The organism is Pseudomonas sp. Irchel 3H7, assembly GCF_900187605.1.
Taxonomy (GTDB): Bacteria; Pseudomonadota; Gammaproteobacteria; order Pseudomonadales; family Pseudomonadaceae; genus Aquipseudomonas.
In genome coordinates this window covers 285,800-342,406 of record NZ_FYEA01000002.1, presented here as the reverse complement: position 1 = coordinate 342,406, position 56,607 = coordinate 285,800, and the positions used below count along the sequence as shown (strand labels likewise).

Sequence of the window (56,607 nt, the reverse complement as noted above, 5' to 3'; positions counted from 1 at the left end):
GTTGAAGCTCCAGACTTTCTGGTTCAGGCCAAGACCGACGAACCAGCGGAACAACAGGTTGTAATTGAGCTGTTCATACAGTTGCTGCTCGCTGGGCACCGAATACAGCAGTTGCAGGAGCAAGATGTGCATGACCGTTTGCGCGGGAATCAGCATGCCCGGTTCGGCATTGAGGTCGTGCAGGAGCTCGCGGTGGGCGTCGAGCAAGTCGTCGATCTGCGGGCGCAGCAACACCAGCGAATGGCCCGGCGGAATGTAGCTGGAGACCTCTTTCAAGGCGCCCTGCCAGTCATCCTGCGAGACAATCCAGACCCATGGCGCGCCGTAGCGATACACCGAAACCGGCTTCTTGCGCGCGGCTTCGACGATCTTCGACAGGCGTTGATCGAGTTCCTGCATGCCCACTTTCGAGTAGCGTTCCATAGTCCCCATTGCCTCACTCCCGGCGTCCCGCCTCGGCTTGTGAAAAGCGCCCCGTTGGGCCCCTCAAGCGCGTTACATAGGCATGACCGGACTGGCGATGTGCTACCGAACTTTTGTCATAAAAGCTTCATTACAGAATTTGGCAATGAGATAGGACATACACCGAGAACCCTGTGGGAGCTGGCTTGCCAGCGATAGCGGTCTGTCAGCGAAGTAAAGGGTTGCTGACATGACGCCATCGCTGGCAAGCCAGCTCCCACAGGGTTTTGCAGTGTTTGGGTGATTTGGGGTTAGGTGTAGACGGGCCAGGTGTCGACGATTTTGCCGTTGCGCACGGCCAGCAAATCGCCGAATTGCAGCAGTACGGACTCGGTCTGGGTCGGGCGCAGGAAGACTTGATCTTCTATCGTCAGGCCCACGGCGTTGGAGCCATTGACCATCTCTTGATTGGAGCTGCGTCCGTAGACGCTGTTGCTCTGTAAACCCTGGGGCGATTCGAACTCGGCCATCCAGTTACCGCCGTAGATGAAATAGGTCTGGCGCTGATTCTGATCCCACCACGAAAACAACTTCGACTTGCCATCCAGCGCCGGGATATTCACCGCACCGGTGCTTTTTAAAACAGGCGTGGCGATGTAGGTCGCGGGGACGTGTTCGGTGAGCGATGGCAAATCGTAGTGCGTCGGCTTGAGCATCGCCGTGCCCACCGAAACCTCGCTGCTGAGCTTCTCGTTTTCATGCATGCGATAACTCGGGCTGCCAGCGGTATTCAGGCACAAACCGTCATGCCACAACGCGGGAAAATGCTGCCGGGTGAAATCAACACAACGCTGATAATTCACCATGACCTTGGCGAACAACTCCTCCGGCGAGCCGAGAATCCCCGGCACGCCCATGCCCACGAACGGGTCGTAACCCATGAACCCGGCGAATTCCAGGTGCTGCGGATTGGCGCTGATCAGCGTGAGCATTTGCCCAAGGACATTCACATCACTGACCCCGCCCCGATGCAGACCGACGTCCAGCTCGATGTTGATACGCATCCGCGTGCCCAAACCCTTCGCCAACGCAAGGTATTGCTGCAAACGTTCGGGGCCGTCGAGCAGCCATTGCAGTTGCTTTGCGGGATCGAACGGACCTTTGTGGGTTTGGTAGAACAGCTCTGCCGAACGCACCGGCAATGGCTTGCCGAGCAGGATGTCGGACTGTGGAAATACCTGCGCATCATGATTGAGAAACGGCTGATGGAATGACATCAATTTTTGCGTCCCGGCACGTTGTGCGATGTAGCTCAACAGCCCCGGTGACGGCAGCGACTTCTCCACCAGACGCAATTGTTTGCCGCCGCGCCTGACCGACTGCATCACCACATCGATGTTGTGATCGAGCCGATCCAGGTCGATCAGCAGCACCGGGCGCATCGGGCCTTTTTCCTTTAACTCTTTGTTCAGTGCGCGGAAATAATCGCTGTACGGCGCGCCGTGGTCTCCCGGCCGCAACCACGCGCCGACGCCCACCAACAATGCGCCAAACCCCAACGTGCCAAGCAGAAAATTGCGTCGATTGACCGCCATCAGCTCACCCCCAATATCGACGCCAGATGCGCATTGAGAAAGCGCCCGCTCGGATCCAGTGCCTGGCGCACATCGACAAACTCGCGCCAGCGCGGGTATAGCGCTTGCAGGTTCTTCGCGTTGAGCGTGTTCAACTTGCCCCAGTGCGGTCGGCCGTTGTACTTCCAGAAGATCGGTTCAACCGCCGCGAAGAAGTTGTGATGATCCATCTGATAATGCTGGTGGACCGAGATCGAACAACTGTCGCGGCCCTCGAACATGCTCAGCGGAATGTCGTCAGCCTTGACGTAGCGGTACTCGATGGGAAACCAGGTGCGCAGGTCCTTGTCCTGAATCAGCTTGAGGATTTCCCGCAGGCAAGCCGGGCCGTGCTCAGCCGGCACCGAGTATTCCATTTCATTGAACCGCACGGTGCGTACGTTGGCGTAGATGTCGAACGAGTCGCCGACGCGATCATCGAAACTGGCCAGATGACGCAAATTGTTGAGCAGCGTGCGGCGCAGGTCGGGGAAGTCGCTGCCGTACTTATCGATCTTCTCGATCAGGTTAACGAACTCGTTACCGCCCTCTTCTTCCGGGCTGATCGGCGGCGTGGCCGGGTCGTCGGTTTCATTGAGGGCGATCGACAAGGCGTAGTCGGAATGGGTAACGACGAGCATTTCCCAGTGCTGGTTTTCACGGGTGTTGTTGTCGATGTCCTCCAGCAGTTCTTCAGTCTTGGCGATCCACTGGCGTTCGCGCAGGCGATAGGCCGGGCGGTTTTGCAGGCGGATTTTCGTCGCCACACCGAGGGCGCCGAGAGAAACCCGGGCGGCATTGAATACTTCGGCATGGCGTTGGCTGTCGCAGTCGAGCACTTCACCGCTGGCCGTCACCAGTTGCATGCCGCAGACGTGCGCCGAGTACGACTGGAAGTTTTTGCCGGTGCCGTGGGTTGAGGTGGAAATGGCCCCGGCGAGTGTCTGGTAATCGATGTCAGCCATGTTTTGCAGAGCCTGACCGATGTCTTTCAGCGGCTGGCCCATGCGCGACATCGGTGTGCCGGCGGCGAATTCGGCTTGCAAGGTTTTCGCGTCGTGATCGAGCAGACCGTTGAAATAGCTCAGCGACAACAGCGTGCCGTCAGTGGGCACCAGCGCGCTGAAGGAATGCGCCGAGCCGACCGGGCGAATCTTGCCTTGTGCCTGCTTGATGATGGTTGCCAACTCATCAAGATTCTTCGGCGCCAACCGAGCGGCTGGCAGGCAACTCTGCCCGCCCGACCAGTTGCGCCACGGAATCAAACGCGGCGCACGCATCAACTGGCCCAGTGCCGGGTGGCTCGCCAACGCGCTGAACGCGCCGACAATACTTGCCCGTTGCAACAACTGACGCCGTGTCAGATCCATGGTCATGCCGGGCACCTTATTGAGGGAGGGGCTGGTCGGCCATGAAGCCGATCAATTGCAGGAATTGCTCTTCCGAGCACTCGACGCACTGGCCCATCGGCGGCATGCCGTTGTAGCCGTTGATGGCGTGATCGAGCAGCGTGTCAGTGCCCTGCTGGAGGCGCGGCTCCCAGGCTTTGCGATCACCGGTGAGTGGCGCGTTGGCGGCCGGGTTGGCGTGGCAGAGCTGGCAGCTGTTGGCGTAGATTTGCGCCAGAGCCGGGTCTTTGGGGGTCGCGTTGTTGGTGGTGTTGGCCGGAGGTTTGGGGTCTTCGCCGCAGCCAGACAGCGCCATGACCAAGGCCAGCAGTAGAGAGAATCGGATTACCCGCATGACAGCCTCGCTTATTGTTGTGCTCACACATTAAGGCAGCGGCTGCAGCGGGTTGAGGGCATTGCGGGACAGTGAGGGGGGCATCCGGGGACATGACTTCTATGTAGGAGCTGCCGAAGGCTGCGATCTTTTGATCTTGATCTTAAAAATCAAAGTCAAAAGATCGCAGCCTTCGGCAGCTCCTACAGGATTTCCGATGTGGATGTCCGCTCTGCTCTGCGCCTTTGCGTGACATTCGGGTGACATTTGCGGGTTTAAATTCCGGCGCATTCAGGCGTATAACCTGTGAAGGCTTTTTGATCTGCATACGGACATCAACACGGGGTAGCGACATGACCACAGCAAACATCCTTGGCAACCTGTTCCCTTCTGTCAGCGACATCCCGGAAAAATACCGCCTCGACGCTCAGGTCGAGCAACGCGAATATCTGGTCGACGGCCAGTTGCGCCGCTGGGACGGCCCGCTCGCCACTGTGCGCAGCCCGGTCTATCTGAAAGGCGACAACGGCGACGAACAAGTCATCCTCGGCAGCACCCCGCTGCTCGATGCCGACACCGCGCTCACCGCCCTCGACGCCGCCGTACGTGCCTACGACCGTGGCCAGGGCCTGTGGCCGACAATGCGCGTGGCCGAACGTATCCAGCACGTCGAAGCCTTCCTCGGCCGCATGCGTCAGCAGCGCGATGCCGTGGTGAAGTTGCTGATGTGGGAGATCGGCAAGAACCTCAAGGACTCGGAAAAAGAGTTCGACCGCACCTGCGACTACATCGTCGACACCATCAATGCGCTCAAGGAGCTCGATCGCCGCTCCAGCCGTTTCGAGCTGGAACAGGACACCCTCGGGCAGATCCGCCGCGTGCCGCTCGGCGTCGCCCTGTGCATGGGCCCTTACAACTACCCGCTGAACGAAACCTTCACCACGCTGATCCCGGCGCTGATCATGGGCAACACCGTGGTGTTCAAACCGGCCAAGCTCGGCGTGCTGTTGATCCGTCCGTTGCTCGAAGCCTTCCGCGACAGCTTCCCCACCGGCGTGATCAACGTGATCTACGGCAGTGGCCGCGAAACCGTCAGTGCGCTGATGGCCAGCGGCAAGATCGACATCTTCGCCTTCATCGGCACCAACAAAGCCGCCAGCGATCTGAAGAAACTGCACCCGAAACCGCACCGTTTGCGCGCCGCACTAGGGCTGGATGCGAAAAACCCGGGCATCGTTCTGCCGGAAGTCGATCTCGACAACGCCGTCAGCGAAGCGGTCACCGGTTCACTTTCGTTCAACGGTCAGCGCTGCACCGCGCTGAAAATCCTCTTCGTCCACGAAGACGTGGTCGACAGCTTCATCGAAAAATTCAACGCCAAACTGGCCACGCTGAAACCGGGCATGCCATGGGACAGCGGCGTGTCGCTGACGCCGCTGCCGGAGTCGGGCAAGGTCGATTATCTACACGGTCTGGTGGCGGATGCGCGCAGCAAGGGTGCCGAAGTGGTCAACCCCAATGGCGGCGAATCGCTCGCCTCGTTCTTTTACCCGGCAGTGCTGTACCCGGTGAATCCGCAGATGCGTGTCTACCAGGAAGAGCAATTCGGCCCGGTTGTGCCGATCGTGCCGTACCGTCATCTCGATACCGTGATCGACTATGTGCTGGAGTCGGACTTCGGTCAGCAACTGAGCATATTCGGCACCAACCCGGTGGCGGTCGGTCGTCTGGTCGACACCTTTGCCAACCAGGTCGGGCGGATCAACCTCAACGCGCAATGCCAGCGCGGGCCGGACACTTACCCGTTCAACGGACGCAAGAATTCGGCGGAAGGTACGCTGTCGGTACACGATGCATTGCGGGTGTTCTCGATCCGTACGCTGGTGGCGACCAAGTTCCAGGACAGCAACAAGGACCTGATCAGCGAGATCATTCGCGGGCGTGATTCGAGCTTCCTGACCACCGATTACATCTTCTGATCACTGTCACCCGCATCATGAATAAGCAAGAAGGCGACCACATGCGGTTCTGATCCAAAGTCGCCAAGCGCCCGGCAAATCAGTGTCTACACTGATGCCAGCACTGTGCTGGATGCCGGGAGCTTGATCATGCTGGATTACTTCGCGTTAGGCGTGTTGGTGTTTGCCGGGCTCGTGCTGTTTTACGGGATCATCGTGCTGCATGACATTCCGTACGAAATTGCTGTCCACCGTAACCATCCGCATCAGGATGCAATCCATGCCACTGGCTGGGTCAGTCTGTTCACGCTGCATGCGCTCTGGCCGTTCCTGTGGATCTGGGCGATGGCCTATCGAGAAGATCGCGGCTGGGGGTTCGGTGACGGCAAATCCGTGCAAAACCATGTCGCTCGCCTGGAGCAACAGGTGATCGAACTGCAAGGACGCCTCGAGCGACTCGAAGCGGCGAATGCCACTGCTCCCCACAACCGGGAGGGCTGAACGCCATGGATCTACTGCTCATCCTGACTTACGCCGCGATCTGCGTCGCAGTGTTCAAGATCTTCCGTATCCCGCTGAACAAATGGACGGTGCCCACCGCCGTACTGGGCGGCATCCTGATGATCGGCGCCTTGATTTTCACCATGAACTACAACCATCCCTACTCCGAAGTGGCGCGCACTTACTTCGTTTCTGTGCCGGTGATTCCCATCATCAGCGGCCAAGTGATCGACGTGCCGGTGAAAGGGAACGAGCCGCTGGAAAAAGGCGACGTGCTGTTTCGCATCGACCCTACGCCGTTTCAAAACCGGGTGAAGTCGCTCAAGGCGCAACTGATCGCCGCCAAGGGTGATCGCTACCGGATCACCGAATTGATCCGGCGCAACTTCGGTACCCAGCGTGAACTGGATGCCGCGATTGCCCGCACCGACGATTTGCAAGCGCAACTCGACAACGCCCAGTTCGAGCTGGACAACACCACCGTCCGCGCGCCGAGCAAAGGCTTCGTCACCCATGTTTCGTTGCGGCCGGGGATGATGGCGAGCAAGTTGCCGTTGCGTCCCTCGATGGTGTTCATTCCCGAGGAAGGCCAATATTTTGCTGCGTGGATGCGCCAGAACAGCCTGCTGCGCCTGACCGTCGGCGATGAGGCGGAAGTCGCGTTCGACGGCATTCCCGGCAAGGTGTTCGCCGGTCGGGTGAAAAATGTCATCGGGGTGATTGCCGAAGGTCAGGTGCAACCTTCCGGCACCCTGATCGGCTATACCGGTTCGCCGCCGGCCGGGCGTGTGCCGGTGATCATCGAAATCACCGATCCCGAGTTCGCCCAGTACAGCAAGCTGATGCCGGGCGGTGCGTACGGGCAGGCCGCGTTATACAGTCAGCACTTCCACCACATTGGCACGATGCGCAAAATCCTCCTGCGTATGGCAGCATGGATGAATTACATTTTCCCGTTCCATTGACCTGAACCGCCATCACGAGAGGCCCGCACTGAGTACTTACAGCACCCATCGACTTCCGCCCTTGCTGCGCCGTGTCCTGCGTCCGTTGCTTGATCCTTATCGACGCTACCGGCACGCGCGGCTGATCCATGCGGTGCGCGTGGCCCTCGGCTTGCTGGCAACGATCCTGCTGACCACCGGCATCAACCTGCCCCACGGCGAATGGGCATCGGTGACCATGCTAGTGGTGATCGGTGGTTTGCAGCACCACGGCAACATCGGCAAGAAAGCCGCCGAGCGCGCCACCGGTACGTTAATCGGTGCCGGCGTCGGGTTGCTGCTGGTGGCGCAGCAGGCATGGCTCGGCATGCCGTGGCTGACGTATTTTGCAATGGCGGTGGTCTGCGGTTTCTTCTCCTATCACGCCATCGGCAAGGGGGGTTACACCGCCCTGCTTTCGGCGATTACCGTGTTCATCGTCGCCGGGCATGGCGACAATCCGATCACCGATGGCTTGTGGCGTGGGGTCGATATTCTGATCGGCATCGCCCTCGCTCTGGCCTTCTCTTTTGCCCTGCCGCTCTACGCGGTGTATTCGTGGCGCTACAACCTCGCCGATGCTTTGCGCGATTGCGCCACGGTGTACGGACGCATCATCAGCGGTCAACCGGTCAGCGCCGATGAGCATTTGAAACTGATGGGGCGGCTCGGCGCGGTGATGGTGCAGCTGCGCTCATTGATGCCGTCGGTGTCCAAGGAAGTGAAGGTGTCCATGACCGAACTCGATGCCATCCAGCGCAATCTGCGCATGTGCATCAGCACGCTGGAGATCCTCGGCAACATCCGCCCGGATGCCAACGATCCAGAAGCCATGGCCCACCTGCAATCCGCGCTGAAGGCCGAGCACCGGCAGATTCGCGTGCAACTGATCGGCATGGCCCGGGCGCTGAAAACCGGCGCCTCGCAACGCCTGGACAAGTCGCTCGAGTGGCCGGAAGCCAACCTCGATGCGCCGGTTTACAGCACGCTGGATGGCTACCGACTGTTGACCCGGCAACTGGCGACGAACATCGCCGAGATGCGCGAGCGCCTGGCAAAAACCGCACCGCGCTGGAACATCTGAGGGTTACTGCGCGGCCAGTCGCCGGGACTTCAAGCCCCAACCCTGTTGCATGCCGGCAGCGGCCAGCAGGATCGCTGCCACGCCAATCCATTGCAGGGTTTCCAGGCGATGGCCGAACGCGAACCAGTCGACGAAGATCGCCGCAATCGGGTAGATGAACGACAGTGCGCCGGTCAATGCGGTCGGCAATTTCTGAATCGCGCCGTACAGCAGCACATACATCAGACCGGTGTGGACGATGCCCAGCGTCACCAGACTGGCCCAGGCGCTCGGGGCTTGCGGCAGCGCACTGAAATGCGCGAACGGCGCCAACAGCAAGATCCCGGTGCAGACCTGAATCAGCGCGATCAGATGTGGCGGCGTGCCGGTCAGGCGCTTGATGATCAGCGCTGCAATCGCATACAGAAACGCCGCACCCAACGCAAACGCGATGCCCATCAGATAGTCATTGCCGCTCTCGCCCTGAGTGCCATGGGCACTGACGATCGCCAACATGCCCATGAACGAAATCGCCAGCCAGAACAACTTCTGCAAAGTGATTTTTTCGCCGAGAAACAGTGCCGCCAACCCGACCAGCATAAACGGCTGCACGTTGTACACCGCCGTGCCGATCGCAATCGAAGCGCGAGAATACGAGGCAAACAACAGCACCCAGTTACCGACAATCGCCGCCCCGCTCAGCACCGCAAGCAAGAACGTGGTGCGAGTCAGAATGCCCGGGCGCAGAAAGCCGAAAGCGGCACAGATCAACAGCAAGGTGCCGGCGCCGAACACGCAGCGCCAGAACACTACATCGAGTACCGGTTGCCCGGAGACCAGCACAAACCAGCCGATCGTCCCGGATATCAGCATGGCGGCGGTCATTTCAAATGAGCCGTGACGCAGTGTCTTGTCCATCATTGATCTCCTGTCTTTGTGGCAAAAGTATGCCAAGCGAACACGCAAACGCTCCAGAGCAAAAAGCAGGCTAAACTCGCAATCTGCCTTTTTTATCGAGGGTGGTTTCCGTCAATTGCCTAATGCTGGAGTTTTCCATGACCGACGACATTGACCAGATCCTCATCAGCGCCTTGATGGAAGATTCACGGCGCTCACTCAAAGCGCTGGCGCAGATCAGTGGATTATCGTCGCCAAGCGTGGCTGAACGCTTGCGGCGCCTGGAGGAACGCGGTGTGCTCAAGGGCTATACCGTCGAGATCGACCCGAAATGCTTTGGTTACCAATTGCAGGCCATCGTCCGGGTGCGGCCATTGCCGGGACAGTTACAGGAAGTTGAACGGCAGATTCTGTCGATTCCCGAATTCACCGAGTGCGACAAGGTGACGGGCGAGGACTGCTTTATCGCGCGCCTGCATGTGCGCTCGATGGAACAACTGGATACCCTGCTCGACCGCCTCAATACCTTGGCCGAAACCAACACCGCGATCGTCAAGAAGACGCCGGTGAAGCGGCGTTTGCCACCGATGGCCTGAGTGCTTTTTCCGCATGTTCGGCGTAGATTGAGGTTTTTCCGGCGAAGGATTGGCGGTAATGAGATTTCAGGCAATGGTGTTGGCAGCGTTGACGCTTGCCGGTTGCGGGACCGTACAGACCGTGGTGCGCAGTGACCAGGCTGCGGTGGACAGCCTCAAGGAGCAGAAAAGTTATTGCGGGGCGGTGCCAAGGATTTACAGCGGCCTCGCCTACGACTTTTGCAGCCTGCATGCGCCTCTGGGCAAGGGCGTTGATGCCGACGATTACAAAAACGCCGCGATTCCCGTGGTGTTGATCGATGCCGTGGTGTCCGGGGCACTCGACACGCTGTTGCTGCCCTACACCGTCTACAAACAGCAGACTGATGGCAGCATCGTGATCAACTGAAAAAAGCCTGCGCACGCCGAAACGTGCGCAGGCTTTTCGCTTCTTACTCCAGCAGTTGCTGCAGGCTCGGGTCACGAATGACTTTCTGCAATGGCTGCGGCGTGGCGTTGTTGGTGGACTTGAGCATTTTCAATTTCATGTCCGACGCTTTGCTGCACGCATTCTTGCCGTCAGCATAGATGCCGCTCATGTCGCATTTCCACTCGAAGTAATTCACCAGACCGCCGGACAACTGCAGGCTGTAGTCAGTGCTTTGAGTGCCCGGCGTGAAAGCATGGCCGGCCGGAATGTTCTGGAACCACTTCATCCATTCAGGCGAACCCGGCTGCGGCGCATTGGCCTGGAACGTTGGATTCATGATCGCCACTTGCGGCGTTTCCGCGGTCGCATGGCAGCTTAGGCAGGAACTGTTGGGGTTGTCCACCGGACCATTGAGGCGACCGTTCCAGCCCAGATGGGTGGGCGGCAACTCTTGGGTCTTGGCGTTGATCGCAGTCTGTTGCAATGCGGGGTTGATCTTGGTTTGCGTCGGTTGCGGGTTGGTGAAGTCGTTGCCGATTTCTTCCGGATCGTTACCCCACATGATCCCTACCGGGACAAGGTTGTCCCAGCCCGGCTTGCCGGTTTTCGCGCCGTTGTACTGAAAGGTGCCGAAGATCCAGCCAGTGGCGCTCATGCGCTGATCGCGCACGGCGATGTCCATCTGAATCAATGCGACATCCTTGACCTTGCGATTGGCCGACGTGAACGTTTCGGTGACGTAGCCCTTCCACAACACCGGGTTCACCAGGAACGGCACGGTGCTGCGATCGATATCGGCGAACAGGGCTTTGCAGACTACGGTGCCGTCGGGGAAGCTGTTGGGTGCCGATGTGTATTTCGGATCAGGGTTGTTCGGGTCTTTCCAGACCTCTCCGATGGTATAGGCACCGATGTCGTTATAGATGCCCACCGCGTAAGTCTGGCCGGTGGCGGTCTGCGTGGGAGCGAGTTGCTTGACCTGGATCTGCGCCTCTTTGGTCAGGCCGTGAATCCCTTCGCGTCCCAGCGGGCCGTAGTGCTGCCACGGCATGTGATACCACTGACGTTTTTTATTGTTCTGCACGTACCAATCAGCCTCGACGTTGCCTTCGAGGCAATAGGTTTTGACTTCCTCCATGTACGCACGCCAAGTCTCAAAATTGTTATCTGGCTTGGTCGGTAGATTCTTGAAAAAACCGGGTAACGGTACTTTCGGCGCTGTGGCCGGGTAATTCTGGCTCAACTCAAACAGTGGGCCAGAGTATTGGCTGGAAGGTGGTTGATAGCCGAAGTCAGGATAGACGCCGGCGAGGGTTGACGCGCTGAACAGCGCGGTGGTGACGGCCAGTACAGCCAGTTTTCCTTGGGGCTGGTTCATCGATGATCTCCTTGATTGGGACAACGCCTGCAATGGCAGGGCCTCCATTATTTTTCTGGTATCAGGGTCCCGGTCGTTCGCCGGGATACGGTCACGGTGCATGGAGTTTGGCGTGGTTCACCTCCCGATTTTCACTGGACGAACGAATACAGTCGCTCTCGACCGAAAGGCCTAGCGATCAACAGCAAGGGAAGTGAATGCGAGGGACGCAGGAATTACACGAGGGGGGCTGGTTACCGACTCCTGTCGATCAGGCTACTGCTCTTCCTTGGTATTTAGGTGTAGGTGATTTCCAAAAAGACGCCACTATTTTCAGATCATTTTGTAGGTAAAAGGCCACTACGCTTTTCGACGAGCAACAAAAAACCCGCCGAAGCGGGTTTTTCGTTGAAACGACTAACGATCAGTCGTCGCGGCTCATGATGCCGAAGATCTGCAACAAGCTGATGAACAGGTTGTAGATCGATACATACAGGCTGATGGTCGCCATGATGTAGTTGCGCTCACCGCCGTGGATGATGGCGCTGGTCTGGAACAGGATGCACACGGACGAGAACAGCACGAAACCTGCGCTGATCGCCAGTTGCAGGCCGCTGACCTGGAAGAAGAAGCTTGCCAGCGTTGCACCCAGCAACACGAAGAAACCAGCGGTGATGAAGCCACCGAGGAAGCTCATGTCCTTACGGGTGATCAGCACGTAGGCCGACAGACCACCGAACACCAGTGCGGTCATCGCGAACGCCGAGCTGACCACTTCAGCGCCGCCCTGCATGCCCAGGTAACGGTTGAGGATCGGGCCGAGCAGGAAACCCATGAAACCGGTCAGCGCAAAAGCGGACACCAGGCCCCACGCGGAATCACGCAGCTTGTTGGTGAGGAAAAACAGCCCGTAGAAGCCGATCAGCACCACGAAAATGTTCGGGTAGCCAACGCGCATCTGCTGGGCAACGAAAGCCATGACGCCGCTGAATGCGAGGGTCAGAGCCAGTAGGCCATAAGTGTTGCGCAGGACGCGGCTAACCTCTAGCTGCTCAGCCTGCACGCTGTTATTAACTGCGTAATCCTGTTCGCGCATGGCGACACTCCTGTTGGTTTGAAACGTTCAGTCGCAAAGATCATAACAGACGCTCTGTAACAAGCCATGCAGAGAGTTTGACAGTGTGTTTCATTCAGGTATTATGGCGCCCGCAACGCAACGGAGGTGTGGCCGAGTGGTTTAAGGCAACGGTCTTGAAAACCGTCGACTGTAACAGGTCCATGAGTTCGAATCCCATCGCCTCCGCCATATTCTGTACCGACAAAGCCCTGATTATTCAGGGCTTTGTCGTTTCTGGGGTTTGAGATTTCCAGATTTCTTCGCTGGTTGGCGGCCACCCACTAAAAAGGTCAGCCAAGGCTTGCCACCGGAATAGGCAGGAGCAAAGTGAAAAATGGAGTTTTCAGCTCTTTACGCGTACTTGCGAGAGGCACTCTCCTGATTGACCAACGGCTTTACCACGCCAGGTCGCTGATGGAATGCAGACGAAGCCATCAAACAGTAACCGAGCCGTGCGCATCAGTCCGCACCCGACCAATCGCTCGTCCTGCAAGCGCACCTCCACCGTGAACTCGCCCGTCGGATGTTCGATCGACAGGCGTTTCACCTCGCCCTCCTCCACCACCGCCATGACCGCTGCCACACTGCCTTTGATCAGGCAGGCGGCGGCCACGCTGACTGCGCCGAACACGCCAATGCTGGTGTGGCAGCGATGGGGAATGAAGCTGCGTGTGGTGATGGCCCCACCGACCTGCGGCGGTGCAATCAGGCACATTTTCGGCACATTGCGCTGGCTCACATCATCCAGATTCATGCGCCGCCCCGCTTGCAGGCGGATGGACTCCAGACGCTGTTTCAGTGAAGCCTTGGCATCGAGTTGCGCGGGACTCTCATAGCCATTGCAATCCAGCTCTTGCGCGTTGATCAGCACCACAGGCATGCCGTTATCGATGCAGGTCACTTCAACGCCGTCGATCACGTCCCGGGCGTTGCCGGTCGGCAGTAAGGCGCCGCAACTGGAGCCCGCGACATCCTCGAATTCGACAATCAACGGCCCGGCCTGCCCCGGCACGCCGTCAATACGGGCGTCGCCGTCATAGCGCACTTCACCATCAGACGTTGGGACATGGGCGATGGCGATCTGTCCGGTGTTTTCCATATGGATCCGCACAGGGGTGACATCGGCTGTCGCCGCCACCAACCCGCGCTCGATGGCGAACGGACCGACACCGGCGAGGATGTTCCCGCAGTTCTGACCGTAATCGACACGCGGCTCATCCACCAGCACCTGGGCGAAAAGGTAATCGACATCAGCACCCGCGCGGCTCGACGGTCTGATGATCGCCACTTTGCTGGTCAGTGAATCACCGCCGCCAATGCCGTCGATCTGCCGCGCATCCGGCGAGCCCATCACCGCCAGCAACACGCGATCTCGCAGCGCAGGCTCTTGCGGTAAATCGTCGGCCAGAAAGTAAGTGCCTTTCGACGTACCGCCGCGCATCAATAGACAGGGAATGCGGGTCTGCGCCATGCTCAGTCTCCCAGTTCTTCAAGGCTGTCGACGTAACGCAAACCCTTTTCCGCCAGGCGCGCGCGCATGTTGTAGATGTCCAGACCCAGTTCGCCCTTGGCCAGGCGCAGGGCCTTCTGTTCCTCCAGGTCGGCCCGGGCGCGACTGGCTTCGACGACTTGCTGCAGCTCGGTGCGTCGTACGACCACCACCCCATCGTCATCAGCAACCACCACATCACCCGGGTGCACCAGTTGCCCGCCGCACACCAGTGGCAGGTTGACCGAACCCAGGGTTTCCTTAATTGTGCCTTGCGCGCTGATGGCGCGGGACCAGACCGGGAAGCCCATTTCGCGCAGGGTATGGGTGTCGCGCACGCCGGCCTCAATTACCAGCGCCCGGACGCCGTGAGCCTTGAGCGAGGTGGCCAAGAGGTCACCGAAGTAGCCGTCGGTACACGGTGAACTCGGCGCGACCACCAGAATATCGCCGGGCCGGCATTGTTCGACGGCCACATGGAACATCCAGTTGTCACCCGGCGCAACCAGCACCGTGACGGCTGAACCACTGATCACCGTGCCTTGTTGAATCGGCCTGATCGAACTCGCGAACAGTCCTTTGCGGCCCTGTGCTTCATGTATGGTCGCGACCCCGAAGCGTTTCAACTCATCGACTAGCGCCGCTTCGGCCCGCTGAATATTGCGCACAACAACGCCTGTCTTGCCGATATGTTCGCTCATCCCAGATTCTCCGTGACACGCGGGAAAATACTCTGGTAACCCTCGCCATAGACGATGTTGCGGGTTGAGGTGATCCCGACATTACGTTTGGCTTGCACACCGCGTTGCAGGGCGACGCGCGTGTAGTACTCCCACAAATGCTCCTGTCCGGCCATGCACTGGATGGCCGCGTACTTCTTGTCCCAGACATCAGTGATGTCGAGCAATACATCGGGGCGCCATTCGCATTGCTCGGGCTGGTGTGGCTCGAAACTGTAGACCGGCGGTGCACCGACGATTTTCTCACCCGGTTTATAGCCTTCGGCCTGGGCGATGATGCGCGCCTCCTGGGTCAGGTTCATGGCCAGCGGGTGATCGTAGTTGTATGGGTCTTTGAGCGAGTGACTGAGAACGAACTCCGGTTGCACCCGGCGAAAAACATCGGCTAGACGGAACAAGGTTTCCTTGTCGGCGCGCATCGGGTAATCGCCGATATCGAAAAACTCGACACTGGCACCGAGAATGTCGGCGGCGGCCTGAGCCTCTTCGCGACGTGCGGCTTTGACCTTGTCTTCGCTCATCTCGCCCTTGCGCCACAGCTTGGCGGATTCGCCGCGCTCACCGAACGACAGGCAGACGATGTGAACGTGGTACCCCTGCTGTGCATGCAGGGCGATGGCGCCACCGGCACGCCAGACAAAATCGGCTGAGTGGGCGCTGACAACCAGCGCGTTTTTGGTTGATTCGATCATTGCGGATACTCCTTTGCGTTGCGAAAGAGCATCGCATCGCACCCCGCCGACGGAGTAATGCGTTCGAGTGTTCGAGGTATGCGTTTTTTTTATTGCCACTCGAAAATAGCGGCGGCATAGTCGTCGGATTCGCCGACCCACAGAGTCCTTGCCCATGGAAATCTTTGAACTGCCGAGCCTGATGCACGTGCGCGCCTTCGTCCGCGTGGCTGATCACGGCAGCGTCTCCAAGGCGTCAGTCGCGCTGTACCGGGCGCAATCGGTGGTCACCCGCTCGATTTCCGAATTCGAAGAACGGCTAGGCGTAAGGCTGTTCGAGCGCCACGCCAACGGTATGCGCCTGACCAATTTCGGAGAGCGTTTGCTGCCCCGAGCGCGACGGGTGCTGGCAGAGCTTGGGAGCGTGCCGACATTGCTCGGCCAAGGTGAAAAAGCTGCGATTGAACCGCTTTATCTGTTCCAGGCGCGACGCCTGCAAGTGTTCGTCAAACTCTGTGAAACCCAGCACATGCAGACAGTGGCCAACCTGTTGGGGCTGAGTCAGCCTGCGGTCAGTTCGACGCTGAAAGTCCTCGAAAACGGCTGCGGCCAATCGCTGTTCGAGCGCACGCCGCGCGGCTTGCAACCGACCCGCGCGAGTCATGACATCCTGTTTGCAATCCGCCGTGCGCTGAACGAACTGCGCCATATCGACAGCGACATCACCGCCCTTCGCGGTGCCTTGCACGGCGTCGTCCACGTCGGTGCCCTGCCCCTCGGCCGCACGCGCATCCTGCCCGAAGCCATCGTGCGCCTGATGGCCGAGCACCCGGGTATTCAAGTGATCACCAATGAGAGTCCCTTCGACCTGCTGGCGACTGAATTGCGCGCCGGTGATGTGGATTTCATTTTCGGAGCGCTGCGTTCGTCGACCTATGCTAGCGACCTGGTCGGTGAGTCACTGCTGACAGAGGAAATGGTCGTGCTTGCGCGGCGTGATCATCCGCTCTACGGCAAAACCGGCCTGCAAGATCATCTCGCTAACGCGAAGTGGGTATTGCCGCGCGCCGGTTCGCCGGCGCGCAAAATGCTCGACGACTGCTTCGCCGGTTTCGGCATTCCGGCGCCTTCCCCGGTGGTGGAAAGCGCCGACATGGCGATCATTCGCGGACTGTTGTTACGCTCGGACATGCTCGCAGCCGTTTCAGCGCATCAACTGGAACAGGAAATCGCTAGCGGCGAGTTGTGCATTTTGCCGCTGGAATTGAAACAGACCGCCAGGGCCATCGGCCTGACGTACCGCAGCAGCTGCCTGCACTCACCGGTCGCGCAGGCGTTGATGGAGGTGATCCGCCAGGTAATCCGAACTCAGGCCAATGAAGCGGTTAAAGCAGGTTCAACGGATAGCTGATGATCAAGCGATTCTCGTCGAACTCATTGCTGCTGTAATCGCGGCGAATGCTCGAGTTGCGCCAGCGCAGGTTGAGGTTCTTGAACGCGCCGTTTTGCAGCGTGTAACCCAACTCGGATTCGCGGCCCCATTCTTTACCGTCGGTGACGGCTCCGCTGTGCACATTGTCGCCGCTGATATAACGGTTCATCAGGGTCAGACCGGGCACGCCGAGGACGGCGAAGTTGTAGTCATGGCGCAGCTGCCAGGATTTCTCCCGCGCATTGTCGTAGCTGTTGTTGTAGCTGTCGTTGGCCAAGGTTCCGCCGCTGGTGCCGTTGACGCGCATCCAGGCATCGTCGCCGCTGAGCTTTTGCAAACCGAGGTAAAACGTGTTGCCGCCGTAGCGTGCCGACAGCAATGCCGAGAACGTACGGTTGTCCAGATCGCCTGCGCGGGCACTGCCATCCTGGCGACCCCAGAAGTAGCCAAGATTGGCGCCCAGCGTCCAGTCACCCAGTGGTTGGCTATGAACCAGTTGCAGATACTGTTGCTGATAGATGTCCTTTAGCTGAGCATTCCACACGCCGATCATCGTGCGCTTTTCGTTGAACGCGTATTCGCCGCCGACGAAGTTGAAACGGTCAGAGGTAAACGCGGTTTTGCCCTGCATGAACATGCCTTCCATGCTTGAATCGTTGCGCGGACTGTTCTGCCGGAACTGACCGCCATACAAGGTCAACCCGGCGATATCCTGTGAAGTGACCTGACCGCCACGAAAGGTTTGTGGCAACGAGCGACCGTCGTCGGAACGCAATATCGGCAACACTGGCATCCACTCGCCGAGCTTGATTTCGGTCTTGCCGATTTTCATTTTCCCGGCGACAGCCAGGCGCCCAAATTGATCGGCAGGTCGGCCATCACTGTCCAGCGGCAGCAATTGCGTGCCTCCCGTGCCTTGACCGCCGTCAAGCTTCAGCGAATACAGGCCCAGCACATCCACACCAAATCCGACTGCACCTTGGGTGAATCCAGAGCGGAAATCGAGAATGAAATTCTGCGTCCACTCCTCGGCTTTGTCCTGCGCATTGGCCGGGTTGGTGAAATTCCGATTGATGTAGAAGTTGCGCAGATTGAGATTGGCGCTGGCGTCTTCCACAAAGCCTGCGGCGTTCGCCTCGACAGACAGAGCACAAACGGCGGACAGCGTGAAGACTACGCGGGTATTGGCGGTGATTTTCATTGTTATTGTTATCCATTTTTTTGGGATGTAGCAGTCCGCTACGCCCGCATGAGCCGGGCGCAGTGAAATCATTCAAGGGTGTTGCGAAGCGGCCCGGAGCGAGCCGCCGATGACGCCGTTACGTTAGCGCGGGGCCTTGCCCGCTACCGAATAGAGCACCTGCTGATTACGGGTTTTCATGAACGCCTCCAGGCTTTGTCCGCGCATCGCTGCGTAGATCTGCAGATTCGGCACCCCAACCACGGCAGCGAGCTTTTCCAGCACGAAAAAAATCGCCCCGTAGTGAATCAATCCGCGCCAGTCGCGGCGTCGCAGCAGATCCCGCTCTTCATCGCTCAGCCCTGCTTCATCGAACAGCGCCTCGGGTTGGTCGAGGAAACGCTGACGCCAGTGCGGCTCGATCATGCGATGCAAAAACTTGTTCAACCGATAGCCCTTGGCGCTGCGCTCCAGGGTGAACGGATAGGTGCCTTCGAGCTTCTCGATACCCCCCAACTGATGCTGCATGTGCTGCAAGTGCCGCGCAATGACGTCGACGGGAACGGGCCGATCCTGATTTTCCAGCAACAGTGTGGCAATGCCGGTCATCGACGGCAGGTAGTAATCCTGGTGCAGGTTTTTCACCGTGGCCGACAGCGCGCCGCGCATGATCAGCCAGGTGATCACTTCCGAACCTTCCATGCCCCCCAGCGCGGCGTATTCGGCATGGGTCATTTCGGTCAGGCGCTCGGGATCATTGACCAACAGATCAATGAACTGCTGGTCCCACTCCGGGTTGTTGAACCCACAGCGTTCGCCGTGCACCTGGTGGGAAACGCCACCGGTCGCGACGATGGCTACTTTCAAGTCCTCGGGGTAGCTTTCGATCGCCCGGCGCAGCGCCTGGCCCAACTTGTAGCAGCGCCGCGCACTCGGCACCGGGAACTGCAACACGCCAACCTGCAGCGGCACGATCTCCACCGGCCAGTCCGGCTCGCACGGCAACAGCGCCGACATCGGCGAGAAGAAGCCATGGTCGAGCGGCTTGTCACGGAAGAAACTCATGTCGAACTCATCCGCCACCAGGCTCTCGCCGATGTGCCGCGACAGCGCCGCATGGCCATCGATCCCCGGTAACTCGCGTGGATTACCGCCCTCATCGGCGACTTCGTAACGCTCATCGACGCCTAGGGAAAAGGCACCGTAGTGATCAAAGAAAAACGACGTCACGTGGTCATTGAAGATATAGAACAGCACATCCGGCTGCTGCTCCTTCAGCCACACCTTGATCGGCTCGAAGCCACGGAAGATCGGCGCCCAGGCGGCCTCATGCTGCTTGTCGTGATCGACCGCAAAGCCGATAGTCGGGGTGTGAGATACAGCGAGGCCACCAATGATGCGTGCCATAACGAGTTCCTTTGTCGAAAAAGATTAATGCGCCAGCAAGGCCCGACTGACTCGGCGCCGTGCATGACCGTTGGCCAGAATCGCCAGAGCGGCGATAAAGGCAGGCACACTCAACAGAGCGAACAGCAGCGGCAACCCCAGCCCGAGGCTGAGCACCGCACCACCGATGAGTGAACCAAAGATAGCCCCGAAGCGGCCGATACCCAGCATCCAGCTGACGCCCGTGGCGCGGCAATCTGTCGGGTAGTACCCCGGCGCGAAAGCATTGAGGCCGGTTTGCGCCCCACTCATGCAGAAACCTGCCGCCACCACGCCGAACGCCAGCAGACTGGATTCGAGGCTGAACGCGCCCAACAGGAGAATGAAAGCGCCACCCAGTGCGTAGGACGTGGCAATTACCGCGTTTGGATTACGCCGGTCCATCGCCCAGCCGACTACGATGGCGCCGACGGTACCGCCAATCTGAAACAGGCCGGTGATGGTCGCGGCGCGTTCGATGGACAGCCCACCTTCACGCAGCAGGGTCGGCATCCAGCCCATGGTCAGGTAGATCACCAGCAACCCCATGAAGTAAGTCGCCCACAAAGCGAGCGTGCCGAAGCGATAGCTTTCGGTGAACAACAAGCGCAGCGGTGCTTTTTGCTGAGCCTGCGGTTCGGCAATGACGAATTTAGTCGCCGCGCTAAACGTGCCGCCCAGCTTGTTCAGCACCTTGGCAATCTGGCTGGCGGGCGCGTTGCGCGCGGCGAGAAAACGCGCCGACTCAGGCAGCAACAGCCACATCAAGGGCAGTAACAACATCGGCAGAATCCCGCCAGCGAGCAGCACCGACTGCCAGCCGTGATGGGGAATCAACCACGCGGCGAGAAAGCCGCCCAGCCCCGACCCCATGTTGAACCCGGTGAACATGATCGTGATGAACAGTGACCGATTGCGTTCCGGCAAATACTCGGAAAGCAGTGTGGTGGTGTTGGGCAACGCTGCGCCCAGCGCCACACCGGTCAGCAGACGCAAGGCCGCCAGTTCGTAGGGATTACGCGCAAAGGCGCAGGCCAGGCTCAGCACGCTGAAGCCAGTCACTGCCGTCAGTAGCACCTTTTTGCGGCCGATTCGGTCGGCGTAAGGGCCAGCGGTCAGCGCTCCGATCGCCAGCCCAATCATGCCCGCGCTCATCACCGGGCCAAACGCCGCTTTCGAAAGCCCCCACTCTTGAATCAGCGAGGGGGCAATAAACCCCATCACCGCGACGTCGAAGCCATCGAAAAGCACGATGAAAAAACATAAACCCATAATCAGCCACTGGTACGGCACCACTTTGCGGTTGTCGATCCACGCTTTGATATCGACCGTTTCACTCGTCATGCTCTCACCTTCTTATTTTTGTAGAAGTCCCGACGGACAAGGCCTGTAAGTAGACCGTCCACGCTGAACGATGAAGGTGACTGTAAAGCCGCAGGTATACCGCCCGCCTCTGGGAAATCCTTAAGCAGGTATCGGTTTTTCTTATCGGGGGATCAAAAGAGATAAACGGGGCGTGGTAGAGCGTGGGATTGATGACCGTGGCGCGAGCGGCCAATAATCGAGTACCTCATCGAACAAACCTCCCTGCTTCGACCTACCGATTGCAGCTTTTCTAGCTACGCTTGCCGACAAGAGTCTGGCGTAAGTACGCCTACTGCTTATCAGTCAAGGGAGCCAACATCCATGGATAGCATGCAGGGCGTTTATCCATCAGCAACCGTTCTGGTGGTCGACGATACCCCAGACAACCTGATGCTGATTGCCGAGTTGCTAAAGGACAAATACCGGGTCAAGGCCGCCAACAGCGGTGAAAAAGCCTTGCGCCTTCTGCAGGCCGATACGCTCCCCGACCTGATTCTGCTGGACATCATGATGCCGGGGCTGTCCGGTTATGACGTTGCCGAGCGGCTCCAGCATGACGCCCGCCTCTGTCATATACCGATCATTTTCCTGACCTCCATGACCGCCACGGAGGACGAAATTCGCGGCTTGAGCCTCGGCGCTGCTGACTACATCACCAAGCCGATCATTCCTCCGGTGCTCATGGCCAGGGTCGAGACTCAGGTCAAGCTCAAGGCCGTCGCCGACTTTCTGCGCAATCAAAACGATTTTCTGGAACAGGAAGTGCAACGCCGTACCCGCGAAGTGATTGCCATCCAGGATGTCACCATCCACGCCATGGCCTCGCTGGCCGAAACCCGCGACAACGAAACCGGCAACCACATTCGCCGCACCCAGCACTACATAAAATTGCTGGCCGAACTGATGCGCGAGCATCCGCGCTTTCGTCACTTTCTCGACGAGGAAACCATCCAGCTGCTATTCAAGTCGGCACCGCTGCACGATATCGGCAAGATCGGCATTCCTGATCGCATCCTGCTCAAGCCCGGACGTCTCACTCCGGAAGAGTTCGAGATCATGAAGACCCACACAACCTTGGGACGCGACGCCATCCAGCACGCCGAGGACCAGTTGGGGATCGGCGTCGACTTCCTTCGTCTGGCCAAGGAAATCGCCTACGGGCATCAAGAAAAATGGGATGGCAGCGGCTATCCGCAAGGGTTGGCCACCGACGATATTCCGATCAGCGCGCGTTTGATGGCTGTGGCGGATGTCTACGATGCGCTGATCAGCCGCCGCGTATACAAGCCCGGCATGCCCCATGAGCAAGCAGTGGAAATAATCCGCGAAGGCCGCGGCAAACATTTCGACCCGGACATCTGCGATGCATTTCTGGCCAATGCCGGGCAGTTCCAGAACATTGCCGTGCAGTTCGCCGACAGTGACCAGGACATGGCCAGACAATTGGCCTTGCTTGAACAGATCGCTGACCAACCCTGAGCCGTGTGCCGCTCTTTGCCCCCCACTGCTGAACGAGGCCCGTTATGAACAGACTGTTCGAGACGCTCGAGCGCCTGTCGCTGCGCAGCAAATTGATCATCGGCTTCGCGGCGCTGCTGATGTTGGTTCTGATACTGGGCGTGCAAAGCCTGCGCACCCAGTATTCGCTCAGGAACGAAATGCAGCAGTTGTACCAGCAGGATCTGGTGGGTATCCAGCATGTGCAGGAAGTCCGGGTGCAGTTGCCGTATCTTTTGCTGGCCATGCAACGTGCGATCGCGACCAACAACGCGGACATTCGCATCAGCGCCAGAGCGCAGATGAATGTCGCCCAGGAACGACTCCACGAAGCCCTGGAACAGGTGCGCCCGACACTGCGGCGACAGAGCAGTCTGAGCAGTCTGCTGGAGTTCGAGAGGGTCTTGCAGCGTCTGCAAAAAGATGGCGATGCGGCGCTGGAATTCGCCGGTAAAGGCTCCCTCGGTCAAGCCTGGATGTTGCTTAACAGTCAGGATTTTCTCGCGCTGGAACAGGGCAGCGACGGGCTGCTCACGCAGATCGAGAACAACAAGCAAGCCGACATCCACGATACGGCGAAGAATCTGGCCGAATATGCGCAGCGCAGTACCACGATCACCTATGTGTTGCTGCTGGGCGGGTCGACACTGGCCTTGCTGTTGACCTGGCTGGTCAGTTATTCCATTCGCGTGCCGCTCAATCGTGTCCGTGTGGCGGTAGACGAATTGGCGTCCGGCAAACTCGACGGGCAGATCCCCCACACCGACCTTCGCAACGAAACCGGTGACCTCGCCCGAGCCATCGCCACGTTGCAGGTGGAGGCTTGTCAGCTTGAGCGCCAGCGCTGGGTTAAAAACCACACTTCGCTTCTGCAAGTGGATCTGCAACAGGCGGAAACGCCGCAGCAGTTGGCCCAGGCTTTTTTTAGCCACATCGCGCCGCAGTTAGGCATGTGCCAAGGGGCACTTTACGTTCTCTATGAAGGCGCCTCGCGCCTTCGATTGGTGGGCGGTTACGCGGTGGACAGTGAGCATCCGCTGCCCGTTGAACTTGCGCTCGGTGACGGGTTGCTTGGCCAGTGCGCACTGGATCACCAACCCCGCCACCTGCAGAATTTACCCGAACCGTTTTGGCATGTACGCACGCAGTTGGGCGCCGCTCCCGCCAGCGTCCTGATGGTTCAACCCGTGCTGCGTGGCGAACGCCTGCTCGGGGTGGTGGAAATGGCCGGTTTTCGCCAACTGGAAGAGAACGAAGCGCTGCTCTTGCAAGAAGTGCTGCCCAGGCTGGCCGGCGCCATGGCCATCATGGAGCGCAGTGAGGCGGCCCAGGCGCTGCTGCTGGAGACTCGTCGTCAGGCGGACGAAATGGGCGCGCAGACTTTGCAACTGGAACACCAGGCCAGCGAACTGGAGGCCCAGCAGGCAGCATTGCGAGCCACCGAGGCCTGGTATCGCGGCATCATCGAGGCAGCACCGGACGGTATGCTGGTGCTGGGGGCTGACGGTCGCATTCTGATGACCAACCCGCAAATGGACAGCCTGTTTGGCTATGCCCCCGGCGAGTTGATTGGCGCCAGCATCGAGCGTCTGGTGCCTCAGGCTGCCCGCGAGCGTCATGTCAAATTGCGCGACGGTTTCATTGCCAGCGGCGGCACCCGGCAGATGGGTGGCGATCTGGAGGACCTGAGCGGCGTGCGCAAAGACGGCAGCCTGTTCTCCGTGGAAATTGGCCTTTCCCACCTGCCCCGCCTGGAAGGTCGTGGCGTCTGCGTCTGTGCCTCGGTGCGCGACGTGAGTGAACGCAGAGCGATGGAAGCCAGGCTGCGGACTGCCAGCGATCGCCTGAACCTGGCGCAAGAGGCCGGCGACATCGGTCTGTTCGATGTTGATCTGGTCAGCGGCACAAACTATTGGACGCCCCAGCTTGAAACCCTGTTTGGTCTTGAACCGGGTGCCTTCGGTGGCACGCTGCAGCACTGGCAGGCGCTGGTGCATCCCGAGGATCTGGCGCGGGTCAGCAGCACCTTCGACAGCGCCGTGCAGAGTGGCGATGACCGCGTCGAATTCGACTTTCGCATCGTGCGCAAAAATGACGGGCAGATACGCACGTTCCGCTCGCTCAACCGTTTCTCACGCACGCCGGACGGCCAGCCATTGCGCGCAACCGGCATCAACATCGACGTGACGGCGCTGGCAGAAGCAAGAGCAGCAGCCGAAGAAGCCACTCAGGCAAAGAGCGAGTTCCTTGCCAACATGAGCCATGAGATCCGCACGCCGATGAACGCCATCATCGGCATGAGCCACCTGGCGCTGCGTACCCATCTGGATAATCGCCAGCGCAACTACATTGAAAAGGTGCATCGCTCGGCGGAGAACCTGCTGGGAATCATCAACGACATCCTCGATTTTTCCAAGATCGAGGCCGGCAGGATGAGCCTCGAACAGGCGCCTTTCCGCCTCGAGGACGTGCTCGACAGCTTTGCCGCCATGATTGGCCTGAAGACCGAGGACAAGGGTCTGGAGTTGTTGTTCCAGATCCCGCCCGATCTGCCCACGGCCCTGATCGGCGATCCCCTGCGCCTGGGGCAAGTGCTGATCAATCTGGGCAACAACGCGGCCAAGTTCACCGAGCACGGTGACATCGTGGTCGGCGTGGAAGAAGTGGGTACACACAACGAACACGTGCAACTGCACTTCTGGGTGCGCGACACGGGCATCGGCATGACCGTCGAGCAGTGTTCACGCCTGTTCCAGTCGTTCAGTCAGGCAGACAGTTCGATCACTCGCAAGTACGGCGGCACCGGGCTCGGCTTGTCCATTTCGAAGAAGCTGGTGGAGCTGATGGCCGGCCGAATCTGGGTGGAAAGCCAACCGGGGGTCGGCTCGACATTCCATTTCCAGGTGCAACTCGCTGTGCAGCAAGGCGTGCAGCCGCGCCGTATGTTCAAGGCCGGCGAGCTATTGGGCATGCGGGTACTGGTCGTGGATGACAATGCCAGTGCGCGTGAAATTCTCTCGGGCATGGCGCGCAGCTTTGGCCTGGAAGTGGATGTCGCGCAGAGCGGTGATCTGGCGCTGCGCATGTTGGCCGACGCCGAGCACAAGGCACTGCCTTACAATCTGGTCTTGATGGACTGGCGGATGCCCGGCATGGATGGCATGGAAGCCGTGAGCAAAATGCATTCCGCCAGCCTGATGCGCACGCCATCGGTGATCATGATCACCGCATTTGGACGCGAAGAAGCCCGCGAAGAAGCCGAGCGCCAAGGCATCCAGTTGCCGGTGGTACTGACCAAACCCGTCACGCCGTCCTCGCTGCTCGAAGCCATCGGCGTGGTGCTGGGCAGAGAACCACAGGGTGAAACGCGAACGGGCGAACGCTCCCTGCACAATGCCAACACCGTCGCCAGCCTCAATGGCGCGCGGCTGCTTCTGGTCGAAGACAACGATCTCAATCAGGAACTGGCCAGCGAGCTGCTGGAGAGCGTCGGAATACGCCTGCGACTCGCCACACACGGTCAGGAGGCCCTGGACATCCTCGCCGAGGATGGCGACTTCGATGGCGTGTTGATGGATTGCCAGATGCCGGTGATGGATGGATACACGGCCACCCGACAAATCCGCCAGCAACCGCGCTTCAACACTTTGCCGGTGATCGCCATGACCGCCAACGCGATGGACGGTGACCGCGAGCGCGCCCTCGAATGCGGCATGAACGACCATATCTCCAAGCCACTCAACGTCGAAACCATGTTCGCCACCCTGGCAAAATGGATCAAGCCACGTGCCGCTCAAGCATCGCTGAACGCAGGATTCGCCGATGGCTTGCCCGAGCAGCTTGAGGGCATCGACCTCGCGGCGGGTCTCGCCACCTGCATGGGGCGGCGGGATCTCTACCTACGCCTGCTCTGCAAGTTTCGCGACACCCAGACAGGCTTTATCGAACAGTTCCACACCGCACGGATCGATCCGGATGCTGGCGCCGCTGAACGACTGGCGCACAGCTTGCGCGGCACCGCCGGCAACATCGGCGCCAGGTCCGTGGCGCAAGCCTGCGCTTTGCTGGAACAGGCCTGCCATGACGGCGAGCCGGCTACGGTGCTGCAAGGGCTGGCGATGCAGGTCGAATATTGCCTGCAGCCGATTCTGGTGGCACTGGCCGACCTCAAGGCAGACACACCGGCCGGCGCAGGTGATGAGCTACAGAACGACTCCGCTATCAACGAGCAACTGAACAGGCTCGTGGGTCTTTTGGACGAGGGTGATACGGCGGCTTTGGACGCGCTTGCGGGATTGCGCAATATGCGACTTGATCGGGCGTTAGAAGAACGCCTGGCTCTGGTCGCGGTACAGGTGGAAAGGTTCGATTTTGATCGGGCTTTGAAGCTTTTGCAGGATGGGTGATTTGAGTGAGGAGGTTGCTGTAGTTGAGCGATTTTGGCCGATAGCGACTGCTCCCGAATGACCGCTTTCGGCCAAAAGCGGACATTCGTACCGCTAGTCAAATACACTGTCGCGACGATCGCATTCAAATTTGGTGCAAGTGTTCATCGGTAAAAAGAGAGGATTGATGAGTCTTGATCTGTGCTTGGAAGCTGATAGTACGCTCACAATTTTGACATTGAGCAATGCCCTTGAGAATGCTGGTGCTCGAAAAGTCGAGGTAACAGAAGATGGGCTATACGCTGAATTTAGCTCAGGACTTAAATTAAGTACCGATGACGCTTTCGGTGACCCCACGATTTATGCTGAGAATACAATGGGTATCGACTTTCCTGTCGCTGTGCGTTGTACCATCAGAATTAAAGGGCCCGAACCAGAGGGAGAGTCCGCTATGGAAGATTTGGAAAAAGTCGCCCAATCAATATCTCAGTCGTGTTCAGCCTTCTTTCTAGTTAGCTTTCAGTTCGAACAAACCATGTACTGGCGGGATGCGACAGGGCTACATCGTCCTTGAGGTCGGTGACTGCGCGTCGTGCTACAGATATTTTTGAATAGTGTATTTCGGACAAAAGTGCCTTTAATTGATGGGCCGCAATTGGCCGATTGCTGTCTTTGGGAAGGTCCGCAGTCGACCCATAGCTGTCATTAAATTGAGGTAACGAAGCGGGTTTCGAGGCCTACACTTACTGGCGGTAGCGCATTAATCAATACGACGGCATCGTCGCCCTGGTTTAGGTAGATCAACGAGTCACCGGTCTCGAACGTAACTCTGAATCCGGCCAGCCAAGGCTCTTGTCCGTTGAAAGAGTCAAGAATTCCCTCAACTGCGCAAATTTTTGTGTTTTCAAGGTGGGTTGCTGACAGATCCGCAAGCAGGTTTTCCCTCTTCCAGGAGCAGGTCACGTTTGGCTCTATCTCGAAGGGAGTCGGCGTATCAGAAGGAAACAAGTCCGCACCTACTCTCTCGCCATCACTCAAGAGATACATGGATAGAACTTCTCCTTCGCCAAAACGCCACTCTAGAGAACCTATGTATCCCAGATCTTTCTCGTCGTTGAAATAGTACTGGTCGTGCAGCAGCACGCTCAGCCGTTTTCCCAATAGCGAACGTGCGTTTCGCAGGTCTAGGACAGCTCTTGTAGGGGATGGGGAGTGTCGGCTAGACATCGGCATCTCATATAGGAGGGAAGAGAGGCAGATACTACACAAACGCTATTACGTCCGCTTCTGGCCGAAAGCTGCCGCACGCCAACCGTCACCAAACTGTTGACCCGTGATTGGACTAAGGAGAAGCGATCGGAACGTATTGGCCCGGATCGCTCCGAAGTGAAGCAACCGTGTTGTCAGGGCGCAATTGTCCACGACTTGCCAAGTGCCAGCCGGTGACCATCGTCAACCCTTAGGCGAGAGAGAAGGCTTTTGGGCGCTGAGAGAGAAAAGAACACCCAGTGGCCAGAACCATCCGCCATGGGTTCATTGTCGGCGACATAAAGCGCAACCTCGCTCTCAGGCATTTTTAGGGCGACAGACAGTTCCGCCTGGGTCAACTTTCGATAATCATTCATCAGATCACTCCTTGATCCCGGCTCCATGCCGGTCCTATAGCAATAGCGCAAAAACTGGAATCCCTCCACCGCCCGGGCATGCTCCGGCGTAGTCCGCGCTCCCTAAAGCCCCCAATTCACCCAACACCCCTTATGTAACCCAAAAACACGCCGATACCGTCCAGCAGCACGGAAGCACCGCAGCAGCACTGACTCCCTAGAAGGAAGGAACCCAAACAATGTTGGAACACCTCTGGCGCAACATCCATTCCCCGGACTACTTGCCCAACGTACTGGAATGGATGCTCCATATTCTCCTCAGCCCGTTCATGGTGATCATGTGCCTGATGGTCGGGGCGCTGGCGGGAAAATGGTGGCGAGCCCTGCCCTACGGCAGCCTGACTTGTTATGTGGTCTTTCTGAGCCGGTCTTCTTTCTATCGCTGGGAAAGCATTTTCCCCCTGGCCGGCCTGCCTGCGCTGGCGATAGATGGCGCACTGCTTGCGCTGCTCGGCTTTTATTTGAAAGGCGTACTCAGAACCCGCGCAGACGCGAAACCCGAAGGCCATTGGCTGCGCAGGCTTTATCAAGGCCTTAAGGTTTTTATGCTGACGATCATGGTGATGTTCTGGGGATTGGTCGTGCTGTTTGTCGTGGTCTTCACGGTCTCGGTCGCGACCCAACCGTCATTGGTGCATTGAGCAGCCTCCTGCTCGATCAGACAAATCGGGACTCCGGATCGCCGGAAACAGCGGCCGACTCAACAAGATGAACTTCAGTGGCATTGCGCCCCGCCAACCAGGCAAGCACAGACGCGGCGACCAGCACCGCCGCACTGAGCTCGAATGTGGCTTTGTATCCGCTCAGGTCAAAAGCCAGACCGCCAATGATTGCGCCTCCGGCGATCGCCAGTTGCACAATGGCCACGAGCAAGCCGCCTCCGGCTTCCGCGTCATCCGGAAGCGTCTGCGCCAGCCATGTCCACCAGCCGACCGGCGCGGCGGTGGCAACCAGTCCCCAGAGGCCGAGCAACACGGCGGTCAGCAACGGTGATTTGCCGAAGCTGACTAACGCCAGCGCGATGGCCGCCATGATCAGCGGAATGACGGTCAACGTGCGGTAGAGGCCACGGCCCATAAACCGTTCGATCAGAAAGGTGCCAATAAACCCTGCCAGTCCCAACCCCAACAGCATCAAGGACAAGGTTGAGACGCTTACGCCGGTCACACCCTCAAGAAAGGGACGCAGGTAGGTGAACAGCATGAACTGGCCCATGAAAAATACGCTGACGGCGACCATGCCCAAGGCCACTGGCGGCTGCTTCATCAGGCGCAGAACGTTGCCGCTACCGGCCTGGCGCTCGGCCTTGAACGACGGCAGGCTTATCAGCAGCCAGACGGCGGCCAGCACTGCGACCGGAACCACACAGAAGAACGCGCCGCGCCAGCCGATCAGCGAGCCAAGAAAGCTCCCTGCCGGAGCGGCGATGACCGTGGCCAAGGCGTTACCGCCATTGACGATGGCCAGCGCTCGCGAAACCTGTTCAGGCTTGACCAGACGTATTGCAGTCGCCGCCGACAGTGACCAGAAACCACCGATCGCTATCCCGATCAGCGCACGTCCAAACATGAATGACGGGTAACCCGGCGCGACCGCGACGACCGTACCAGAGACGATCATCAACAACGTCAGGCCCAGCAGCAGCTTCTTGCGTTCGACGCGAGCAGCGACCGAGGCAATCAGCAGGCTGGTGATCAAGGCAAAGGCACCGGACACGGAAATGCCCTGCCCGGCCTGGCCTTCGGTGATGTGCAGGTCGGCCGCAATCGGCGTCAGCAGGCTGACCGGCATGAATTCTGAAGCGACCAAGGCGAATGCGGCCAACGACATGGCCAGCACAGCGCTCCAGCCGCCTGTTCTTTTAGATGGATCTGTAGATGGAAACGTCATGAGAACTACCTGTGGTGCGAAAAACCTGTGGATGTGATGCGCAGGGGCAAGCAGTTTGTCGTCCCTTCCGGACACTGCCCCCGTAACAGATAGACACATTCTCCCGGTCAATCCGGCCCTTCCCTAGCGCATTCCTCTTGAATGCTTGCCTGATCCTCTGGCGATGCAGGGTGATGGATAGGAAACGTCTCGCGCGCGGATTAGAGTTCGGTCAACAGGAGTGACCCGACATGATCCCTACCCCTCTGCCCCAGGAATCGCCTTTGGCATTGCACATTGACCCGCGCGTGAGCGCACCGGGTGACTTCGCCACGGCCATACCCGGGCTGTCGCTGTTTCGTCGCGACCAACCGGCGCCGCCCGTGGTGTGCATGATCGAACCGAGCCTGATTCTCGTGGGTCGCGGCGAAAAGCGCTTGTGGGTCGGCGGTGAAGGCTACAGCTATGACCCGTCACGGTTTCTGGTGACGTCGCTGGACTTGCCGGCCAATTCCGAAGTGATGCTCGCCAGTGCCGAACAGCCCTGTGTCGGCCTGGTGCTGAAACTGGATGTCAGCATGCTCGCCGAGGTCATCACCAAGAGCGGTTTGCCGGCCAAACGGCAGCCAGCAACGGGCACGGGCGCCGCGATTGGCAGTCTGTCGTCTGCGCTGGAAGGCGCGCTCGATCGCCTGCTGGCATTGCTCGATGAACCCGAGGCAATCCCGGTGCTGGCGCCGCTGATTCTGCGCGAAATCCACTATCGGCTGCTGCACACCGACCAAGGCGCACGGCTGCGACAGATCACTGCCGTCGATGGCCAGGGTTATCGCATCGCCAAGGCGATTGACTGGCTCAAGCTCAACTACGCAGATGCCCTGCGCATCGACGATCTGGCCGCGCGGGTGCAGATGAGTGCGCCGACCTTTCACCACCATTTCCGACAGCTCACTGGCATGAGTCCGCTGCAGTACCAGAAATGGCTGCGGCTCAACGAAGCGCGGCGGCTGATGTTGGTCGAGCGTCTCGACGTTTCGCGGGCGGCGTTTGCGGTCGGCTATGAAAGTCCGTCGCAGTTCAGCCGCGAATATGCCCGGCTGTTCGGCACCGCGCCGAGTCGTGACATTGCCCTTTTGCGTGGGCAGCCATTCGAAGCAGAAGCCCTCGGCACAGTAGCGAATTGAACGAAAAACGCTGATACGCCTCGCCGCGTGTCACCGCTCATAACAATGCAAGTCAACCGATGATCAGCGGGTGAACCATGGAACTACGAATCAACCAGAAGACCTATCAGGTCGATGCCGACGCCGATACGCCCTTGCTGTGGGTGATCCGCGATGATCTGGGCATGACCGGCACCAAATACGGCTGCGGATTGGCGCAATGCGGCGCCTGTTCGGTGCTGGTGGACGGCAACGTCGTGCGCTCGTGCGTCACGCCGGTGGCGGGTGTGGTCGGCCGCGAGGTCACCACCATTGAAGCCATCGAAAGCGATGAGGTGGGCAAACGGGTGGTCGCGACCTGGGTCGATCTGCAGGTCGCCCAGTGCGGCTACTGCCAGTCCGGTCAGGTGATGGCCGCCACCGCGCTGCTCAAACAAAACCCCAAACCAAGTGATGCGCAGATCGAAGCGGCGATGGTCAACCTGTGCCGCTGCGGCACTTACAACGCCATTCATGCCGCCGTGCATGAACTGGCTGGCAAGGGAGAAGCGTGATGAACGTTCGAATCGACCCGTCACTGCAAGCCGCAGCACTGGATCTGCACGAACCGATCAATGTTTCGCGCCGACGTTTCCTGACCGGTACCGCCGTCGGCGCATTGGTCCTCGGCTTCGGCCTGCCGCTGGGTGCGACACGCGTGCAAGCCGCCGTTGCCGCGGCAACGGCCGAGCGCGGCACGCAGGTGCCGGCGTTTCTCGAAATCCGTCCAGACAATCGCGTGCGTCTGCTCTGCCCGTTCATGGAGGGCGGACAAGGTACGTTCACGGCGATGGCGCAAATCGTCGGTGAAGAGCTGGATGCCGACCCGGCAACCTTCCTCGTCGAAGCCGCGCCGCCCGGCGAAGCCTATGTGGTGTTGGAAAACGGCATGCGCATCACCGGCGGCAGCATGTCGGTGCGCATGAGCTACCCGGTCATGCGCCGCCTCGGCGCTCTCGCCCGTGCCATGCTGCTGCAAGCGGGCGCGCAACAGCTTGGCGTGCCAGTCGGCGAGTTGACCACCGAGCCGGGCAAAGTCGTGCATGCCAAGTCGGGCCGCTCGTTGGCCTACGGTGATCTGGCCGAGCGCGCAATGGATCTGCCGGTTCCCGATCCGGCTTCCGTGAAGCTGCGTGATCCGAGCCAGTTCCGCTGGATCGGCAAACCGGTGAAGCGCCTCGATGCCTATGACAAATCCACGGGCAAGGCGCTATACAGCATCGACCTGAAAGTCGACGACATGCTCCATGCGGCCGTGCAACATGCCCCGCGCTTGGGAATGACAGTCGGCAGCCTGCGCAACGAAGACCAGGTCAAGGCAATGAAAGGCGTGCATTCCGTGCATCGTCTGCCGGGCGCCGTGGCGGTGCTCGCCGAGCGCTGGTGGCACGCCAAACGTGCGGTCGAGGCGATTCAGGTTGATTGGCAAGAACCAACGGCCGAGAGCAAAGTACGACCGATGCCCGCTGACTTTTCCAGCGATGCCTGGTTCAAGCGCCTTGCTGAAGATAAAGGCCCGGCCAAAGATGATGAACATGAAGGCGACGTGGCGTCGATTCTCAAGGAGCCCAAGACCCGGATCGACGCCACTTACCACAACCAATACCTGAACCACGGCCAGTTGGAGCCGCCTTCGGCACTGGCCCGATTCAATCCGGACGGTTCGCTGGAAGTCTGGTTGCCGAATCAGGCGCCGGACATGTTCCGCGCCGACATCGCCAAACGCACCGGGCTGGATCCGTCGCGCATTACGTTGCATTCGCCACTGCTGGGTGGCTTCTTCGGTCGGCATTTCCTCTACGATTCGGCCAGTCCCTATCCGCAGGCGATTGCGCTGTCCAAGGCCGTTGGCCGACCGGTCAAACTGATCTGGAGTCGCGAAGAAGAGTTCCTGCGTGACGTGCTGCGCCCGGTTGCCGCAGTGAATTTCCGTGCGGCGCTGGACAGCGACGGCTGGCCGCTGGCAATCGAAGCGATCAGTGCCACAGAAGGGCCGACCGAAGCGCTCGCCGGCAAGCAGGGTGAAAAACTGGACCCCACAGCGCTTGAAGGCTTGTCAGGCAAGTCCTATGCGATCCCCAACAAGCGCATCGCGCAGATCTACGTCAAAGGCCCGGCGATGCTCGGTTACTGGCGTTCGGTGGGCAATTCGCTGAACGATTTCTTCTATGAATCGTTCCTCGATGAACTGGCCGACAAGGGCGGCAAGGACCCGTTTGACCTGCGCCTGCATTTGCTGCGTGACAACAAACGACTGACCACCCTGCTGCAAGCGGTGGGTGAGCTATCCGGTGGCTGGAAGCGCGGGCCGTTTACCGCCGAGGATGGCAGCAAACGTGCGCGCGGCGTGGCCATGGCTTCGCCGTTCGGAACAGAGACGGCGGTGATCGCTGAGGTGTCCATCGACAACGGCCAGGTCAAGGTGCATGACATCTGGCAGGCGATTGACCCGGGCAGCATCGTCAACCCGGCGATTGTCGAAGCGCAGGTCAACGGCGCTGTGGCGTTGGGACTGTCGCAAACCCTAGTGGAAGAAGCCGTGTGGGTGGATGGCAAACCCCGGGCACGCAATTACGACTTGTATCCGATCCTGCCGCCTGCGCGGATGGCTCGGGTCCATGTGCGTGTGGTCGAGAGCGGGGAAAAAATGGGTGGCATCGGTGAACCGCCGTTGCCAGCGGTCGCGCCCGCCGTCGCTAACGCGGTGGCAAGGCTAACCGGTCAGCGGGTGCGCAGCCTGCCCATGAGCCGACACACCTTCACTTGATCAGCGCCGGAGCGTCCATGAATAACAGCCGATTCGCAAGAACCGCTGGCTGGCTGGCGGTGCCGTGCCTGGTCGCGGCAGGCCTGCTGGCCTGGTATGTAACCCGCGAGCCTGTCTCGCGCCTGGAAAACCCTCAGATCGCCGTGGCCGACGTCGACCCGGCACTGGTCGCCCGTGGCGAATACGTCGCCCGGCTCAGCGATTGCGTGGCCTGTCACAGCGTGCCGGGCGGCGCACCGTTCGCCGGCGGCCTGGAAATGGCCACGCCGCTGGGCTCAATCCACGCGACCAATATCACCCCGGACACGGACACCGGCATCGGCCACTACAGCCTGGCGGACTTCGACCGGGCGGTGCGCCACGGCGTGGCACCCGACAGTCGCCGTTTGTACCCGGCGATGCCGTACCCGTCCTACGCCAAGCTCAGTGACGATGATGTGCGCGCGCTGTATGCGTTCTTCATGAAAGGCGTGGCGCCGGTGAAACAGGCGAATATCCCGAGTGCGATTCCGTTTCCGCTGAATCTGCGCTGGCCGATTGCACTGTGGAACGGCGTGTTTGTCGACGCCGAGCCTTACGTGGCCAAACCGTCGCAGGACGAACAGTGGAACCGTGGCGCTTACCTCGTTCAGGGCGCCGGGCACTGCGGCAGTTGCCACACGCCGCGCGGCCTGGCGTTCAACGAGAAGGCACTCGATGACACCGGTAAACCGTACCTCGCCGGCGCCTTGCTCGATGGCTGGTACGCGCCGAGCCTGCGCGATGATCACAACACCGGATTGGGCCGCTGGAGTGAGGCGGAAATCGTGAAGTTCCTCAAGACCGGTCGCAACCAACATGCGGTGGTCTACGGCTCGATGACCGAAGCGTTCAACAACTCCACGCAGTTCATGAGCGATGACGATCTGAGCGCGATTGCCCACTACCTGAAGTCACTTCCCGGGGATCGCGAACGGGACGGCGCGCCGTGGCAGTATCAAGCGGTTTCGGCAGCGCAACGCCTGGACTCGCCCGGTGCGCATACCTACGTGGCGCGCTGTGCTTCCTGCCATGGCCTCGACGGCAAGGGGCAACCTGAATGGATGCCGCCGCTGGCGGGCGCCACCTCGGCACTGGCTAAGGAGAGCGCTTCGGCGATCAACATCACCCTGAATGGTTCGCAGCGTGTGGTCGCGGCTGGCGTGCCGGACGCTTATCGCATGCCGGCCTTCCGCGAGCAGTTGTCAGATCAGCAGATCGCTGAAGTGCTGACGTTCATGCGCAGCACCTGGGGCAATCAGGCCAGCGCTGTCGATGCGCAGACCGTGGGCAAACTGCGTGAGCACACCGATCCGGCGAGCAGCAGCCCGATCATCCTGCAGATGCGCTAAGAGGAGACACTGATGGAAAGCATCGACTTGCTGGTCCTGCGCACGGCGCGGGACTGGCTTGCCGCTGGCGAGCGTGTATTGCTCGCCACGGTGGCGCGCACTTGGGGTTCTTCACCGCGTCCGACGGGGTCGATGATGGCGTTGCGTGACGATGGTCGCGTGGTGGGCAGCGTGTCCGGCGGCTGCATCGAAGACGATCTGATCCACCGCTACACCACGGCCCATGGCGGCAGCGCTTTTAGCGAGAGCGCACCGCAAGGGGTGCGCTATGGCGTCAGTGCCGATGAGGCGCATCGCTTCGGCTTGCCCTGTGGCGGCACGCTGGAACTGATCCTTGAGTTCAATCCGTCGTGGCAGTCACTCGACGCGTTGCTGGTGCAACTGGACGCCGGGCAACTGGTTCGTCGTCGCCTGGCGTTGGAGTCCGGTCAGGTCATGCTCGAACCGACTGCGACGCCGGAACAGTTCAGCTTCGATGGCGTGCAGATGCTCAACACCTTGGGACCGGGCTATCGAATGCTGATGATCGGGGCCGGCGCACTGGCCGAGTATCTGGCGACCATGGCGTTGTTCAACGGTTTTAAAGTGGCGGTGTGCGATCCGCGCCCCGAGTACATCGAAACCTGGGCGGTCGATGGTGTGGAGCGCATCATTGGCATGCCGGATGATGTGGTGCGCGACTTCGCGGTCGATCTGCGCACCTGCATCGTTGCCTTGAGCCATGACCCCAAACTCGACGATCTGGCATTGCTGGAAGCGCTGCACAGCCCGGCGTTCTACATCGGCGCCATCGGTTCACGGCGCAATAGCCAGCTGCGCCGCGAACGCCTGATCGAGCATTTTGGTGAAACCGAAGCGTCACTTGAGCGTCTGCACGGACCGATCGGCGTATACATCGGCAGCAAGACGCCTGCGGAGATCGCCGTCAGCGTGATGGCCGAGATTCTTGCAGCCAAGAACGGTGCAAACTTGCCGAGTGAACTCAGCATCGCCCAGGCGAAATACTCCATCGAATCTGTGGCGACTGCTTCTGCTCGGGATACTTGCCAAACATCGTCCTGATCTCGTTCAGTCGTTGTATCGATCCACTCTAGACCAGACGCGAACAGCCACTGATCATTCGTGCGACACATGGACGGCGGACGTCGCAGCAAAACGCTTGCAGATGTGCTGCAATAGCCGTCGAAAAACCGCATCAAGCGTTTACCGGCCTGATTCGTCATACGTCACCAGAGGAGGCCTGAATGCCGAAAAAACTGTCAGTCCATAAAGAGGCCACCACCGCCGCAGACATCGAGCGTTCCATTCAGGCCATGAACAAAATGGCCGAACGTCTCTGGGGCGAAGGCCGAGAAGCCGAGGCCAAAGCCCTGCTCGATGCCCTCGATGCGTTGAACCGGGCGCTGGACAGAATCAGGATTGGCGAGAGTCGCAGAGTTGTGACACTGCACTGAATAGTGGCATCTGGAACTGACTCATGAATCAGCCGTGCGAACGTGGCATGGCCAAGGATGAACGCTGATGCGCGCGATAAAAACCTTCTTCGGCATTCTGTTGTTACTGTGCGGTTTCGACTTCAACTACGAAAAACCCCGCAGGGTCTTTACTGCGGGGTTCGTCAGGTTTTGCGTGGTCGTCGCTTTCGTAGAGTTGCTGATACTGCACACGATTTATTACGGCCCGACGCGTTAGCTCTGCGGTTTGAGAATCAGCACCGGCTCACCTTTCTTGACGATGTAAGTCGCCAGTTCGGAACCTTTGTCCTGACCGACATTGCGCGCGATATGCGCCACGCCTTCCGGAATGAACAGCGAATCACCGGCCTTCAACGTGACCGGCGCCCGGCCTTCCAGTTGATACTCGAATGTGCCGCTGATCACATAAGCGACTTCCACGCCCGGATGGGCATGCCGGGGCGAGGTCACGCCCGGTTCGAAATCAACCTGTGCCTGAATCACTTCGCGGTCGGCCGCGCCGAGATCCTGCTTTACCAGATCGGTGCGGCTCAGCCCTTGCTGCCAGCTCTTGGGTTGCGCGTCGGCCGCGTGTGCGAAGCCGATCATCGAAGCGAAAATTACTGCGGTGGTCAGAAACAGTGGACGGTGCATGGCGTGCCTCTCAAAGTTCGTGTTGGGGTGACCTCTACTGTGGGCGCGGCATGTAGAAAGGATGTGTCGCAAATCCTCGGTTTGTTGTTTACGTGTGTCCTTGCACGGGATTGATACACGCTTATACAAAGGCCTCGTCGCCGGGGCGTTGCGCCAACAGCCAAGTCCTGAACGCCGCGATCTTGCGGGTATCGGCGGTTTCATGGGGCGTCACCAAATAGAAACCCAAGTCATCCTTCAACCGTAGATTAAACGGGGCGACCAGCCGGCCCGCGCGCAGGTCGTCGTCGACATACGTCGAACGCCCGATGCACACACCCTGCCCGTCCACCGCCGCTTGCACGGCCATCATTGCCAGATCGAAGGTCAGGCGCGGGCGCTCGGCGAGTTGCGCACACTCACCGGCGGCGCTGAGCCAGTTGTTCCAGTCGCCGGCGGTCATGCCACTGACTTGCAACAACGTGTGCTCGAGCAAATCGGCCGGTGCGCTCAGGCTTTTCGACGCGTCGAGCAACGCCGGACTGCACACCGGAAAAATCTCATCGGACATCAGGAAATCGGCGCGCAAGCCTTTCCAGTCGCCACGCCCGTAACGAATCGCGGCATCGATGCCGCCCCGACGAAAATCGACCAGCTCGGTGGATGCGCTGATGCGCACATCGATGGCGGGAAACGCCTGCTGAAATGACGGCAATCGCGGCAACAACCATTTGGAGGCGACCGACACCAAGGTATTGATGGTCAACACGCTGTTGTGGCGCGACTCCAATAACGTCTGCGTCGAATAGCGCAACTCTTGGAAGGCTGTACGAATGCCAGGCAAGTACGCCTGGCCGTCTTCAGTCAGGGCCAGCCCATCCTTGAGCCGCAGAAACAGATTCACGCCCAACTCCTCTTCGAGACGGCGGATCTGATGGCTGATGGCGGTTTGCGTGACGTTCAGTTCTTCGGCAGCCTTGGTGAAACTCATATGCCGAGCGGCACACTCAAACGCTTTCAAGCCGTTGAGCGAGGGGAGTCTGGCGACCATGACGAGTTCGGTGCTCATGAGATTTTGTCATACGCTAACACTGCAAATGACCTTTGCGAAGACCTGTCCCTGCAAGGGATGCTGACACTTCCTCACCCACTGGAAGTGCCATGAAACTGTATTTCGCCCCGATGACCTGCTCGCTGGCGCCGCACATTGTCTTGCGCGAATCGGGCCTGCCCTTCGAGCTGATTCGCGTCAACAATCAGAGCAAGCGCACGGCCGACGGACAAGACTTTCGCGACATCAACCCCAAGGGCTACGTCGCTGCGTTGCTCCTGGATAACGGCGAAGTGCTGACAGAAGGCCCGGCGATCCTGCAGTTCCTCGCCGATCAGGTCGCCGAAAGCGCACTGGCGCCGACACTCGGCAGTTGGCAGCGGACGCGCTTGCAAGAGGACCTGAACTTCATCAGCACGGAAATTCACGGTGGCTGTGCACCGCTGTTCGATGCGCAAATGCCACAAGCGACCAAAACGATTTTTACGCAAAAACTGTTCAAACGCCTCGACTACCTGAACCGCAGGCTGGTGGATCAGGACTATTTGCTGGGCACATTCGGAGTCGCCGATGCCTACCTGTTTAGCGTGTTGACGTGGCTGCCAAACTTCAATATCGACCTGCAGCACTGGCCGGCGCTGGCCGCCCACTCCCGTCGCATCGCCGCCCGCCCCAGCGTCGTTGCAGCCATAGCGGCAGAAGCGGCGACGCAGCCGGTTTGATCGCCCTCAACGCTTTCACTGCGGTGGCGGCTGATCATTTGTCCGTTAGCCCTGAATCTGTAAACTGGCGCGATTTACTCGCTCAAACAAGGGATCCGCATGGCTAACCAAGACATCACCTTTACCCCCGATCCGGACGCAGACTCGATTTCGTCGGACGTCACCACGTTCAACGGGATCATGATGTCCACGCAGATCCCGACCCGTGCCGACGGCAGTCTGGAACTGGGCGACATCACCCTGCAAAGCGAATGCACCCTGCAAGCGCTGAAGGTTGCGCTGGAACGCGCCGGCAGCTCGATGGACCGCGTAATGCACCTGACCATCTACCTGACCGACATGGCCGATCGCGCGGCATTCAACGAGGTTTACAAGCGCTACTTCGCCAAGCCATGGCCAGTGCGCGCGGCGGTAGGTGTGGCGTCGCTGGCGGTTGAAGGCATGCGTGTGGAAGTGACTGCGATGGCGGCCAAGGCCTGAGTTTTACGCCTTTAAGTCATCAGCCGCCGATTCATCGAAGCTTAAAACCCGAGCCAAGCCTCTAAAGGCTGGCTCGGGTCATTTTCAGGATTGCTTCCGGGCTTCAAGTGGCCCTGTTGCGACAAGCGATAACTTTCCTTCCTTCACGCTGTATTTTTTTATTTGGCCGTCATCCTCAAGCTCAAAGTCGAAGTGGAAACTGGCGGTTATCGAACTGTTCGCGTCATTTCTCTGAAACTTAATTTTCCCCGCCTTGGCATAGATGATATGCGGGGTCATCGTGATGAGCCCTTGAACACTACTACCCTGCCCCCCTATGTCGTGTTCCCCATCGGGTAGCTCGTTATTGATAACGAATGACATTATTTCGAAAATGTCGTTTGCATGCTCTCTATGGTGCGCGATCAGGCTAAAGGTCTCGGCGGAACCGAAGTAGAAAGCTCTGCCTTCTTTGGTTGCCTGGAATACCGGCCCGTCAAGGTGCGGATGGACGGGGTCAATCACTGCTTTGTAGTAAATTTCCGGCGCGCGAGTCCTTCTGTTCAAATTATTTTTGTTGATGCCTAAATAACCAAAATAGTCTTTATCGTTCATAGCAACATGTCCTTTTCGTAATGAATGTTCGGCGAGTGATTTCATTACTATTTCGAACTTCCTTCTGCACAACAACTGACAGGTCTGACAGTTGCGCGAATCCGCCAAATGTGCCGAGCGCGATTTGCAGACCATCGGTACAGAGGTGCCGACATGTCGTTTCACGGGTAGAATGCGCGCCTAACCGTGACAGCCTGACTAAAAAAACTATGTCCTTGCCCAAGCATCACCTGGAATTGCTCAGCCCTGCCCGCGATGTGGCCATCGCCCGTGAGGCGATCCTGCACGGCGCTGACGCCGTGTACATCGGCGGCCCGAGCTTCGGCGCGCGCCACAACGCCTGCAACGAAGTCGGCGAAATCGCCGAACTGGTGGAGTTCGCCCGCAAGTATCACGCGCGCATCTTCACCACCATCAACACCATCCTGCACGACAACGAACTGGAACCGGCGCGCAAGCTGATCCATCAGTTGTACGACGCCGGGGTCGACGCGCTGATCGTTCAGGATCTGGGCGTGATGGAGCTGGACATTCCGCCGATCGAGCTGCACGCCTCAACCCAGACCGATATCCGTACGCTGGAGCGAGCGAAGTTCCTCGATCAGGCCGGTTTCTCGCAACTGGTCTTGGCCCGCGAGCTGAACCTGCAAGAAATCCGCGCAATCGCCGACGAAACTGACGCCGCCATCGAATTCTTCATCCATGGCGCGTTGTGCGTGGCCTTCTCCGGCCAGTGCAACATCTCCCACGCGCAGACCGGGCGCAGTGCCAACCGTGGCGACTGCTCGCAGGCGTGCCGCTTGCCGTACACCCTCAAAGATGAAAAGGGTGGCGTGATCGCCTACGAAAAACACCTGCTGTCGATGAAAGACAACAACCAGAGCGCCAACATCCGCGCCCTGGTCGAAGCCGGTGTGCGTTCGTTCAAGATCGAAGGTCGCTACAAAGACATGGGCTATGTGAAGAACATCACCGCCTATTACCGTCAGCGCCTCGACGACGTGCTCGAAGATCGCCCGGACCTGGCCCGCGCCTCCAGCGGCCGCACCGCGCACTTCTTCCTGCCCGATCCGGAAAAGACTTTCCACCGTGGCAGCACCGATTACTTCGTCACCGATCGCAAGATCGACATTGGCGCGTTCGACTCACCGACTTTCACCGGTCTGCCGGTGGGTATCGTCGAAAAAGTCGCCAAGCGTGACATGCAGGTCGTCACCCACGAACCGCTGTCCAATGGCGATGGCCTCAACGTACTGGTCAAACGCGAAGTGGTCGGTTTCCGCGCCAACATCGCTGAAGCAAAAGGTGAATTCGAAGAAGACGGCGAGAAGCGCTACCGCTATCGCGTCGAGCCGAACGAAATGCCCGAAGGCCTGTACAAGCTGCGCCCGAATCATCCGTTGAATCGCAACCTCGATCACAACTGGCAACAGGCGCTGCAAAAAACTTCGTCCGAGCGTCGCGTGGCTTTGAGTTGGGTCGCGCGTTTGCGTGAAGAACAGCTGGAAGTGACCGCCACCAGTGAAGAAGGCATCAGCGCCAGCATCACCCTGAACGGTCCGTTCGGTGTGGCCAACAAGCCTGAGCAAGCTCTGGAACAGCTGCGTGATCTGCTCGGCCAGCTCGGCACCACGCAGTACCACGCCACCGACATCAAGCTGGATGCGCCACAGGCGTTCTTCATCCCGAACTCGCAGCTCAAGTCGCTGCGCCGTGAAGTGATCGAAGCCCTGACCGCCGCCCGTGTCGCCGCTCATCCGCGTGGCGGCCGTAAAGCCGAAACCAACCCGCCGCCGGTGTACCCGGATTCGCACCTGACCTTCCTCGCCAACGTCTACAACCAGAAGGCGCGCGACTTCTACCACCGTCACGGCGTCAAGTTGATCGACGCCGCGTATGAGGCGCACGAAGAACCAGGCGAAGTGCCGGTGATGATCACCAAGCACTGCCTGCGTTTCTCCTTCAACCTGTGCCCGAAACAGGCGAAAGGCGTGACCGGCGTGCGCACCAAAGTCGCGCCGATGCAGTTGATCCACGGCGATGAAGTGCTGACGCTGAAGTTCGATTGCAAGCCGTGCGAGATGCACATCATCGGCAAGATGAAAGGCCACATCCTCAACCTGCCGCAACCGGGCAGTGTGGTCGGCCACATCAGCCCTGAAGACCTGATGAAAACCATCCCGCGCGCACCGCACTGAGTGGACGGCGTGCGCGGTGCTTCGGCGCCGCGCACGCCTGCCCTGCTCCGCCTGGCCAAATCGCAGGCATAAAAAAACGCCAACTTCTTGCGAAGTTGGCGTTTTTTTCGAATATGGCAGGGGCGGCTGGATTCGAACCAACGCATGGCAGGATCAAAACCTGCTGCCTTACCGCTTGGCGACGCCCCTACTGCTCTTTCCAGCTACTTCGTTAGGTTCGCTGTGAGAACGGGGCGCAATTTACCAAGGTTTTTTGGCTTTGGGAAGCGCGAAGTGAAATATTTTTTGTTTTAAAACAGCGACTTATTATTTTGGCCTGAATCAGGCCCGTGGTGAGTCGGTTTCGTTGCCGTGTATCAGACTGTGTACGAACCCCACCGCGACACATCGACTTGCAACAAAGCCGTTCTTCGACACAGGCCAGATACGTCTCCGCGCTCAAATGCACTCAAGGTTTCAGGTGTTCATTCAGAACCCTTGGCCAAAGGCTCGCAAAGGAGACGTCACCATGAAGATGGCACTGCACACCCGCAAAACCGCGTTCGGCTTGTCGATTCTGGCTTTGTCGTTGTTCGGCGCTTTTGGCAGCGCTCAGGCGCAAACCGCAGAACCTTCCGCCGTCAGCTATTCCGCGCCCTCGCCTTTCGGCCCGCTCAAACATGTGAAGGCCGGCGTGCTCGACGTCGCCTACGCCGAAACCGGCCCTGCCGATGGCCCGGTGGTGATCCTGCTGCACGGCTGGCCCTACGACATTCACAGCTACGACGAAGTCGCGCCGTTGCTCGCGGCCAAGGGTTATCGGGTATTGATGCCGTATGCGCGCGGTTATGGCGATACGCAGTTCCTCTCCAAAGACACCCTGCGCAACGGTCAACCGGCAGCGTTGGCCAGTGATGTCATCGACTTCATGGATGCGCTGAAGATCAAGCAAGCGGTGCTTGGCGGTTATGACTGGGGCGCGCGTTCGGCGGACATCGTTTCGGCGCTGTGGCCGGAACGGGTGAAAGCGTTGGTCTCGGTCAGCGGTTACCTGATCGGCAATCAGGCCGCCGGGCAGAATCCGCTGCCGCCCAAGGCGGAATTGCAGTGGTGGTATCAGTTCTACTTTGCGACTGACCGTGGTCGCGCCGGGTATGAGAAGAACACTCATGATTTCGCCAAACTGATCTGGCAAACCGCTTCGCCGCAATGGAAATTCGACGACGCCACGTTCGATCGCAGCGCCAAGGCACTGGAGAACCCCGATCACGTCGACATCACCGTGTTCAACTACCGCTGGCGTCTGGGCCTGGTACAGGGTGAAGCGAAATACGCGGCACTGGAACAGAAACTCGCCACCGCGCCGGCGATCAGCGTGCCGACCATCACCCTTGAAGGCGATGCCAACGGTGCGCCGCACCCGGCGCCGGAGGATTACGCCAAACGTTTTACCGGCAAGTATCAGTTCCGTTTGATCAACGGCGGGATTGGCCACAACTTGCCGCAGGAGGATCCGCAGGCGTTTGCCAAAGCCGTGATCGACGCTGACCACCTGTAGAAACAAACAAGCAGTCAACCGCAATGGCTGACTGCTTGATTATTTGAGGGTGGGATTGAGGCTTGAGGGATGCTCACTTTTTGCAGATTCCTTGCCTGAACGGGCGTCATCGCGAGCAGGCTCACTCCTACAGGGGGAACGCATTTCAAATGTAGGAGTGAGCCTGCTCGCGATCACGCCCGACCAGACACCCTCAACCCCGCCCAACGTGCGCGATCACTCAGTTGGCACAACAAGATCCAGCGCCTTGTTCACCGCCAACTCCCCCAACATGACCACTTGCGCAATACCCAGCAGCGTATGGCGGTTTGATCCCTCCAGCACGCCGGCAAAATTACCGAGCATCACCGTGGCGGACGCCAGGGAACCGCTGGCATTGCTCAGCAAGGACTCGGCGTCGGATTGCGGGTTAACCATGAACATCGTGCTGGGCGTATAGGGTGTGGCCATGATCGCGGCAGGCAACAGGTAATGGTCAAGCGCCCGTTCTGCGGCTTCGTGGAGCTTTCTTGAATTGGGCGATGCGTACGGGGACACCAGGTCTGTGACCGGTGGTTCGGGTGGCTGAGACATCAGCTGAAACTCCAGACAAGAACCGCTTCAGGTTCTTTGATAGAAGGCGTGAAGCGCCGCGATCGCGGACGCTTCCGTGCAAATGAGGGGGCATGCCCCCTCACCCATCTGCATCGCGACTAGTGCGGCAAGCGCTGGTTATCCAGAACTCGACCGACCACCAGCTCACTGAGCATGATCACCTGTTGCAGGATCAGCATCTTTTTGCGCTGTGAAGGGTCGATCACATCGGCGAGATCTCGGGCCATGTCACTGGCGCAGGACAGTGTTTCAGTGGCTTCGACGAGCAGGGTTTCGTTATCTACCGTGGGATCGATGAGGTAGATCTTACCGGTCTTGCGGGTGGGTATTGACGTCTTCAGCGCCGAGGGATTGAGGTAGAAGTTGATCGCGCGGTCGGTGGCCTCTTTGATGTTTTGAGGTTCGAGCTCGGCGTCGTAGGGGATAGGATCGGTTTCTGGCGGGTTCGGCGTAATTTTGAACATAGATGACACTCGCTTAGCAAAAAATAAGGAGCCATCACTCACGCTACCAAACGAGGTGGTGACCATTGCGCAGGTTGGTAGACCGGTCTAAGCGAGTAAACCCCGGCGCTCCCGAAGGAGCCCCACGCATGGCCACCATATAAAACCGAGCCTCGAAAAGAGACTGCATATAGCGGCGCATTACGCTTAGAAAACGGGCTACCAAACCCGATCACTGTTTTGCAGTGACAGGGAAACGATACAGCCCGCCTCAAGGCGCGTAAGCCGGCGGATTCTGGCGTACGCGTAGGCAACGGCGCAAGGTGTTGTAGCCGTTATGGCGTAACAGTGCGTGTAAGTTAAACGTGTGTGCGCGGCGGTGTTTAAAAGCCCCTCGCCCTAGCCCTCTCCCAGAGGGAGAGGGGACTGACCGGGGTGTTTGGTAGAGGTACGCCGACGTGGGATACCGTGGTGAACTCAGATGAGAAACGGCTTGGGTTATTTGACCAGCCGCTCTGCTTTGGAGGGTCTGTAGCCGAAATACGAGCTGTAACACTTGCTGAAATGGCTTGGCTGGCTCGATTTCCAGTCGCGCAGGAGTATTCAGTGCGCGCGATCTTTCAGAGAGGACTGTCAGCGTTCAGAGGACAAGCCGGCGTCTGGGCAACCGCTAGTGGCGAACTGCAAAGTCATCCTTGAGTACAAACTCCATTCCAATGCCCACGCCTTTGAGTACCTCGGTCACGCGGTCGATAAAGGTTTCACCTTGCTCGGGCAGCTCATAGAGACCATTGATGCGAATCTTCGGTTTTTTACCTTTCGCTGGCGGATAGCTTTCCAGCAGTTCGCCGCTCTCGATGAAGGCGATGTAGGTATTGATTTTCTCTTGAAGCAACAACAGGTGTTCACCCTGTTGCGCTTTGTCGCCCCATTCCAGGTGATCGGTGATGACGAGCACGACGTTATCTGGTTCCCACTCGGGTACTGCGATGATGTCGACGACTTTGGTTTCGGTGATGGACATGCCCGATCTCTCAGTGGAGATTGTCAGCTCCGTTTTCCCTAGATGTGTTTATTAGTCCGCTTTGAGCACGAATTCGAATCCTATGCCCACCTCCTTCAATGCCTCAGCAACGCGATCGATGAACAACTCGCCTTGCTCGGGTAACTCGTACTTGCCTTGGACACGAATGACAGGTGATTTTCCGAGTGCACCGGGTATCTCAATGTAGATTTCACCGCTTTCGATGAAAGCGATGTAGTTGTTGATTTTCTCTTGAAGCACCAACAGGTGCTCGCCTTGTTCAGCCTTATCGCCCCATTCCAAATGGTCAGCAATACCGAGGATGATCTTGTTGCTGTCCCATTTTGGGATACCCCACATGTCGATGGTTTTTGCGTCTGTTACTGACATTTCAGTTCCTTGATTCCGTTATTTTTGCGGCGGGCGCAGAATTTCTACTCGGGTTGGCGGGATTTGGGTGCCGCCGGGGAAGCCGGGTTTGCCCTTACCCATGATGCGTCCACCGCTCTGTTCGATTTCCGGGAATGCTCGCTTTTGATTGCGGGTCAGTGGTGCCGTTTCCGAGGCTTTGCATTCGACGCACGCGATATCGCCGTTTGCATCTCTGCCTATCATATCGAGGCGGGTCCGGGTGCCGCTCTCTGTTTTTATCGTTACTTGTTGGCCGGACTCTTCCATTTCTTCCGAAAAACCGCTGTACGACTCTTCTTCGAAGGCCGCCCCTGCTACCTTGTTCTTCTCTAGTTGCGTGCTGAGCACGATGTAGATGGGCTCAAGGCCTGCATCGTCGGGGAACCAGATGATCGCATCCTGAAACTCGGGAGGATGTGCTGGATTAGCCAAAAGCGTGTCCGACTTTTCTGTCGGCGGATATATCCATACGGGAGGTAATTGCGGCACGCCTTCAAGTGCTGGAATACCCAGCACACCATCTGGGTTTGCTGCTGGCGTCCAGGTAAGGCCAATGCCGTTACCTACGTCGGCTACGTATTTCTCGCCGTCCTTTTCCGCTTTGATGACAGGAACATTTTCCCAGTCCTTTTTGCCGCCCGTGTAGAAACCGTAAGCGCTGACGGAACCGTCCGGCAAGGTCTTCACGTTGACGCGGACGCGAGTGCGGCCCGTTTCGAGCGTGGCGTACTGGTCGGTTTTGTAGAAGGCACTGTCGGGTGCAAGGTTGGTATTAGGCATTAATAGCGCAACGGTGCCGACGGCGGCACCTGCTGCCAACGCACCTGCACTTTCGAGCAAGCCTAGCGCGAGGGAGCCACCCACTCGCTGAGCAATGGCGCTGCCGGTTGTGGAACCGCCGACCAGTTGAAGAGTTGTGCCTTCGGCGGTGATTGCCGCTCCTGTGGCCAGGACAGCCCACAAACCGTAGTCCGCCAGTTTCTCTACCGGGACGAATCCAGCTTGGTTTGTGTGGTTGATTTCGCCGTCGGGCAAGTTGCAGCTTTTGGCGAAGACGCATCCCAACGGTTCTGGTTTTACGTCTGGTGTCGCTGGAAGGTCTTTGTATTGCGCCCAGTGTTGGGCGTTGACGTCGACGGGTTCGACGCCGGTGTTGCGATAACCCTTTGGAGGGTTGGGGACGTAGCCACTCAATCCTTGATTCCTTGTCCTGATCCTTTGAACGAGGCGCAGGGTGACAGGTGGTGTTTGGGGTGGCAATCAGTGGCACTTTGACGCCATTTTCAATGGCTCGGCATGGCCCATCTGCAAACCGGCAGGACTCCCGCTTGCAACGACTGGGGCATATGGCGCGCTTCGGTGATGTATAAGGTCTTCAAGAGCCCCTCACCCTAGCCCTCTCCCAGAGGGAGAGGGAACTGACCAGGGTGTTTGGGGGAGGTACGCCGACGTGGGATTTCGAGGTGAATTCAGGTGGGTGACGGCTTGGGTTATTTGACCAGGCGTTTTTCTTTGGAAGGTCTGTAGCCGAAATATGAGCTGTAGCATTTGCTGAAATGGCTCGGCGAGACGAAGCCGCAAGCGACCAGCACTTCTACTTGTGACAGCTCGGTGTGCTGCAACAAACGCCGTGCTTCGGTGATGCGCAGTTCCAGGTAATAACGCTGCGGCGTGGTGCCCAGTTGTTCCTTGAACAAGCGCTCCAACTGGCGACGTGAGCGCCCCGCGTACACCGCCAGTTGCTCCAGCTCCAGCGGTTCCTCCAGATTGGCGTCCATCAGCTTCACCACTTCACGCAGCGGCGCACTGACGCAGATGTTCTCGTTTGGTTTGATGCGCCGGTAACGCGATTCCTCGAAGGCGAGGATGTCTTCGATCCCTTCGACCAGGGCTTTGCCGTGCAGGCTCTTGATCCAGTCCAATGCCATGTGGAAAGCGCCGGACGGACTCGATGCCGTGAGCCGGTCGCGGTCGATCACGTAAGGCTCGCTGCTGACATGGGTGGTTTTGGCGATTTCAGTCAGCGCCGGGCGATGTTCCGGGTGGATCGCGCAGCGATAGCCGTCGAGCAATCCGGCGCGGCCGAGGAACCACGAACCGTTCCACAACCCGGCGAGGCTGATGCCCCGCTCCGCTGCAACCTGAAGCAAATGAATAAACTCCTCACTCGCCCGCAACTCGGTGCGATACCCGCCACACACCACCAGCAGATCCAGTTGCTGAAGCGCGGCTGAATCCAGACGTGCGTCAGGGCGGATGACCAGCCCCAGATCACTGATCACTTCGCCGTCACCCAAGCCAAACGTGCGCGACGAAAACAACCCCGGACGCAACAGGTTGGTAGTGACAACGGTGTCCAGCGCCTGGGTAAACGCCGGTAGCGAAAAGTGTTCGAGCAGCAGAAAGCCGGTGCGGGTCAAGCGCGAGTCTTCCGCGCCTTGCTCATTCAGATAGCGGAGGTTTTTCCCCTTCATGCCTCCGCTGAATTGGCGTCGTTCGATCAAGTTGTGGTCCATCGGTCATGTTGTTGTGCGCCGATAGTTGGCTTGATCCGCCAAAGAGTCAATCACGCCTGTGGTTGATGGCTGGTGACGCAGTGAATTCCACCGCCACCGGCGGCGATTGCATCAATGTTGAGCTGGACGATTTCGCGATCCGGATACAGTTGCGACAACAGATCGAAAGCCTTTTTGTCTGCCGCTTTATCGCCGAACTCCGGGGCGATGATCGCGCCGTTGATGACGAAGTAATTGATGTAACCGGCAGCAAAGTCCGGGTTGTTCTGGTTGAACTTGCTTTTGCGCGGATTCAGCGGCGGCGACATCGTGTGGATCTGCAATTTGCGACCGTCGGCATCGGTGGCGTTCTTGAGGATTTCCAGGTGCGCCAGGGTGACCTTGTGATCGTAGGATTCAGGGTCGGTGTCGAGGTTGGCAATCACCACGCCGGGCTTGATGAAACGCGCGTAGAAATCGACGTGAGCGTCGGTGATGTCCTTGCCCTTGATGCCCGGCAGCCAAATGATTTTGCGCAGGCCCAGACGCTCCTTCAGTTCAGCTTCGACATCGGCCTTGCTCCAGTCCGGATTGCGGTTGCGGTTGATCCAGCTGCTCTCGGTCATGATCCCGGTGCCGTGACCGTCGACCTCGATGCCACCGCCCTCGCCCACCAGATCGGTGCGGATGTAGGTGGCTTGTGCGTCGTCGGCGACCAGTGCGGCGATCTTCGAGTCTTTACCGTGCTGCTGTTTGCCACCCCAACCGTTGAAGTTGAAGTCCACCGCGCCCAGGCCACCCTTGTCGTCGATGACGAAGTTGGCGCCGATGTCGCGCATCCAGATGTCATCCAGCCCGGCAGTGACGTAAGTGATATTGCGCGTACCGCAAAATTCTTCGGCGATGCTGCGCTCGTTCTTGCGGCAGAACACGGTGACCGGTTCAAACCGGGCGATGGCGCGGGCGATACGACCGAGCGCTTCCTGGACGTCTTCGGTGAAGTCTTCCCAGATCGCGTCCTGCGCGCCGAAAGCGATGTAGGCGCGCTCATGTTTATCGCCTTCGTCGGGCATGAACCAGCGGCCTTGCGCGGCGGCGAGGACTTTGCCCGGCGACAGGCCGAGGCCCATGAATGCCGCGCCGACACCGGCGGCGACCGTGACTTGTTTGATGAACTCGCGACGAGTCGACATGTTGCTTTTCCTGTAGAAAAAGGCCGGCGCAACACGCCGGCCATGGATCATTTGCCAGTGGCAGTCTTGAATTTGGTCCAGGTGCGCATACGCGCGCGCATGTCCGGTTGGGGAATGTCCTTGCCCGGAATCAAACGAGCATAGGTCGCTTCGTCGAGGTAGATATCCGGGTTGTCACGCATACTTGCATCGACGTTCGCCCGCGCCTTGGCGTTGGAAGTCGGGTAGCCGGTGAAATTGCTGATCGCTGCCATGTTCTCGGGGCGCATGACAAAGTTGATGAACGCGTAGGCGTATTCCGGGTGTTTGGCGTCGACCGGAATGGCCATGGTGTCCATCCACACCTTCGTGCCTTCGCGCGGCACGCGATACTGGAAGCGCGTGTGTTTGCCGGCACTGTCCGAGGTGCGTTGCGCCTGGGTCATGTCACCGCTGTAACCCAGCGACAGGCACAGATTGCCGTTGACCAGATCGGTCACCGGTTGCGACTGGAATTTGCGGATGTACGGGCGCAACTTCATCAGCAACTCGCTGGCCGCTGCCAGATCTTCGGCTTTGCCGCTGCGCGGATCGCGACCGAGGTAGTTGAGCACTACCGCCAATGCCTCATCCGGCGAATCGATCATCGAAATCCCGCAATCGGCAAACTTCGCCGCCAGCTCAGGCTTGAACAGCATGTCGAGGCTGTCGACCGGTGCGTCCGCCATGCGCTGTTTGATCTGCTCTTCGTTGTAGGTCAGGCCAATGGTGCCCCAGGTGTAGGGCACCGTGGCCTTGCTGGAATGCTCGTAATGGCCGCGCAGTTTCTGCAAACCGGGTTCGATATCAGCCAATTCCGTCAGCTTCGTTTGATCCAGCGGCATCAGGCTGCCGGCACGCATCAAGCGCTCGGCGACGGTGTCGCCGGGGAAGATCAGGTCGTAACCGCTGCCGCCGGAGAGCATCTTGGCTTCGAGGGTCTCGCTGCCGTCCATGACGTCATAAATCACCTTGATCCCGGTTTCGGCGGTGAAGCGGCTCAGCGTGTCTTCAGCAAAATAATCGGCCCAGTTGTACAGCCGCAGGGTTTTGTCTTCGGCGTGCAGCGACGGTATCAAGCAGATCAGCGCCAGGCCGATCGCGCCGCGCAAGCGTTTGTGGTGGATAGCCATGTCAAACCCCTTGAGTGTTCCAGCGTGCATGGAGGTGGCGACCGTCCTGACTGAGCAGCGGCCCATACATGTCCGGACGACGATCGCGATAGATGCCCCAGCTCAAACGCTCTTCGCGCATGGCGGCCAGATCGACGCTGTGCAGCAGCACACCGGTACTGTCGCGGTCAGCGCTGGCGAGCAATTGGCCCTTGTGATCGCTGATGAACGACGAGCCGTAGAAGCTCATTTGCAGGTTCGAATCGGTGGTCGCGGTTTCTCGACCAACGCGGTTCGACGCCACCACCGGCAGCAAATTGGCCGCCGCATGGCCGCGCATGGTCATCTGCCAATGGTCGCGGGAATCCAGCGCCGCGCAGCCCGGTTCCGAGCCGATCGCCGTTGGATACAGCAACACCTCAGCACCCATCAACGCCAGGCAACGCGCGGTTTCCGGGAACCACTGATCCCAGCAGATGCCGACGCCGAGGCGGCCGAACGCGGTGTCCCAGACTTTGAAACCGGTGTCGCCGGGGCTGAAATATTCCTTCTCCTGATAGCCGATGGCATTGGGGATATGGGTCTTGCGATACACACCCAACAGGCGCCCGTCAGCATCGGCCACGCTCAGCGAATTGAAGTAAGCGTTGCCGGCCTTTTCGAACCAGCTCAGCGGCAACACCACGCCCAACTCGCGGGCCAGTGCGGCGAAGCGAACGAGCACGCGGCTGTCACGGTATTCCTCGGCCAGGGCCATGTGTTTATGGCTTTGTTCGATGCAGAAGTACGGTGTGGCGAACAGCTCCTGCAACAGGATCACTTGCGCGCCCTGCTTCGCGGCGTCGCGGACGAGCTGCTCGGCGCGATCAAGGTTTCCCGGTAAATCCCAAGTGCACGGCATCTGGGTGGTGGCGATGGTCAGAATGCTCATGCGTTCAACCTCTCAACGGCCAGGCCGGCTGCTGTTGCGTGATGCAATGCACCCCGCCGCCACCATGGGCCAGATGATTGATCCTTACCGGCACCACTTCGCGGCCGGGGAAGGCTTGCTCCAGCACTTTGGAGGCGACGTTGTCAGCCTCGATGCCATACGCCGGCATGATGATCGCGCCGTTGGCGATGTAGAAATTGGTGTAGGACGCACAGAACACTTCGGCTTCGGTGTCGACCGCATCGGTGGCTTCGAACAGTTCGATCAGCTCGAATTTGCGCCCCTGCGCATCGGTGGCGAGTTCCAACGCACGACGGTTTTCCCGCGCCACTTCGGCGTACACCGAAGACTGGTCGTGAGTGGCGTCAACCAGCAGCACACCCGGACGGGCAAAGGCGCAGACGCCATCGACGTGGCCGTCAGTCATGTCGCCGGTGACGTAATCCGGATCGCCCGGCAGCCAAATGGTTTTCTTCACGCCGAGCAAACGGCTGAAGATCGCTTCCATCTCGGCTTTGCCAATGCCGGGGTTGCGATTGGGGTTGAGCAGCACCGATTCGGTGGTGATCAGCGTGCCTTCACCGTCGACATGAATCGCCCCGCCTTCGTTGCTCAGTGGCGTGCCGAAGCATTCCAGGCCAAGGTGATTGAGTGCGCGGCGCGCCAGGCTTTCGTCCAGATCATGCGCCGACTTGCCGCCCCAGGCGTTGAAACGCCAGCTGACACCGGCCAGCCCTTGCTGCGGATGGCAGACAAACGTCGGGCCGGAATCGCGGCACCAACTGTCATTCACGTCCAGCGGGATCAATTCAATGTTCGGGCCGCACAAGGCTTTGGCGCTGGCGATGGCCGACGGGTCGATCACCAGTTTCACCGGTTCGAAACGGGCGATGGCGTTGGCGACGCGCGCAAAATCTTCCTGCACCTGCGCCAGGGTCACGCGCCAACCGGATTCCCACAACGTCTGGTTGTGCGGCCAGACCATCCACGTCGCGGCATGGGTCACCCACTCTGCCGGCATCATCCAGGCGCTGTTTTTATTGTCGTTGTGCTGCATGATAAGCCTCGCTAGTTAAGCCAATGTGTTCTCGCCGCCAATGCTACGGACGCGCAAACAGGCAAACAAACGATGGATTTAGCGCACAACTGATTAGAGGAGCTTATCGATATGCTCAAGCACTGGCCGCCGCTCAGTTCCCTGCGTGGCTTCGAAGCCGCCGCCCGGCTCGGTAGTTTTCACAAGGCCGCCGAAGAGCTGAGCCTCACCCAATCGGCGATCAGTCAGCAGATTCGCAGCCTTGAGGCGTACCTGGAACAGCCGCTGTTTTTCCGCAGCGGTCGCAGCGTGGCATTGACCGATGCCGGCCACGACTTGCTCAGCACCACGCAAGCGATGCTGCAGCAATTGGCGGTGGGGATTCGGCGCTTGGGCCAGTATCAGAAACCCAATCAACTGGTGCTCAACACCACACCGGCATTCGCTCGGCATTGGCTGTTGCCGCGTTTGGCGGATTTTCGCGCGCAGCATCCCGAGGTAGACCTGTGGATTTACAGCACCGATGAAGTGCCGGACATGGCCACGCAGACCATCGACATCGCTGTGCGCGACGACATCAGCTCGCAGGCCGAATGCAGTTTCAAAGTGCTGCACGCCGACCGGCTATTTCCAGCCTGTCACCCGAGGGTTTTAGCGTTGCCGGCAGCACAACGCACCACGTTGCATGGCGAGCGGGAAATGGACTGGAGTCATTGGGCGGTCGAGGCCGGGATCGACGTCGGCCAGCAGGATCAGGGGCTGAATTTTTCCGATCCGGGATTGCTGCTCGACGCCGCATGTTCGGGGCTGGGCATCGCGCTGGTCAGCCAATTGCTAAGCCGTCAGGCGCGCGCTGACGGCTTATTGCAACCCTTGGTCGAGAACACCATTCGCGGGCCGAACTGGGCTCTGCTGACCCACCGCGACAGTGAGCATGATCCGCTGGCGAAAAGCTTTATCGCCTGGTTATCAGCCCACCTGAGCCCAGTTCAGACCACCGAGAACACACCAGCTCCCATTCTTCCTTCCAGACGGCCATGAAGCACATAGTGCTGATAGCCACTTTTCAATTGTCCGGTGGAAACGGCGTGCCTGACATCGTCGTTTAGCTGGAGATACTGGGCTTCATCGAAACGTTCAGCACTGACTTCACCCGCACGCCCCAGCAGTTCGCTGTCCACAGCAAGCCCTAGGCTACTGAGATTCTCGAAATCAAGAATGCGATTAACCGCGTGGCGCTCCAGCACGCCTTGGTTGGGGTACATCGAGTAGATATGCAGGCCTTTTTTCGCGCAGCGATTGCACATGTCGACGCAGTTTTGCTGGGTCGATTTGCGACGTGTCAGTTCAGCAAGCGGCATGTCGAGGTACTTGCCGACCTGATATTCGGTCTGATTGAAGATCGTGCAGCACAGCACCGTATTACCATCGCAGTCGATCACCAGCCAGTCATCCTTGAGCGAGCAAGCTTGCTCGGGGTAATGCTGGATAACGTTGACCAGATCGTCGTACGGCGGCAGTGCCAGGCGTTTCAGGGTTTCCAGATCGGTAGGCGTGACAGACGGGTCTCGCTCGACAATGGCCAGAGTTTTCTCCAGCGGCATCATCACCGAATAGCCGGTGGTGAAGATGAAGCCCAGGCGCTCACTGAACTCGCGCATCAGTGCTTCTTCTTCGATGTTATCCAGATAGCGGTGATAGTAAACGTCGACCCGGGTACTCAAACGCAATCGCTGTTTGATCTCATGCAGGGCAAGCATGTTCTGCTTTACGACTTCGATATCGCCGCCGACATGACCCTTTTTGTAGGTCTCCTGATTAAAACCCGACAGCGATATGCGGAAGTAACTCGGTTCGGCCAACAAGGCCTTTTCCATGTTCTTGGCCAGATTCAGGTTGGTGCTGATGCCGCTTTCCATGCCGGCAGCATTGATGATCTCGATGAATTCGCCAATTTTGGGATGAACCAGTGGCTCGGTCCAGTTGTAGAGGAAGATGGTATCAACGCCCTCGATCCCGGCCTTTTCGACAATCTGCCTGAACATGTCGAGTTGCATGGCTTTTTTGAAGTTGAGATTTTCCGAGTTGCCCATCGGGCAAGAGGGACAGCTCAGATTGCATGCACCGACGATATCGATGTACATATTCATGCGGGTGAAGCTCCTTGAGTTGAAAGCCATGCATCTCATCGCTACAGGCTTTCAGGTCGCCGAATGTGTTGGTTTTTTGACGGCATTGGCACAGCGGCTAGCAATAAGCGCACCAAAATGCCGTCACGCCATCAACGCCACCACCCAATCGATGAACACTCGCAGTTTCAGGCTGACATGCCGGTTCGGCGGATAAGCCACATAGAGCGGCATCGACTCGAGTTTCCAGTCCTCGAACAGCGGCACCAGTTCGCCGCGCGCCTCGTGTTCGGCAGACATGTATTTGGGCAGCCACAGCACGCCCAAGCCCGCCAGACCTGCCGCGAGGTAGGCATTACCATCATCGACCGCGAGCACGTGGCGGCCTTTGATTTGCAGGTTTTCACTGGCGTTGTGCAAGGCATACGGCACTGGTTTGCCGGTGCGTGCCCAGAGGAAACCGACTACGCGATGATGGCTGTCTTCCAGCTCCCGTGGATGCGCAGGTGTGCCCGCCCGCGCCAGGTATTGCGGCGCGGCAAACACGCCCAACTGCAGGTCGGCGACCTTGCGCGCCATCAGCGACAAGTCCATAAGCTCGCCACCGCGCACCACGCAATCAACATTCTCATCAATGATGTCGACGATGCGGTCACTGACGCCCATGTCGATCTGGATATCCGGATAACGCGCGTTAAACTCAGGCAGGGCCGGCACCAGAATCAACCGCGCCAGCGGGCTCGGCACGTCCACGCGCAGCCGGCCCTTGGGCATCGCCGCCGCGCCGGGCAGGCTGGTTTCGGCGTCGTCCATATCCGCCAGTAACTTGATCACCCGCTCGTAATAAACCGCGCCATCGGCGGTGACGTTGACCTTGC

General features: G+C 59.0%; 54 protein-coding genes and 2 tRNA genes (2 of these 56 only partly in view). 24 read left to right on the top strand and 32 right to left on the bottom strand.

The features are described 5' to 3' along the window. The 4 genes from CKW38_RS30585 to CKW38_RS04980 all read right to left on the bottom strand — a co-directional run. Positions 1-432, bottom strand: partial view of a transposase gene (locus CKW38_RS30585; RefSeq protein ID WP_007915478.1) — the 5' portion only. The gene continues 180 nt to the left of window position 1, outside the view; only the first 432 of its 612 coding nucleotides appear in the window; it begins with the start codon at positions 430-432; the stop codon falls past the left edge of the window. A 281-nt stretch (positions 433-713) separates the two neighbouring features. After that, entirely contained in the window at positions 714-1,922 is a 1,209-nt protein-coding gene (locus CKW38_RS04990; RefSeq protein WP_176472298.1) for a DSD1 family PLP-dependent enzyme, read from the bottom strand. Between the two features lie 74 nt (positions 1,923-1,996). Then, complete coding sequence (locus tag CKW38_RS04985) at positions 1,997-3,325, bottom strand: D-arabinono-1,4-lactone oxidase (RefSeq protein WP_176472297.1); 1,329 nt, start codon at positions 3,323-3,325, stop codon at positions 1,997-1,999. Between the two features lie 76 nt (positions 3,326-3,401). Then, positions 3,402-3,758: a cytochrome c5 family protein gene (locus CKW38_RS04980; RefSeq protein ID WP_095112032.1), complete on the bottom strand. Its 357-nt coding sequence runs from the start codon at positions 3,756-3,758 to the stop codon at positions 3,402-3,404. 332 nt (positions 3,759-4,090) lie between these two features. On the opposite strand from CKW38_RS04980, the gene CKW38_RS04975 reads away from it, so the two are divergent. The 4 genes from CKW38_RS04975 to CKW38_RS04960 all read left to right on the top strand — a co-directional run bounded on the left by CKW38_RS04975 (position 4,091) and on the right by CKW38_RS04960 (position 8,263). Next, the gene (locus CKW38_RS04975; protein ID WP_095112031.1) at positions 4,091-5,716 is read left to right on the top strand and encodes an NADP-dependent glyceraldehyde-3-phosphate dehydrogenase; all 1,626 of its coding nucleotides are present in this window, start codon (positions 4,091-4,093) and stop codon (positions 5,714-5,716) included. A gap of 129 nt (positions 5,717-5,845) precedes the next feature. After that, positions 5,846-6,196, top strand: coding sequence for a DUF3302 domain-containing protein (locus tag CKW38_RS04970; protein WP_095112030.1), 351 nt, complete (start codon positions 5,846-5,848; stop codon positions 6,194-6,196). 5 nt (positions 6,197-6,201) lie between these two features. Further along, positions 6,202-7,161: an HlyD family secretion protein gene (locus CKW38_RS04965; RefSeq protein ID WP_007915455.1), complete on the top strand. Its 960-nt coding sequence runs from the start codon at positions 6,202-6,204 to the stop codon at positions 7,159-7,161. Between the two features lie 61 nt (positions 7,162-7,222). Beyond that, a complete protein-coding gene (locus CKW38_RS04960) occupies positions 7,223-8,263 on the top strand; it encodes an FUSC family protein (RefSeq protein WP_176472285.1) in 1,041 nt (346 codons plus the stop codon). Between the two features lie 3 nt (positions 8,264-8,266). Here CKW38_RS04960 and CKW38_RS04955 read toward each other — a convergent pair whose 3' ends face one another. Then, entirely contained in the window at positions 8,267-9,160 is an 894-nt protein-coding gene (locus tag CKW38_RS04955; RefSeq protein ID WP_095112029.1) for a DMT family transporter, read from the bottom strand. A 137-nt stretch (positions 9,161-9,297) separates the two neighbouring features. On the opposite strand from CKW38_RS04955, the gene CKW38_RS04950 reads away from it, so the two are divergent. Together CKW38_RS04950 and CKW38_RS04945 are read left to right on the top strand one after the other, a co-directional pair. After that, the gene (locus CKW38_RS04950) at positions 9,298-9,735 is read left to right on the top strand and encodes an Lrp/AsnC family transcriptional regulator (protein WP_007915449.1); all 438 of its coding nucleotides are present in this window, start codon (positions 9,298-9,300) and stop codon (positions 9,733-9,735) included. Between the two features lie 58 nt (positions 9,736-9,793). Continuing rightward, the gene (locus CKW38_RS04945) at positions 9,794-10,123 is read left to right on the top strand and encodes a YceK/YidQ family lipoprotein (RefSeq protein WP_007915447.1); all 330 of its coding nucleotides are present in this window, start codon (positions 9,794-9,796) and stop codon (positions 10,121-10,123) included. Positions 10,124-10,166: 43 nt separating this feature from the next. Here CKW38_RS04945 and CKW38_RS04940 read toward each other — a convergent pair whose 3' ends face one another. Together CKW38_RS04940 and CKW38_RS04935 are read right to left on the bottom strand one after the other, a co-directional pair. Beyond that, positions 10,167-11,522 carry a hypothetical protein gene (locus tag CKW38_RS04940; RefSeq protein ID WP_095112028.1) on the bottom strand — a complete coding sequence of 452 codons (1,356 nt, stop codon included), beginning with the start codon at positions 11,520-11,522 and terminating at the stop codon, positions 10,167-10,169. A gap of 403 nt (positions 11,523-11,925) precedes the next feature. Then, the gene (locus CKW38_RS04935) at positions 11,926-12,597 is read right to left on the bottom strand and encodes a Bax inhibitor-1/YccA family protein (RefSeq protein ID WP_007915443.1); all 672 of its coding nucleotides are present in this window, start codon (positions 12,595-12,597) and stop codon (positions 11,926-11,928) included. A gap of 122 nt (positions 12,598-12,719) precedes the next feature. Between CKW38_RS04935 and CKW38_RS04930 the strand changes: the two genes are divergently transcribed. Further along, positions 12,720-12,807: transfer RNA gene (locus CKW38_RS04930), tRNA-Ser, on the top strand. A 154-nt stretch (positions 12,808-12,961) separates the two neighbouring features. On the opposite strand, the gene CKW38_RS04925 is transcribed toward CKW38_RS04930, so the two are convergent. The 3 genes from CKW38_RS04925 to galB are packed head-to-tail and all read right to left on the bottom strand — an operon-like array spanning position 12,962 to position 15,539. Continuing rightward, a complete protein-coding gene (locus CKW38_RS04925; RefSeq protein ID WP_095112027.1) occupies positions 12,962-14,089 on the bottom strand; it encodes a 4-oxalomesaconate tautomerase in 1,128 nt (375 codons plus the stop codon). A gap of 2 nt (positions 14,090-14,091) precedes the next feature. Further along, entirely contained in the window at positions 14,092-14,808 is a 717-nt protein-coding gene (locus CKW38_RS04920; protein ID WP_095112026.1) for a 4-carboxy-4-hydroxy-2-oxoadipate aldolase/oxaloacetate decarboxylase, read from the bottom strand. Then, positions 14,805-15,539: a 4-oxalmesaconate hydratase gene (galB, locus tag CKW38_RS04915; RefSeq protein ID WP_095112025.1), complete on the bottom strand. Its 735-nt coding sequence runs from the start codon at positions 15,537-15,539 to the stop codon at positions 14,805-14,807. The genes CKW38_RS04920 and galB overlap by 4 nt, the downstream gene beginning before the upstream one ends. A 154-nt stretch (positions 15,540-15,693) precedes the next feature. On the opposite strand from galB, the gene CKW38_RS04910 reads away from it, so the two are divergent. Continuing rightward, entirely contained in the window at positions 15,694-16,929 is a 1,236-nt protein-coding gene (locus CKW38_RS04910; RefSeq protein ID WP_095112024.1) for a LysR family transcriptional regulator, read from the top strand. On the opposite strand, the gene CKW38_RS04905 is transcribed toward CKW38_RS04910, so the two are convergent. From CKW38_RS04905 to CKW38_RS04895, 3 genes are all read right to left on the bottom strand, one after another. Continuing rightward, positions 16,904-18,151, bottom strand: coding sequence for an OprD family porin (locus CKW38_RS04905; RefSeq protein ID WP_095112023.1), 1,248 nt, complete (start codon positions 18,149-18,151; stop codon positions 16,904-16,906). The two genes, CKW38_RS04910 and CKW38_RS04905, sit on opposite strands and share 26 nt — an antisense overlap. A gap of 123 nt (positions 18,152-18,274) precedes the next feature. Beyond that, a complete protein-coding gene (locus CKW38_RS04900) occupies positions 18,275-19,537 on the bottom strand; it encodes a gallate dioxygenase (protein WP_095112022.1) in 1,263 nt (420 codons plus the stop codon). A gap of 24 nt (positions 19,538-19,561) precedes the next feature. Further along, positions 19,562-20,899: an aromatic acid/H+ symport family MFS transporter gene (locus tag CKW38_RS04895; RefSeq protein ID WP_095112021.1), complete on the bottom strand. Its 1,338-nt coding sequence runs from the start codon at positions 20,897-20,899 to the stop codon at positions 19,562-19,564. Between the two features lie 342 nt (positions 20,900-21,241). Here CKW38_RS04895 and CKW38_RS04890 point away from each other — a divergent pair, with 342 nt between their 5' ends. The 3 genes from CKW38_RS04890 (at position 21,242) to CKW38_RS04880 (ending at position 27,376) form a co-directional block, all read left to right on the top strand. After that, positions 21,242-22,399: an HD-GYP domain-containing protein gene (locus tag CKW38_RS04890; RefSeq protein ID WP_095112020.1), complete on the top strand. Its 1,158-nt coding sequence runs from the start codon at positions 21,242-21,244 to the stop codon at positions 22,397-22,399. A gap of 44 nt (positions 22,400-22,443) precedes the next feature. Continuing rightward, on the top strand, positions 22,444-26,823 hold the full coding sequence (locus CKW38_RS04885) for a response regulator (RefSeq protein ID WP_095112019.1): 4,380 nt from the start codon (positions 22,444-22,446) through the stop codon (positions 26,821-26,823). Positions 26,824-26,989: 166 nt separating this feature from the next. Continuing rightward, positions 26,990-27,376: a hypothetical protein gene (locus tag CKW38_RS04880; protein ID WP_095112018.1), complete on the top strand. Its 387-nt coding sequence runs from the start codon at positions 26,990-26,992 to the stop codon at positions 27,374-27,376. 131 nt (positions 27,377-27,507) lie between these two features. Here CKW38_RS04880 and CKW38_RS04875 read toward each other — a convergent pair whose 3' ends face one another. Together CKW38_RS04875 and CKW38_RS04870 are read right to left on the bottom strand one after the other, a co-directional pair. Next, the gene (locus CKW38_RS04875; protein WP_256588339.1) at positions 27,508-27,945 is read right to left on the bottom strand and encodes a hypothetical protein; all 438 of its coding nucleotides are present in this window, start codon (positions 27,943-27,945) and stop codon (positions 27,508-27,510) included. A 260-nt stretch (positions 27,946-28,205) separates the two neighbouring features. Further along, complete coding sequence (locus tag CKW38_RS04870; RefSeq protein ID WP_095112016.1) at positions 28,206-28,427, bottom strand: hypothetical protein; 222 nt, start codon at positions 28,425-28,427, stop codon at positions 28,206-28,208. Between the two features lie 218 nt (positions 28,428-28,645). On the opposite strand from CKW38_RS04870, the gene CKW38_RS04865 reads away from it, so the two are divergent. After that, entirely contained in the window at positions 28,646-29,107 is a 462-nt protein-coding gene (locus CKW38_RS04865) for a hypothetical protein (protein WP_095112015.1), read from the top strand. A 16-nt stretch (positions 29,108-29,123) separates the two neighbouring features. Here CKW38_RS04865 and CKW38_RS04860 read toward each other — a convergent pair whose 3' ends face one another. Then, positions 29,124-30,356, bottom strand: coding sequence for an MFS transporter (locus tag CKW38_RS04860; protein WP_042704918.1), 1,233 nt, complete (start codon positions 30,354-30,356; stop codon positions 29,124-29,126). A gap of 230 nt (positions 30,357-30,586) precedes the next feature. Here CKW38_RS04860 and CKW38_RS04855 point away from each other — a divergent pair, with 230 nt between their 5' ends. From CKW38_RS04855 to CKW38_RS30130, 7 genes are all read left to right on the top strand, one after another. Further along, positions 30,587-31,519: an AraC family transcriptional regulator gene (locus CKW38_RS04855; protein WP_095112014.1), complete on the top strand. Its 933-nt coding sequence runs from the start codon at positions 30,587-30,589 to the stop codon at positions 31,517-31,519. A 77-nt stretch (positions 31,520-31,596) separates the two neighbouring features. After that, positions 31,597-32,052 carry a (2Fe-2S)-binding protein gene (locus tag CKW38_RS04850; protein ID WP_095112013.1) on the top strand — a complete coding sequence of 152 codons (456 nt, stop codon included), beginning with the start codon at positions 31,597-31,599 and terminating at the stop codon, positions 32,050-32,052. Continuing rightward, positions 32,052-34,304, top strand: a complete 2,253-nt coding sequence (locus CKW38_RS04845) for a xanthine dehydrogenase family protein molybdopterin-binding subunit (RefSeq protein WP_095112012.1) — start codon at positions 32,052-32,054, stop codon at positions 34,302-34,304. The genes CKW38_RS04850 and CKW38_RS04845 overlap by 1 nt, the downstream gene beginning before the upstream one ends. A gap of 17 nt (positions 34,305-34,321) precedes the next feature. Beyond that, entirely contained in the window at positions 34,322-35,674 is a 1,353-nt protein-coding gene (locus CKW38_RS04840) for a cytochrome c (RefSeq protein ID WP_095112011.1), read from the top strand. A gap of 12 nt (positions 35,675-35,686) precedes the next feature. Further along, on the top strand, positions 35,687-36,736 hold the full coding sequence (locus CKW38_RS04835) for an XdhC family protein (RefSeq protein WP_095112010.1): 1,050 nt from the start codon (positions 35,687-35,689) through the stop codon (positions 36,734-36,736). Positions 36,737-36,918: 182 nt separating this feature from the next. Beyond that, a complete protein-coding gene (locus CKW38_RS04830; protein WP_095112009.1) occupies positions 36,919-37,128 on the top strand; it encodes a hypothetical protein in 210 nt (69 codons plus the stop codon). 67 nt (positions 37,129-37,195) lie between these two features. Beyond that, the gene (locus tag CKW38_RS30130; protein ID WP_176472284.1) at positions 37,196-37,366 is read left to right on the top strand and encodes a hypothetical protein; all 171 of its coding nucleotides are present in this window, start codon (positions 37,196-37,198) and stop codon (positions 37,364-37,366) included. Here CKW38_RS30130 and CKW38_RS04825 read toward each other — a convergent pair. After that, positions 37,363-37,782 (bottom strand): cupin domain-containing protein, encoded by a 420-nt coding sequence (locus tag CKW38_RS04825; RefSeq protein ID WP_095112008.1) that lies wholly within the window; start codon positions 37,780-37,782, stop codon positions 37,363-37,365. The genes CKW38_RS30130 and CKW38_RS04825 overlap by 4 nt on opposite strands. Positions 37,783-37,903: 121 nt before the next feature. Continuing rightward, positions 37,904-38,812: a transcriptional regulator GcvA gene (locus tag CKW38_RS04820; protein WP_176472296.1), complete on the bottom strand. Its 909-nt coding sequence runs from the start codon at positions 38,810-38,812 to the stop codon at positions 37,904-37,906. Between the two features lie 110 nt (positions 38,813-38,922). Here CKW38_RS04820 and gstA point away from each other — a divergent pair, with 110 nt between their 5' ends. Both gstA and CKW38_RS04810 read left to right on the top strand, forming a co-directional pair. Next, positions 38,923-39,534: a glutathione transferase GstA gene (gene gstA / locus CKW38_RS04815; RefSeq protein ID WP_095112006.1), complete on the top strand. Its 612-nt coding sequence runs from the start codon at positions 38,923-38,925 to the stop codon at positions 39,532-39,534. 99 nt (positions 39,535-39,633) lie between these two features. Then, positions 39,634-40,014, top strand: a complete 381-nt coding sequence (locus CKW38_RS04810) for a RidA family protein (RefSeq protein WP_007919637.1) — start codon at positions 39,634-39,636, stop codon at positions 40,012-40,014. An 84-nt stretch (positions 40,015-40,098) separates the two neighbouring features. On the opposite strand, the gene CKW38_RS04805 is transcribed toward CKW38_RS04810, so the two are convergent. After that, on the bottom strand, positions 40,099-40,608 hold the full coding sequence (locus tag CKW38_RS04805; protein WP_095112005.1) for a hypothetical protein: 510 nt from the start codon (positions 40,606-40,608) through the stop codon (positions 40,099-40,101). Between the two features lie 209 nt (positions 40,609-40,817). Between CKW38_RS04805 and CKW38_RS04800 the strand changes: the two genes are divergently transcribed. Next, on the top strand, positions 40,818-42,806 hold the full coding sequence (locus CKW38_RS04800; RefSeq protein WP_095112004.1) for a U32 family peptidase: 1,989 nt from the start codon (positions 40,818-40,820) through the stop codon (positions 42,804-42,806). Positions 42,807-42,920: 114 nt separating this feature from the next. On the opposite strand, the gene CKW38_RS04795 is transcribed toward CKW38_RS04800, so the two are convergent. Then, positions 42,921-42,995, bottom strand: a tRNA-Gln gene (locus tag CKW38_RS04795). Positions 42,996-43,314: 319 nt separating this feature from the next. Here CKW38_RS04795 and CKW38_RS04790 point away from each other — a divergent pair. Continuing rightward, the gene (locus tag CKW38_RS04790; RefSeq protein ID WP_095112003.1) at positions 43,315-44,343 is read left to right on the top strand and encodes an alpha/beta fold hydrolase; all 1,029 of its coding nucleotides are present in this window, start codon (positions 43,315-43,317) and stop codon (positions 44,341-44,343) included. A 216-nt stretch (positions 44,344-44,559) separates the two neighbouring features. On the opposite strand, the gene CKW38_RS04785 is transcribed toward CKW38_RS04790, so the two are convergent. The 10 genes from CKW38_RS04785 to CKW38_RS04740 form a co-directional block, all read right to left on the bottom strand. Then, on the bottom strand, positions 44,560-44,916 hold the full coding sequence (locus CKW38_RS04785) for a DUF6124 family protein (protein WP_007919067.1): 357 nt from the start codon (positions 44,914-44,916) through the stop codon (positions 44,560-44,562). Between the two features lie 119 nt (positions 44,917-45,035). Beyond that, a complete protein-coding gene (locus CKW38_RS04780) occupies positions 45,036-45,401 on the bottom strand; it encodes a DUF6124 family protein (protein WP_095112002.1) in 366 nt (121 codons plus the stop codon). 649 nt (positions 45,402-46,050) lie between these two features. Beyond that, a complete protein-coding gene (locus CKW38_RS04775) occupies positions 46,051-46,404 on the bottom strand; it encodes a DUF6572 domain-containing protein (RefSeq protein WP_007919071.1) in 354 nt (117 codons plus the stop codon). Positions 46,405-46,455: 51 nt separating this feature from the next. Next, on the bottom strand, positions 46,456-46,794 hold the full coding sequence (locus CKW38_RS04770) for a DUF6572 domain-containing protein (RefSeq protein WP_007919073.1): 339 nt from the start codon (positions 46,792-46,794) through the stop codon (positions 46,456-46,458). 18 nt (positions 46,795-46,812) lie between these two features. Further along, a complete protein-coding gene (locus CKW38_RS04765; RefSeq protein ID WP_007919075.1) occupies positions 46,813-48,009 on the bottom strand; it encodes an S-type pyocin domain-containing protein in 1,197 nt (398 codons plus the stop codon). Positions 48,010-48,305: 296 nt separating this feature from the next. Next, a complete protein-coding gene (locus CKW38_RS04760) occupies positions 48,306-49,331 on the bottom strand; it encodes a GlxA family transcriptional regulator (protein WP_095112001.1) in 1,026 nt (341 codons plus the stop codon). 50 nt (positions 49,332-49,381) lie between these two features. Continuing rightward, positions 49,382-50,503 (bottom strand): agmatine/peptidylarginine deiminase, encoded by a 1,122-nt coding sequence (locus CKW38_RS04755; RefSeq protein WP_007919087.1) that lies wholly within the window; start codon positions 50,501-50,503, stop codon positions 49,382-49,384. Between the two features lie 47 nt (positions 50,504-50,550). Continuing rightward, positions 50,551-51,654 carry an extracellular solute-binding protein gene (locus CKW38_RS04750; protein WP_095112000.1) on the bottom strand — a complete coding sequence of 368 codons (1,104 nt, stop codon included), beginning with the start codon at positions 51,652-51,654 and terminating at the stop codon, positions 50,551-50,553. A 1-nt stretch (position 51,655) separates the two neighbouring features. Next, positions 51,656-52,564 carry an N-carbamoylputrescine amidase gene (aguB, locus tag CKW38_RS04745; protein ID WP_095111999.1) on the bottom strand — a complete coding sequence of 303 codons (909 nt, stop codon included), beginning with the start codon at positions 52,562-52,564 and terminating at the stop codon, positions 51,656-51,658. 4 nt (positions 52,565-52,568) lie between these two features. Continuing rightward, a complete protein-coding gene (locus CKW38_RS04740) occupies positions 52,569-53,621 on the bottom strand; it encodes an agmatine/peptidylarginine deiminase (protein WP_007919090.1) in 1,053 nt (350 codons plus the stop codon). A gap of 111 nt (positions 53,622-53,732) precedes the next feature. Between CKW38_RS04740 and CKW38_RS04735 the strand changes: the two genes are divergently transcribed. Then, positions 53,733-54,641 (top strand): LysR substrate-binding domain-containing protein, encoded by a 909-nt coding sequence (locus tag CKW38_RS04735; RefSeq protein WP_007919091.1) that lies wholly within the window; start codon positions 53,733-53,735, stop codon positions 54,639-54,641. On the opposite strand, the gene CKW38_RS04730 is transcribed toward CKW38_RS04735, so the two are convergent. Next, entirely contained in the window at positions 54,590-55,750 is a 1,161-nt protein-coding gene (locus CKW38_RS04730; RefSeq protein ID WP_095111998.1) for a radical SAM/SPASM domain-containing protein, read from the bottom strand. The two genes, CKW38_RS04735 and CKW38_RS04730, sit on opposite strands and share 52 nt — an antisense overlap. 123 nt (positions 55,751-55,873) lie before the next feature. After that, a protein-coding gene (locus tag CKW38_RS04725) for a LysR family transcriptional regulator (protein ID WP_095111997.1) crosses the window boundary here: on the bottom strand, positions 55,874-56,607 show its 3' portion. It continues 160 nt past the right edge of the window; the window shows 734 of its 894 coding nt (coding positions 161-894); its start codon lies off the right edge, out of view — the gene reads right to left on this strand; the stop codon is at positions 55,874-55,876.

Bases quoted from the DNA above. Each gene is read 5' to 3' on its own strand.
- CKW38_RS04920 (WP_095112026.1), bottom strand. From the start codon at position 14,808: ATGAGCGAACATATCGGCAAGACAGGCGTTGTTGTGCGCAATATTCAG.
- CKW38_RS04965 (WP_007915455.1), top strand. From the start codon at position 6,202: ATGGATCTACTGCTCATCCTGACTTACGCCGCGATCTGCGTCGCAGTG.
- CKW38_RS04760 (WP_095112001.1), bottom strand. From the start codon at position 49,331: ATGGACCACAACTTGATCGAACGACGCCAATTCAGCGGAGGCATGAAG.
- CKW38_RS04820 (WP_176472296.1), bottom strand. From the start codon at position 38,812: ATGGTCGCCAGACTCCCCTCGCTCAACGGCTTGAAAGCGTTTGAGTGT.
- CKW38_RS04940 (WP_095112028.1), bottom strand. From the start codon at position 11,522: ATGAACCAGCCCCAAGGAAAACTGGCTGTACTGGCCGTCACCACCGCG.
- CKW38_RS04805 (WP_095112005.1), bottom strand. From the start codon at position 40,608: ATGAACGATAAAGACTATTTTGGTTATTTAGGCATCAACAAAAATAAT.
- CKW38_RS04970 (WP_095112030.1), top strand. From the start codon at position 5,846: ATGCTGGATTACTTCGCGTTAGGCGTGTTGGTGTTTGCCGGGCTCGTG.
- CKW38_RS04870 (WP_095112016.1), bottom strand. From the start codon at position 28,427: ATGAATGATTATCGAAAGTTGACCCAGGCGGAACTGTCTGTCGCCCTA.
- CKW38_RS04840 (WP_095112011.1), top strand. From the start codon at position 34,322: ATGAATAACAGCCGATTCGCAAGAACCGCTGGCTGGCTGGCGGTGCCG.
- CKW38_RS04895 (WP_095112021.1), bottom strand. From the start codon at position 20,899: ATGACGAGTGAAACGGTCGATATCAAAGCGTGGATCGACAACCGCAAA.
- CKW38_RS04755 (WP_007919087.1), bottom strand. From the start codon at position 50,503: ATGTCGACTCGTCGCGAGTTCATCAAACAAGTCACGGTCGCCGCCGGT.
- CKW38_RS30130 (WP_176472284.1), top strand. From the start codon at position 37,196: ATGCGCGCGATAAAAACCTTCTTCGGCATTCTGTTGTTACTGTGCGGT.
- CKW38_RS04900 (WP_095112022.1), bottom strand. From the start codon at position 19,537: ATGGCACGCATCATTGGTGGCCTCGCTGTATCTCACACCCCGACTATC.
- CKW38_RS04910 (WP_095112024.1), top strand. From the start codon at position 15,694: ATGGAAATCTTTGAACTGCCGAGCCTGATGCACGTGCGCGCCTTCGTC.
- CKW38_RS04860 (WP_042704918.1), bottom strand. From the start codon at position 30,356: ATGACGTTTCCATCTACAGATCCATCTAAAAGAACAGGCGGCTGGAGC.
- CKW38_RS04850 (WP_095112013.1), top strand. From the start codon at position 31,597: ATGGAACTACGAATCAACCAGAAGACCTATCAGGTCGATGCCGACGCC.
- CKW38_RS04735 (WP_007919091.1), top strand. From the start codon at position 53,733: ATGCTCAAGCACTGGCCGCCGCTCAGTTCCCTGCGTGGCTTCGAAGCC.
- CKW38_RS04775 (WP_007919071.1), bottom strand. From the start codon at position 46,404: ATGTCCATCACCGAAACCAAAGTCGTCGACATCATCGCAGTACCCGAG.
- CKW38_RS04980 (WP_095112032.1), bottom strand. From the start codon at position 3,758: ATGCGGGTAATCCGATTCTCTCTACTGCTGGCCTTGGTCATGGCGCTG.
- CKW38_RS04785 (WP_007919067.1), bottom strand. From the start codon at position 44,916: ATGTCTCAGCCACCCGAACCACCGGTCACAGACCTGGTGTCCCCGTAC.
- CKW38_RS04800 (WP_095112004.1), top strand. From the start codon at position 40,818: ATGTCCTTGCCCAAGCATCACCTGGAATTGCTCAGCCCTGCCCGCGAT.
- CKW38_RS04730 (WP_095111998.1), bottom strand. From the start codon at position 55,750: ATGAATATGTACATCGATATCGTCGGTGCATGCAATCTGAGCTGTCCC.
- CKW38_RS04830 (WP_095112009.1), top strand. From the start codon at position 36,919: ATGCCGAAAAAACTGTCAGTCCATAAAGAGGCCACCACCGCCGCAGAC.
- aguB (WP_095111999.1), bottom strand. From the start codon at position 52,564: ATGAGCATTCTGACCATCGCCACCACCCAGATGCCGTGCACTTGGGAT.
- CKW38_RS04780 (WP_095112002.1), bottom strand. From the start codon at position 45,401: ATGTTCAAAATTACGCCGAACCCGCCAGAAACCGATCCTATCCCCTAC.
- gstA (WP_095112006.1), top strand. From the start codon at position 38,923: ATGAAACTGTATTTCGCCCCGATGACCTGCTCGCTGGCGCCGCACATT.
- CKW38_RS04825 (WP_095112008.1), bottom strand. From the start codon at position 37,782: ATGCACCGTCCACTGTTTCTGACCACCGCAGTAATTTTCGCTTCGATG.
- CKW38_RS04955 (WP_095112029.1), bottom strand. From the start codon at position 9,160: ATGGACAAGACACTGCGTCACGGCTCATTTGAAATGACCGCCGCCATG.
- CKW38_RS04885 (WP_095112019.1), top strand. From the start codon at position 22,444: ATGAACAGACTGTTCGAGACGCTCGAGCGCCTGTCGCTGCGCAGCAAA.
- CKW38_RS04865 (WP_095112015.1), top strand. From the start codon at position 28,646: ATGTTGGAACACCTCTGGCGCAACATCCATTCCCCGGACTACTTGCCC.
- CKW38_RS04750 (WP_095112000.1), bottom strand. From the start codon at position 51,654: ATGGCTATCCACCACAAACGCTTGCGCGGCGCGATCGGCCTGGCGCTG.
- CKW38_RS04950 (WP_007915449.1), top strand. From the start codon at position 9,298: ATGACCGACGACATTGACCAGATCCTCATCAGCGCCTTGATGGAAGAT.
- CKW38_RS04945 (WP_007915447.1), top strand. From the start codon at position 9,794: ATGAGATTTCAGGCAATGGTGTTGGCAGCGTTGACGCTTGCCGGTTGC.
- CKW38_RS04835 (WP_095112010.1), top strand. From the start codon at position 35,687: ATGGAAAGCATCGACTTGCTGGTCCTGCGCACGGCGCGGGACTGGCTT.
- CKW38_RS04845 (WP_095112012.1), top strand. From the start codon at position 32,052: ATGAACGTTCGAATCGACCCGTCACTGCAAGCCGCAGCACTGGATCTG.
- CKW38_RS04790 (WP_095112003.1), top strand. From the start codon at position 43,315: ATGAAGATGGCACTGCACACCCGCAAAACCGCGTTCGGCTTGTCGATT.
- CKW38_RS04905 (WP_095112023.1), bottom strand. From the start codon at position 18,151: ATGAAAATCACCGCCAATACCCGCGTAGTCTTCACGCTGTCCGCCGTT.
- CKW38_RS04855 (WP_095112014.1), top strand. From the start codon at position 30,587: ATGATCCCTACCCCTCTGCCCCAGGAATCGCCTTTGGCATTGCACATT.
- CKW38_RS04935 (WP_007915443.1), bottom strand. From the start codon at position 12,597: ATGCGCGAACAGGATTACGCAGTTAATAACAGCGTGCAGGCTGAGCAG.
- CKW38_RS04890 (WP_095112020.1), top strand. From the start codon at position 21,242: ATGGATAGCATGCAGGGCGTTTATCCATCAGCAACCGTTCTGGTGGTC.
- galB (WP_095112025.1), bottom strand. From the start codon at position 15,539: ATGATCGAATCAACCAAAAACGCGCTGGTTGTCAGCGCCCACTCAGCC.
- CKW38_RS04810 (WP_007919637.1), top strand. From the start codon at position 39,634: ATGGCTAACCAAGACATCACCTTTACCCCCGATCCGGACGCAGACTCG.
- CKW38_RS04770 (WP_007919073.1), bottom strand. From the start codon at position 46,794: ATGTCAGTAACAGACGCAAAAACCATCGACATGTGGGGTATCCCAAAA.
- CKW38_RS04975 (WP_095112031.1), top strand. From the start codon at position 4,091: ATGACCACAGCAAACATCCTTGGCAACCTGTTCCCTTCTGTCAGCGAC.
- CKW38_RS04925 (WP_095112027.1), bottom strand. From the start codon at position 14,089: ATGGCGCAGACCCGCATTCCCTGTCTATTGATGCGCGGCGGTACGTCG.
- CKW38_RS04740 (WP_007919090.1), bottom strand. From the start codon at position 53,621: ATGCAGCACAACGACAATAAAAACAGCGCCTGGATGATGCCGGCAGAG.
- CKW38_RS04880 (WP_095112018.1), top strand. From the start codon at position 26,990: ATGAGTCTTGATCTGTGCTTGGAAGCTGATAGTACGCTCACAATTTTG.